Origin of the sequence: Stenotrophomonas sp. A3_2, from assembly GCF_036624925.1 — a bacterium.
In the GTDB taxonomy this organism is placed as follows: Bacteria; Pseudomonadota; Gammaproteobacteria; order Xanthomonadales; family Xanthomonadaceae; genus Stenotrophomonas; species Stenotrophomonas hibiscicola.
The window spans coordinates 1-56,440 of the sequence record NZ_JAZKVY010000250.1 but is presented as its reverse complement, the minus strand read 5'-3'; the positions used below and the strand labels follow the sequence as shown (position 1 = coordinate 56,440).

At 66.9% G+C, this 56,440-nt stretch carries 49 protein-coding genes, 1 tRNA gene and 2 pseudogenes (1 of these 52 cut by a window edge); 30 read left to right on the top strand and 22 right to left on the bottom strand.

Annotated elements, in window-relative coordinates; genetic code table 11:
- Nucleotides 1-1,527, top strand: the 3' portion of a protein-coding gene (locus tag R5H29_RS10195; protein WP_332329134.1) for a peptidase M61. It extends 357 nt beyond the left edge of the window; only the last 1,527 of its 1,884 coding nucleotides appear in the window; its start codon lies off the left edge, out of view; the stop codon is at nt 1,525-1,527.
- Nucleotides 1,524-2,213, top strand: coding sequence for a lysoplasmalogenase (locus tag R5H29_RS10190; RefSeq protein WP_180876093.1), 690 nt, complete (start codon nt 1,524-1,526; stop codon nt 2,211-2,213). The genes R5H29_RS10195 and R5H29_RS10190 overlap by 4 nt, the downstream gene beginning before the upstream one ends.
- 58 nt (nt 2,214-2,271) lie before the next feature.
- Here R5H29_RS10190 and R5H29_RS10185 read toward each other — a convergent pair whose 3' ends face one another.
- The 5 genes and pseudogenes from R5H29_RS10185 to R5H29_RS10165 all read right to left on the bottom strand — a co-directional run bounded on the left by R5H29_RS10185 (nt 2,272) and on the right by R5H29_RS10165 (nt 8,260).
- A complete protein-coding gene (locus R5H29_RS10185) occupies nt 2,272-2,979 on the bottom strand; it encodes a hypothetical protein (protein ID WP_332329133.1) in 708 nt (235 codons plus the stop codon).
- Nucleotides 2,976-3,931 (bottom strand): annotated as a pseudogene (locus R5H29_RS10180) (hypothetical protein). Before R5H29_RS10180 ends, R5H29_RS10185 begins: the two are co-directional and overlap by 4 nt.
- Nucleotides 3,932-3,978: 47 nt before the next feature.
- Complete coding sequence (locus R5H29_RS10175) at nt 3,979-6,774, bottom strand: TonB-dependent receptor domain-containing protein (protein WP_332329132.1); 2,796 nt, start codon at nt 6,772-6,774, stop codon at nt 3,979-3,981.
- Between the two features lie 11 nt (nt 6,775-6,785).
- Nucleotides 6,786-7,754, bottom strand: a complete 969-nt coding sequence (locus R5H29_RS10170) for a DUF4880 domain-containing protein (protein ID WP_019659285.1) — start codon at nt 7,752-7,754, stop codon at nt 6,786-6,788.
- Nucleotides 7,751-8,260: an RNA polymerase sigma factor gene (locus tag R5H29_RS10165; protein WP_332329136.1), complete on the bottom strand. Its 510-nt coding sequence runs from the start codon at nt 8,258-8,260 to the stop codon at nt 7,751-7,753. The genes R5H29_RS10170 and R5H29_RS10165 overlap by 4 nt, the downstream gene beginning before the upstream one ends.
- A 254-nt stretch (nt 8,261-8,514) precedes the next feature.
- Between R5H29_RS10165 and R5H29_RS10160 the strand changes: the two genes are divergently transcribed.
- From R5H29_RS10160 to R5H29_RS10150, 3 genes are all read left to right on the top strand, one after another.
- Nucleotides 8,515-11,385: an autotransporter outer membrane beta-barrel domain-containing protein gene (locus R5H29_RS10160; RefSeq protein WP_332329131.1), complete on the top strand. Its 2,871-nt coding sequence runs from the start codon at nt 8,515-8,517 to the stop codon at nt 11,383-11,385.
- 97 nt (nt 11,386-11,482) lie between these two features.
- Entirely contained in the window at nt 11,483-12,478 is a 996-nt protein-coding gene (locus R5H29_RS10155) for a 2-hydroxyacid dehydrogenase (RefSeq protein ID WP_111101813.1), read from the top strand.
- 58 nt (nt 12,479-12,536) lie between these two features.
- Nucleotides 12,537-12,612: transfer RNA gene (locus R5H29_RS10150), tRNA-Thr, on the top strand.
- A gap of 66 nt (nt 12,613-12,678) precedes the next feature.
- Here the strand turns inward: R5H29_RS10150 and R5H29_RS10145 are convergent.
- Together R5H29_RS10145 and R5H29_RS10140 are read right to left on the bottom strand one after the other, a co-directional pair.
- Nucleotides 12,679-13,011, bottom strand: coding sequence for a hypothetical protein (locus R5H29_RS10145; RefSeq protein WP_019659277.1), 333 nt, complete (start codon nt 13,009-13,011; stop codon nt 12,679-12,681).
- A gap of 13 nt (nt 13,012-13,024) precedes the next feature.
- Nucleotides 13,025-13,660: a GyrI-like domain-containing protein gene (locus R5H29_RS10140; protein WP_134730337.1), complete on the bottom strand. Its 636-nt coding sequence runs from the start codon at nt 13,658-13,660 to the stop codon at nt 13,025-13,027.
- Between the two features lie 316 nt (nt 13,661-13,976).
- On the opposite strand from R5H29_RS10140, the gene cyoA reads away from it, so the two are divergent.
- Genes cyoA through cyoD form a run of 4 tightly spaced genes read left to right on the top strand, consistent with a single transcriptional unit; the run spans nt 13,977 to nt 17,993 of the window.
- A complete protein-coding gene (gene cyoA, locus R5H29_RS10135) occupies nt 13,977-15,017 on the top strand; it encodes a ubiquinol oxidase subunit II (protein WP_014646391.1) in 1,041 nt (346 codons plus the stop codon).
- Nucleotides 15,018-15,019: 2 nt separating this feature from the next.
- Nucleotides 15,020-17,017, top strand: coding sequence for a cytochrome o ubiquinol oxidase subunit I (gene cyoB / locus R5H29_RS10130; RefSeq protein WP_019659275.1), 1,998 nt, complete (start codon nt 15,020-15,022; stop codon nt 17,015-17,017).
- The gene (gene cyoC, locus R5H29_RS10125) at nt 17,014-17,652 is read left to right on the top strand and encodes a cytochrome o ubiquinol oxidase subunit III (protein WP_164144653.1); all 639 of its coding nucleotides are present in this window, start codon (nt 17,014-17,016) and stop codon (nt 17,650-17,652) included. Before cyoB ends, cyoC begins: the two co-directional genes overlap by 4 nt.
- Entirely contained in the window at nt 17,652-17,993 is a 342-nt protein-coding gene (gene cyoD / locus R5H29_RS10120) for a cytochrome o ubiquinol oxidase subunit IV (RefSeq protein ID WP_005415725.1), read from the top strand. The genes cyoC and cyoD overlap by 1 nt, the downstream gene beginning before the upstream one ends.
- A gap of 117 nt (nt 17,994-18,110) precedes the next feature.
- Here cyoD and R5H29_RS10115 read toward each other — a convergent pair.
- Nucleotides 18,111-20,171, bottom strand: a pseudogene (locus tag R5H29_RS10115) (putative bifunctional diguanylate cyclase/phosphodiesterase).
- 149 nt (nt 20,172-20,320) lie between these two features.
- Between R5H29_RS10115 and radA the strand changes: the two are divergent.
- The 4 genes from radA (at nt 20,321) to R5H29_RS10095 (ending at nt 26,671) form a co-directional block, all read left to right on the top strand.
- Entirely contained in the window at nt 20,321-21,697 is a 1,377-nt protein-coding gene (radA, locus tag R5H29_RS10110) for a DNA repair protein RadA (RefSeq protein ID WP_019659272.1), read from the top strand.
- Nucleotides 21,698-21,899: 202 nt separating this feature from the next.
- On the top strand, nt 21,900-23,756 hold the full coding sequence (locus tag R5H29_RS10105; protein ID WP_019659271.1) for an ATP-binding protein: 1,857 nt from the start codon (nt 21,900-21,902) through the stop codon (nt 23,754-23,756).
- A 49-nt stretch (nt 23,757-23,805) separates the two neighbouring features.
- Nucleotides 23,806-26,112 (top strand): tetratricopeptide repeat protein, encoded by a 2,307-nt coding sequence (locus R5H29_RS10100; RefSeq protein WP_019659270.1) that lies wholly within the window; start codon nt 23,806-23,808, stop codon nt 26,110-26,112.
- A 94-nt stretch (nt 26,113-26,206) separates the two neighbouring features.
- Nucleotides 26,207-26,671 (top strand): hypothetical protein, encoded by a 465-nt coding sequence (locus tag R5H29_RS10095; protein ID WP_019659269.1) that lies wholly within the window; start codon nt 26,207-26,209, stop codon nt 26,669-26,671.
- Between the two features lie 156 nt (nt 26,672-26,827).
- Here the strand turns inward: R5H29_RS10095 and R5H29_RS10090 are convergent, their stop codons facing one another.
- Nucleotides 26,828-27,622: an inner membrane protein YpjD gene (locus R5H29_RS10090; protein WP_049446996.1), complete on the bottom strand. Its 795-nt coding sequence runs from the start codon at nt 27,620-27,622 to the stop codon at nt 26,828-26,830.
- Nucleotides 27,623-27,744: 122 nt separating this feature from the next.
- Here R5H29_RS10090 and ffh point away from each other — a divergent pair, with 122 nt between their 5' ends.
- The 11 genes from ffh (at nt 27,745) to R5H29_RS10035 (ending at nt 35,604) form a co-directional block, all read left to right on the top strand.
- Complete coding sequence (gene ffh / locus R5H29_RS10085) at nt 27,745-29,121, top strand: signal recognition particle protein (RefSeq protein ID WP_010483267.1); 1,377 nt, start codon at nt 27,745-27,747, stop codon at nt 29,119-29,121.
- Between the two features lie 145 nt (nt 29,122-29,266).
- A complete protein-coding gene (locus R5H29_RS10080) occupies nt 29,267-30,343 on the top strand; it encodes a nitronate monooxygenase (protein WP_332329130.1) in 1,077 nt (358 codons plus the stop codon).
- Nucleotides 30,340-31,122, top strand: coding sequence for an aminotransferase class IV family protein (locus R5H29_RS10075; protein WP_332329129.1), 783 nt, complete (start codon nt 30,340-30,342; stop codon nt 31,120-31,122). The genes R5H29_RS10080 and R5H29_RS10075 overlap by 4 nt, the downstream gene beginning before the upstream one ends.
- A 128-nt stretch (nt 31,123-31,250) precedes the next feature.
- Nucleotides 31,251-31,853, top strand: coding sequence for a suppressor of fused domain protein (locus tag R5H29_RS10070; protein ID WP_332329128.1), 603 nt, complete (start codon nt 31,251-31,253; stop codon nt 31,851-31,853).
- Nucleotides 31,854-32,041: 188 nt separating this feature from the next.
- Nucleotides 32,042-32,302 carry a 30S ribosomal protein S16 gene (gene rpsP, locus R5H29_RS10065; protein WP_005415733.1) on the top strand — a complete coding sequence of 87 codons (261 nt, stop codon included), beginning with the start codon at nt 32,042-32,044 and terminating at the stop codon, nt 32,300-32,302.
- Nucleotides 32,303-32,346: 44 nt separating this feature from the next.
- On the top strand, nt 32,347-32,859 hold the full coding sequence (gene rimM, locus R5H29_RS10060) for a ribosome maturation factor RimM (protein WP_019659264.1): 513 nt from the start codon (nt 32,347-32,349) through the stop codon (nt 32,857-32,859).
- 8 nt (nt 32,860-32,867) lie between these two features.
- A complete protein-coding gene (gene trmD, locus R5H29_RS10055) occupies nt 32,868-33,626 on the top strand; it encodes a tRNA (guanosine(37)-N1)-methyltransferase TrmD (RefSeq protein WP_134730321.1) in 759 nt (252 codons plus the stop codon).
- 154 nt (nt 33,627-33,780) lie between these two features.
- Complete coding sequence (gene rplS / locus R5H29_RS10050) at nt 33,781-34,182, top strand: 50S ribosomal protein L19 (protein WP_005408597.1); 402 nt, start codon at nt 33,781-33,783, stop codon at nt 34,180-34,182.
- An 82-nt stretch (nt 34,183-34,264) separates the two neighbouring features.
- Entirely contained in the window at nt 34,265-34,642 is a 378-nt protein-coding gene (locus tag R5H29_RS10045; RefSeq protein ID WP_332329127.1) for a DUF6404 family protein, read from the top strand.
- Nucleotides 34,643-34,720: 78 nt separating this feature from the next.
- Nucleotides 34,721-35,155, top strand: coding sequence for a DUF1801 domain-containing protein (locus R5H29_RS10040; protein ID WP_155029158.1), 435 nt, complete (start codon nt 34,721-34,723; stop codon nt 35,153-35,155).
- 38 nt (nt 35,156-35,193) lie between these two features.
- Nucleotides 35,194-35,604 (top strand): DUF1801 domain-containing protein, encoded by a 411-nt coding sequence (locus tag R5H29_RS10035; RefSeq protein ID WP_019659260.1) that lies wholly within the window; start codon nt 35,194-35,196, stop codon nt 35,602-35,604.
- Nucleotides 35,605-35,672: 68 nt separating this feature from the next.
- On the opposite strand, the gene R5H29_RS10030 is transcribed toward R5H29_RS10035, so the two are convergent.
- Entirely contained in the window at nt 35,673-37,145 is a 1,473-nt protein-coding gene (locus tag R5H29_RS10030; RefSeq protein ID WP_021202475.1) for an MATE family efflux transporter, read from the bottom strand.
- 62 nt (nt 37,146-37,207) lie between these two features.
- Here R5H29_RS10030 and R5H29_RS10025 point away from each other — a divergent pair, with 62 nt between their 5' ends.
- Both R5H29_RS10025 and R5H29_RS10020 read left to right on the top strand, forming a co-directional pair.
- Entirely contained in the window at nt 37,208-37,447 is a 240-nt protein-coding gene (locus R5H29_RS10025; RefSeq protein WP_021202476.1) for a hypothetical protein, read from the top strand.
- 9 nt (nt 37,448-37,456) lie between these two features.
- Nucleotides 37,457-37,864, top strand: coding sequence for an RNA-binding S4 domain-containing protein (locus R5H29_RS10020; protein WP_021202477.1), 408 nt, complete (start codon nt 37,457-37,459; stop codon nt 37,862-37,864).
- 35 nt (nt 37,865-37,899) lie between these two features.
- On the opposite strand, the gene R5H29_RS10015 is transcribed toward R5H29_RS10020, so the two are convergent.
- The 4 genes from R5H29_RS10015 to R5H29_RS10000 all read right to left on the bottom strand — a co-directional run bounded on the left by R5H29_RS10015 (nt 37,900) and on the right by R5H29_RS10000 (nt 43,564).
- Complete coding sequence (locus R5H29_RS10015; RefSeq protein ID WP_332329126.1) at nt 37,900-38,502, bottom strand: DUF937 domain-containing protein; 603 nt, start codon at nt 38,500-38,502, stop codon at nt 37,900-37,902.
- Between the two features lie 108 nt (nt 38,503-38,610).
- On the bottom strand, nt 38,611-40,170 hold the full coding sequence (locus tag R5H29_RS10010; RefSeq protein ID WP_407073529.1) for a catalase: 1,560 nt from the start codon (nt 40,168-40,170) through the stop codon (nt 38,611-38,613).
- 275 nt (nt 40,171-40,445) lie between these two features.
- Nucleotides 40,446-43,037 carry a DNA mismatch repair protein MutS gene (gene mutS / locus R5H29_RS10005; protein WP_134730317.1) on the bottom strand — a complete coding sequence of 864 codons (2,592 nt, stop codon included), beginning with the start codon at nt 43,035-43,037 and terminating at the stop codon, nt 40,446-40,448.
- A gap of 134 nt (nt 43,038-43,171) precedes the next feature.
- Nucleotides 43,172-43,564, bottom strand: coding sequence for a barstar family protein (locus tag R5H29_RS10000; protein WP_180876055.1), 393 nt, complete (start codon nt 43,562-43,564; stop codon nt 43,172-43,174).
- 627 nt (nt 43,565-44,191) lie between these two features.
- Between R5H29_RS10000 and R5H29_RS09995 the strand changes: the two genes are divergently transcribed.
- The 3 genes from R5H29_RS09995 to R5H29_RS22970 all read left to right on the top strand — a co-directional run bounded on the left by R5H29_RS09995 (nt 44,192) and on the right by R5H29_RS22970 (nt 48,467).
- Nucleotides 44,192-46,414, top strand: coding sequence for a methyl-accepting chemotaxis protein (locus R5H29_RS09995; RefSeq protein ID WP_332329125.1), 2,223 nt, complete (start codon nt 44,192-44,194; stop codon nt 46,412-46,414).
- A 166-nt stretch (nt 46,415-46,580) separates the two neighbouring features.
- Nucleotides 46,581-46,949 carry a glycine zipper 2TM domain-containing protein gene (locus tag R5H29_RS09990; RefSeq protein ID WP_014646414.1) on the top strand — a complete coding sequence of 123 codons (369 nt, stop codon included), beginning with the start codon at nt 46,581-46,583 and terminating at the stop codon, nt 46,947-46,949.
- A gap of 225 nt (nt 46,950-47,174) precedes the next feature.
- Nucleotides 47,175-48,467: a hypothetical protein gene (locus tag R5H29_RS22970; RefSeq protein ID WP_026346934.1), complete on the top strand. Its 1,293-nt coding sequence runs from the start codon at nt 47,175-47,177 to the stop codon at nt 48,465-48,467.
- Nucleotides 48,468-48,518: 51 nt separating this feature from the next.
- On the opposite strand, the gene R5H29_RS09975 is transcribed toward R5H29_RS22970, so the two are convergent.
- The 5 genes from R5H29_RS09975 to R5H29_RS09955 all read right to left on the bottom strand — a co-directional run bounded on the left by R5H29_RS09975 (nt 48,519) and on the right by R5H29_RS09955 (nt 54,193).
- Nucleotides 48,519-49,640, bottom strand: a complete 1,122-nt coding sequence (locus R5H29_RS09975; protein ID WP_407073528.1) for an ABC transporter permease — start codon at nt 49,638-49,640, stop codon at nt 48,519-48,521.
- Complete coding sequence (locus tag R5H29_RS09970; protein WP_332329123.1) at nt 49,637-50,824, bottom strand: ABC transporter permease; 1,188 nt, start codon at nt 50,822-50,824, stop codon at nt 49,637-49,639. The genes R5H29_RS09975 and R5H29_RS09970 overlap by 4 nt, the downstream gene beginning before the upstream one ends.
- Nucleotides 50,809-51,822, bottom strand: a complete 1,014-nt coding sequence (locus R5H29_RS09965) for an HlyD family secretion protein (RefSeq protein WP_019659205.1) — start codon at nt 51,820-51,822, stop codon at nt 50,809-50,811. Before R5H29_RS09965 ends, R5H29_RS09970 begins: the two co-directional genes overlap by 16 nt.
- Nucleotides 51,815-53,221 carry a TolC family protein gene (locus R5H29_RS09960; protein WP_155029164.1) on the bottom strand — a complete coding sequence of 469 codons (1,407 nt, stop codon included), beginning with the start codon at nt 53,219-53,221 and terminating at the stop codon, nt 51,815-51,817. Before R5H29_RS09960 ends, R5H29_RS09965 begins: the two co-directional genes overlap by 8 nt.
- A gap of 78 nt (nt 53,222-53,299) precedes the next feature.
- Nucleotides 53,300-54,193 carry a LysR family transcriptional regulator ArgP gene (locus R5H29_RS09955; protein ID WP_155029165.1) on the bottom strand — a complete coding sequence of 298 codons (894 nt, stop codon included), beginning with the start codon at nt 54,191-54,193 and terminating at the stop codon, nt 53,300-53,302.
- Nucleotides 54,194-54,299: 106 nt separating this feature from the next.
- On the opposite strand from R5H29_RS09955, the gene R5H29_RS09950 reads away from it, so the two are divergent.
- Nucleotides 54,300-54,914 (top strand): LysE/ArgO family amino acid transporter, encoded by a 615-nt coding sequence (locus R5H29_RS09950; RefSeq protein ID WP_155029166.1) that lies wholly within the window; start codon nt 54,300-54,302, stop codon nt 54,912-54,914.
- Here the strand turns inward: R5H29_RS09950 and map are convergent.
- The 3 genes from map to R5H29_RS09935 all read right to left on the bottom strand — a co-directional run bounded on the left by map (nt 54,911) and on the right by R5H29_RS09935 (nt 56,343).
- Complete coding sequence (gene map / locus R5H29_RS09945) at nt 54,911-55,693, bottom strand: type I methionyl aminopeptidase (RefSeq protein ID WP_171952437.1); 783 nt, start codon at nt 55,691-55,693, stop codon at nt 54,911-54,913. The genes R5H29_RS09950 and map overlap by 4 nt on opposite strands.
- A 10-nt stretch (nt 55,694-55,703) precedes the next feature.
- On the bottom strand, nt 55,704-55,916 hold the full coding sequence (locus R5H29_RS09940; RefSeq protein ID WP_005415768.1) for a ParD-like family protein: 213 nt from the start codon (nt 55,914-55,916) through the stop codon (nt 55,704-55,706).
- Between the two features lie 67 nt (nt 55,917-55,983).
- Nucleotides 55,984-56,343: a VOC family protein gene (locus R5H29_RS09935; protein ID WP_227844161.1), complete on the bottom strand. Its 360-nt coding sequence runs from the start codon at nt 56,341-56,343 to the stop codon at nt 55,984-55,986.
- Nucleotides 56,344-56,440: the final 97 nt, after the last annotated feature.

The window sequence follows — 56,440 nt, the reverse complement described above, 5'->3', positions numbered from 1 at the left end:
GCCCACTTCGATTTCCTGTCCTCGCAGGGCGGCAGCCAGGGGCGGGTGGTGATGACCCCGGAAATGCTCAACCTGCAGTGGAACGCCAATTCGCTGTATCCGGCCGGCGTAGACGCGCGCAACCTGCAGGCGCAGGCCAGCGTGACCCTGCCCAAGGGCTGGTCGTTTGCCACGGCGCTGGAAACCGCGCACCGCGTCGGCGATACCGTGGTGTTCAAGCCGATCTCCTATGACCATCTGGTCGATTCGCCGTTGTTTGCCGGCGAGCACTACCAGCGCATCGATCTCGATCCGGGCGCGAAGGTGCCGGTGCACCTCAATGTGTTTGCCGACGAAGCCAAGTCGCTGAAGCCGACCGACGCGCAGATCACGATGCACCGCGCGCTGGTGCAGCAGGCCGACAAGCTCTATGGCGCGCGTCACTACAACCATTATGAATTCCTGCTGGCCTTGACCGATCGTCTTGGCGGCATCGGCCTGGAGCATCACCGCTCCAGCGAGAACAGCGCCGACCCGGGTTACTTCACCGAGTGGGACCGCAACGCGTGGATGCGCGATCTGCTGCCGCACGAGTACACCCATTCCTGGAACGGCAAGTACCGTCGCGGTGCCGACCTGGCCACCGCCAATTTCAACGTGCCGATGGGCGACAGCCTGCTGTGGGTGTACGAGGGCCAGACCCAGTTCTGGGGCCAGGTGCTGGCCGCACGCTCCGGGCTGTGGTCGGTCGCGCAGGCGCGCGACATGCTGGCCAATGTGGCCGCGACCTATGACCGTGGTCGCCCAGGCCTGGCGTGGCGGCCGTTGCAGGACACCACCAACGACCCGACCATCGCCCAGCGCCGCACGTTGCCGTACCGCAACTACCAGATGAGCGAAGACTATTACTCCGGCGGCCAGATGCTGTGGCTGGAAGTGGAAGGCAAGCTGCGCGAACTGAGTGGCAACCGCCGCAGCCTGGATGACTTCGCGCGCGCCTTCTTCGGCGTCGGCAATGGCGACTGGGACGTCAACCCGTACACCTTCGACGACGTGGTCGCGACCTTGAACGGCATCGCGCCGTACGACTGGGCGACGTTCCTGCGCGGGCGCCTGGACGGCCACGGCGCGTTGACCGGTGGCCTGGAGCTGGCGGGCTGGAAGCTGGTCTACCGCGATACGCCGAACGATGCCTACAAGGCGCAGGAGAAGCGCGCCAAGGCCGCATTGCTGGCGTACTCGCTGGGTGCGACGGTGCTCGACAACGGTACGGTCGGCGACGTGATCTGGGACAGCCCGGCCTTCAACGCCGGCTTGGCGCCTGGCATGAAGGTGATTGCCGTTGGCGGCCGCGAGTACAGCAGCCAGCGCCTGAAGGATGCGGTAGCTGCGGCGGCGAAGGACAAGGCGCCGATCGTGCTGCTGGTGAAGCAGTTCGACCGCATTGAAACCATGAGCATCGCTTACCACGGTGGCCTGCAGTACCCGGTGCTGGAGCGCATCACCGGCAAGCCTGACCGCCTTGCGGAGCTGTGGAAGCCACGATGAAGCCGCGCGCCGGCGATGGCGTGATCCTGCTGATGGCGATCCTCGCCATCATCGGTGCGTTCCTGGACGGTGACGGGCGCTGGCTGCATTGGCTGGCGAAGCCGGCGACCACGCTGCTGATCGCTGCCATCGCCTGGCGGGTGCGTGATCCTGCGCAGCCGACCTACCGGCGCGCGGTGCTGGCCGGCATGCTGCTGTCGTGCGTGGGTGACATCGCGCTGATGCTGCCGATGGACGCGTTCGTACCGGGGCTGGTGGCGTTCCTGCTGGCGCACCTCTGCTACATCGTCGCCTTCCGCGATGGCCTGCGTGCCGGGCGTGGGCTGCTGGCCGCCAGCGTCCTGCTGGCGGCCTTTGCCGTACTCAATGTGCTTGGCCTGTGGCCGCACCTGCCGGTGCCGATGCGTGTGCCGGTGCTGGCATACGTGGTGGTGCTGGCATCGATGGCAGCGCTGGCCCTGGCACGGCAGTGGCGCAGCCCGCAGCCCGGTGCCGTGGAAGCCCGAAGCGCCCGCTGGGCCGCGGCAGGTGCATTGCTGTTCGTCGCCAGCGATTCCCTGCTGGCCTGGGACCGCTTCGCCGGTGGCCTGCCGTTGGCCAGCCTGCTGGTGTTGTCCACGTACTATGGCGCGCAGTACGCCATCGCCCGCTCGGTGAAACAGCAAAAAGGGGACGGAGGGGATTAAGTCGCAATCCGCACCAAGGCACATACGACTTAACCCCTCCGTCCCCTTTTTGTGCGGCCTATCGGTGGTTCACGCCGCGCAGGGTGCCCTGCGCATCGAACTGCAGGCGCACGGATTCGCGGTCACCGGCCACTTCGTCCGGCAGCCACACCAGCTTGCCGCCCTTGCGCACGATCACATACACGTGGCCGACTTCGGATGCGGGGTTCTGCAGGGCATTGCGTTGTTCCTGCAATGCCTGCGCCACGCGCGGCACGGCCTCGAAATCGATGCTGGCCAGGGATGTGCTGCTGCGCTGCAGGCTGATGGTCGGCGCGAACTGCTGCGGGTTCACCGGATTGCCCTTGCGCCATTGGCCACGCTCGAAGTGGTAGCTGTCGACGTGGGTCGGCTGCTGCGGGTCGACCAGGTCCAGGTTGATGCGGCCATCGTCGTAGAAGTGGATGCTGTGGAACACCGTCAACCGGTGCCCGGCCAGTGCAGGCATCTGTTCCAGTGCCTGGCGGGCGGCCAGCAGGTAGTCCGCATCGAACAACCGGTTGCTGCGTTCGGGAACCGGCATTGATCGCGGTTCGGGAATCGGGGCGAGCGAAGCGGGCCTCTCGCGCGATGGCGGCATGGTGATCGGCGCGGTCGCGCGGTCAGCCTGCACCGAATGCCCCAGTGTTTCGCATATCGTCTGCAGCGCACCACCGGCAACGGCGGCGCCGGCCAGCACCAGCAGCACGGCGGAAAATACCACGGGTGTGGAAGGCGACCGCTTCATACAGCCTCCAGGCGCACATTGCTGCGGTCATCCGGGTCGTACAGCAGCGTGACCTGCTCGCGTGGAACGTTGGCCAGCTCGATCAACGGGATGAAGCGGCGCACGCTCACCTGCTGTATGCCACCTTCGCGGTCGGTGTATTCCAGCTGGAACTCCACCTGCGGCTGTTCGTTGAGGTAGGTGCCGGTCTGGCGCACCTTCAATACCCGGGCCTCCACACCGATGCCGCGGTACTTCAGCGCGTCTCCGCGGGCATCGGCGTGCAGCAGGCGGCCGAGCAGGCGCAGTCCCAGCGCATAGCCACACAGCACCAGCGGGCATACCAGCAGCGGGTGACCGAACGACAGGAAGGTCCAGCCCAGCCCCTCGTTCTGCAGCCGGTAGGCCAACACATAGGCAGCGGCAACGGCTGCGATGCCGAGTGCTGCACCGATGCCACGCCGCCACAGGCTGGCGACATTCAGTTCGGGCTGGGCACCGTCCAGTACCACGTCGGGAACGCGCCCGGCACCCGGCTCAGGCGTGCATCGACGTGCCTGCCGACGCCGAAGCGCTGCAGTTGCGGCTTGCTGTCGACTACCAGCAGCTGTTCGCGGATCGGCGTGCCGGACAGGTTCTTGAAGGACAGCTGCAGTTTCCATTGCGCGAAGCCACGCACCTGCACGCCGGTCTGTTCAGCGTGTTCGATCAGCGCATCGCGTGGTTCGCCATCGGCGAGGATCGAGCGAACGCGATGCAGGGCGCGTGGTGGGCCGAGCAGCAGGAAATGCAGGAACGCGAACAGCAGAGCGAGCCATGCAGCGAGCGACAGTGCCAGCAGCAACAGTGCCAGCCACGGTGCACTGCGATCAGCCAGCGCCACCGGCCACGAGGTGCCGAAATAGAGAATGCAGGGGAAGGGCAACGCGAAGAACAGCAGGAACGCGCCCCAGAACCAGAGATAGGCCTTCATGGGGGGAGGTCGCAGACCGGTGGAACAGGCCGCGTAGGTTACTACGCTCAGCGGAACTGCAGGGTAAGCAGGTAGTAGCGGCCGAGCGGATCATCCAGCCCCGGCATCTGCCCGCCATTGCCGACCAGGTAGTTCACCGGTTGCGTGTCGAGCACGTTGTGCACGTCCAGCGCCGCGACGACGCGCGGGCCGAGGCGGCGTGCCAGGTGCAGGTTCCAGCGCAGCTGGCGCGGATTCATGCAGTGGTTCTGTTCGGCCTGATCCTGCGGGCATTCGGCCCCCGGCAGCCAGGCACGGGTGCGACCGACCTGGTTGCCGCGCAGGGCGACGTCCCAGTTGCTGTTCTGCCATTGCGCGTTCAACACCGCAGCCAGTTCGGGTGTCACATGGCCGCGCAGGTCCACGGCGGCCCCGTGGTCACGGCGCCGACGCAGTTCCTGCTGCTTCAGCGCATCGAGTGAGAACAACCATTGGCCGTTCCTGCCGCTGTCGATGCGGTACTCGCCACGCAGGACCCAGTTGCGGGAGGTGGTGCGGCCGATGTTGTCGAACGACAGGCGCAGGCTGCTCAGGTAGCCGTCGTCATCCAGCTCCCAGGTGCTGCGATTCCACACCGCGTCGCTTGGCTGCAGGGCGAGGATCTCGTTGCGCAGTTCCACGATGTTGTGGGTCAGCGACAACGAAAACGTGTCGTTGGGTGTCCATGTGGCGGCCAGCGAATGGCTGCGCGATCGCTCGGCCTTCAGTGCATCGTTCTCAACCACGTTGGCCGTGACGCTGCAGCCGCCACTGGCCGTGGCCATTGCACATTCAGGAAGGGCACTGGACACCGGAAGCGTGATCGACCCGAAGTAGCCCGGGGGGCGCCGTTGCTCGAACAGGCTCGGCGCACGGTAGCCGCGTCCGCTGGCCAGCAGGAACGACCAGTGAGGCGTCGGGGTCCAGCGCAGTCCGGCACGTGGCGAGAACGCCATGAAGCCGTCGTCGCGGTCCCAGCGTGCGGCCAGGTCCGCGCGCAGCGTGGGTGCCAGTGGCAGGCCCAGCTCGGTATAGACACCGCTGCTTTGCCGCGACAGGCGGCGTTGCTGCTGCGGCAAACCCAATGCAAGGTCGCCCTGGCTCAGCAGCGCATCCGGATGCGAGGTCCAGCGCTCATGGCGCAGGTCGATGCCGGTCGCCAGTTGCGCATTGCCCCCAGCCATCGCCATCAGCTCACGCTGCACGCCCCACCAGCCCTGCCACTGTGCAGTGCTGCCGCGGTTGCGGATGGATGGGAACAGCGCGTCCATATCGGCTGCCGGCGGCGCGTCGAAGCCGGGAATGAACCTGCGTGCCTGCGTTGCTTCAAGCAGCAGCGCCGTGCGCACCGTGCCTGCCGTGGACAAGGTGACTTCGCTGCGCTGCGCACTGATGCCGGCTTCCCAGCTGCGCCGGCCCTGGTCACGTCCGATGCCGAAGGTGACGTCCGTATCGGTGGCGCGGACCTTGGGACGCACGTTGCCGGCCTCACGCAGCACACTGTTGAAGGTGATGCCCCGCGACACCACCGCAACGGCGGTCGGGCCCAGGTCGAAGCGCTGGCGGTTGTGACTGGCCCGCACCTCGGCATAGGCATAGCGTCCCTCACCCCGTTCGTGCCGGTAGCGGAGGTAGGCCGACGCGGTATCCGAGGCCGGTTGCAGCGAACGCGGCCGGGCGCTGTCGAACCAGCAGCCGTCCTCGCGCCGCTCCAGGGGCGGCTCGCAGCGCCGCGCGGGCACGTACCAGTTGCCCAGGATCGCGCCGATCGGATACAGCGAGGTTTCCGCATGCCAGTCACGCTGGTCACCGGCGACATGTTCGACACGGTGCAGATCGAGACCGGCAAACCAGCGGTCTCCGTTGCCACGTGCGCCGCCCGTGGCGGCCTGCAGGCGGTACTGGCCCGCGTCGCCAAGGCTGCTGAGCCCGGTCTGCAGCATGGCTTCGGGCCCATCGGCCTGGTCGCGCAGGATGATGTTGACCACGCCGGACATGGCATCGGCGCCATAGATGGCCGAGGCACCGCCGCGTACCAGTTCGATGCGGTCGACGAAGCTCAGCGGAATGCCGCCGAGGTCGGTCAGCCCACCCTGTTCCAGCGACACCATCGGATAGCGCGGCAGGCGCCGGCCATTGACCAGGAACAGCGTCGCCCGCGGTCCCATGCCATCGAGGCTGGTGGTGGCCGCTGCACCCACCGGCAGGTACTGCGAATCGCCGCCGCGCGAGGTGCTCATGGCAGGATGGCCGTTCATGCCGGGCAGGTGCCGCAGCAGGTCGAACAGGTTGCCGTAGCCACTGCGCAGGATGTCGTCACGATCAATGGTGGTGACTGGCAGCGTGGTCTGCACCGAAGAGCGTGGCAGCCGGCTGCCGGTGACGTGGATGGGAGCCAGTTCCACCTCGTGCGGCGTGTCGGCGGACCTGGGAGGCGGGCGCGGCAGACGCGGGGCGGTGAACGCTGCCGGCGGCTTGGCAGGCTCGGCATGGACCCGCCGCACGACAAAAGCACCCGAGGACGTGCGCAGGATGTTCACCGGCAGGCCGGCAACCAGTTGCTTCAGCGAAGCCCCGGTATCGCGCTGGCCACGGGTGCCATCGGTGCGCAGACCCTCCAGTTCACGTGCGTCGAACAGCAGGGCGGTGCCACTCTGCCGGGCCCATTGCTGCAGTGCCGGTACCAGTGGGCCGGCGCCCACGTCGATCGCCAGCGTGCCCGCGGGCGTGCCGGCATCGGCCATCGGTACTGCGGCAACGCCCAGGGCAAGGCATAGCAGGGCCCGGAGCAGCCCCCACTGCAGCGCACCCGGACCTGCCTTCACTGCCGGTCTCCTCAGTACGTGCGGCGCAGTTCCAGCGCGCCATCCGGACGCGTCTGGCCAGCCACGGACCACCCCAGTTCCAGCGCCGACAGCAGTTCCTGCGCATCGCCGGCACGGAAGGTACCGCTCACGGCCAGGCTGGCGATCTCAGGATCGGCGATCACCAGCGGCGTGCGGCCGTAACGGTTCATGCGTTCGACCACGATCGACAGGGGGGTGGCATCGAACACCAGTTGCCCCTGCAGCCAGCCTTCAGCGGCGGCAGTGGAGGAGAGGGCAGGGCCTGGCTGGATACGGCCGGAAGGCAGAACCTGCAGCTGCTGGCCGGGCGCCAGCGTGTGCTGCGCTGCGCCGCTGCTGACTTCGACGGCACCTTCCAGCAGCGCGACCTCGACCAGGCCGTCGCGCAGGCGTTCCACCTGGAAGGTCGTGCCGATGTCGCGGATCGTACTGTCGCCGGCGCGCAGTTGCAGCGCCTTGTTCGACGGTGCGACCTGCAGTTGCAGCCGGCCCTGCTCCAGCACCAGCTCACGATGGCGCCAGCCGAAGCGGGCGCGGAGAGTGGTGCCAGCATCCAGCATGGCGACGCTGCCATCGGCCAGTGTCTGCTGCTGTGGCTGGTGCGAATCATTGGCGTAGACCTGTGGCGTCGGGTTGCCGTCGACGGCAGCCATCCAGCCGATGCCGATCGCCATGCAGACACCGGCAGCAGCGGCCACGCCCGGCAACCAGCGCCGGCGCGGCGGACGCGCCGCGCGTGCCGCAGCGGTCCGCAGCCAAGGGTCAGCCGCAAGCCCAGCGCCCTTCTGGAACAGGGTTTCGGCCTGCACCCAGGCTTTGACGTGGGCCGGATCTTCGGCCAGCCAGTCCTCGAACGCTTCGCGTTCGGCCGATGTGCAGTCCGGGGCTTCCAGGCGGGCTACCCAGGCGCTGGCGCGTTCAAACAGCTGTGCATCATCCCTGTGCGGGGTGCCACTCATTGGCCGTCCCTGTCGTTGTGCAGTGGATCCGATCCCAACTCCCGACGCAGGCCCTGCAGGGCGCGGGCGATATGTTTTTCCACGGTCTTGGCAGTAATTCCACAATGCCGCGCGATCTGCGTGTAGCTCATGCCGGTGATGCGGTTGAGCAGATAGACCTCGCGTGCGCGTTCGGGCAGCTTGAACAGGGCCTGCCGCAGCAGGGACAGCATCTGCCCCGACTCGGCCTGGCGCAATGGATCGGGCGAGGAACTGGACGGTTCGTCGCTGCCATCGTGTTCGGCCAGCGGCAGATGCGGCCGCGACAGCGGTGAGCGGCCGCGGTCTGCCAGGCGGTTGCGGGCGATACGATACAGCAGCAGGCGCAGTTCGTCCGGACCCTGTGCGCGGTAGCGGATCAGCCGCTCCATGCAGTCCTGCGCGATATCCTCCGCATCCTCAGGCCCAACCCCCCGCGTGCGCAGGAACGCGCACAGCGGTGCGCGCTCTTCGCGCACGAACGCGATGAAGGCATCCGCAGGTGCGGGTAGCTCCGGCGCGCGATGGAGCAGGGGAGACGGGGTGGACAGGGCTGGCCTCGACGGTGGGTGGCGAATGCGTCGTCGAGTTTTACGCGACGATGACCGGATGGGGAAGAGTGTGCATCGATCGAATTCCCATTGTGAATGTATTCATTTTTTAGGATCCGTTCCACTGGGGGAGATCACCCCGCTGTGGCGTTGATCGCTCCATCCGCGTGTTGCGGGTGGAGAGAGAGCACATGAAGTATTCGACGTTGAGCCTGGCCCTGGCCGGGCTGATGGGCGTTGCCGCCATATCCGTGGTGGATGACGTCATGGCAATGAATTATCACGTGCAGGGCGATCGCATCTTCCTGAGTGGCGATGTGACCTACGCCGACGTGGTGTCCCTGCCGGCACTGCTGGCCAAGGCGCAGGCCGAAGGCCGGCCGGTCCGCGAGGTGGTGCTGCGCACGTCCAACGGTGGTGCGTTGATCGCCGGCGAGTGGCTGCAGGGCATCATCCGCACTTCCGGACTGAACACCATCGTGTCCGGCAATTGCATCTCGTCCTGCTCGATCATGCAGTCTGGTGGCGTCGAACGCTATCTGGCCGGCGATCTGCCGCTCATCGACTCGGTGCAGATCCACGCGGCCAGCAGCGGCGGCAAGGTGATCTACACGCCGTCGCCGCGCATGACCCAGATCTACACCGGCAACTACGGTGGTGGCATGGATGCCGGGCTGCTGCACAAGGCCATGTACGAAGTGGTGAAGCCGAACGGCCTGCTGGTGTTTCGCGATCCGGCACGCAGCACCGGTTCCTCGGTCACTTTCGACCCCGATGGCAGTGGCAGCAAGCTGGAGTCGTTCCCCGGCCAGGATATCTACAGCAACAGGATCATCACCGCGAACGGGTACCGCGATCCGGGCGACACCTTGAATGTCACCGCCAACGTGACCGGCGACATCAACCCCGGCTACCTGCGTACCGGACGCCAGTTGCAGGCGTTCGTCGATGATGATTTCGCGCGCTGGAATACCGACTGGCGATCCACCTACATCAATCTCGCGCAGAGCATCTACAACGCATCCAGCAAGGGTCCGCAGGGCATCGGTGCGCTGTCGGTGCAGGGTTACCTCAGTGACCCGGACATCCAGGACCTGTTGCTGTCCAAGCTGCGGCTGGCTGATCTGGATGTCTCCACGCTGGACAACGCCATGGGCGTGATCCGGGTGAGCAACGGCGCCACCTGGCGCACGTCCGCGACGACGGGTGCGGATTTCATGCTGGTCGACAACGGCACCATCGCGCTGGAAGGCGGTGCCCTGCGCGCATCGGAAGTGCGCGTGCTCGGCGCAGGCATGCTGGTCGGCCATGGCGACGTGGCGGGTACTGCGATGGACCGCGCTGCATTGCTGGACGGCACCGGCCCGTCGTACCGCGAAGACGGTTTCAACCGCCTGCGCGTGTTCGGCACGCTGATGCCGCGCGGTGGCGACCTGGTCACCCATGGCTACGTCAACATCATGCCGGGCGGCAAGGTGCTGTTCGACGTTACAGAGAATGGCGGCACCGCTGCAGGCCGCCTGCGCGTGGGTACCTTCTTCGATGACGAGCAGACCGAGGGGGCACTGGTGATCTCCAAGGGTGCCTTCCTCGAACTGAACGTGGCGCAGGGCTACTACGGCCAGGATTTCCGTCGTGATCTGGTTGAGGGCCCGATCTACCAGGGTGGCTTCGAAGAGGCCGTGCGCCTGGGTGACACCGGCTACGGTGCCAGCATCAGCGGTGATGTGTTCCGTCCCCGCCACAATTCGCTGTTGAGCTTCAACGTGAAGCAGACGGCCGACGGCCTGTGGCTGACCGCCAACCCCGGCTTTGACCAGCTGGGCCTGTTCGCCAACGGTACGTCCGGCGACGGCCTGGGCCGTGCGCTGGCGACGGCCTCCGATCGCCAGGACAAGGGGCTGAGATCGCTGCTGGGCGCACTGCAGTTCGCCGACCGCGATGTGATCGCACAACAGGCCGGTGCCCTGCGCGGTGATGCGCACGCCAGCCTGCGCCTGGCAGACACCGCACTGGTGGGCAGCATCGGCAACGTCGTGCAGCAGCACCAGTCGGCCATGCGCAGCGGCGGCGATGCCGATGGCCTGGCCTCGCAGGTGGCGCAGTCGGTCTCCTCCCAGCCGGGCATGCGCCATGGCAGCCTGTTCAACCAGCTGGCGATGCACCTGGTCGAACCGGCGCCGGGCAGCGTTGCGGGTAGCGGTGACGCCGGACGCAGCCATGGCATCTGGGCACGTGGTTTCGCCAGCCATGGCCGCATCGATGCCGACGGTGGCGTGGCCGGCCTGAGCCACAACATCGGCGGCATCGTGGTCGGTGCCGACACCCGCGTGGCCGATGACCGCGTGACCCTGGGCGTCAGCGTGGCCGCGGCGGACATGTCGACCAAGGCCAGCGATGGCTCTGGTTTCACCGGTGATGTGCGCGCGCTGGACGTGGGCGGTTACCTCGATGCGACGTACGCGCGCGGCTATCTGTCGGCGGCCGTGCGCTACACCGATCTGCGGCATGACACCCGTCGCAGCATCGGCGGTATCGATGGCCTGCAGCAGCCCCTGCGCGCGAAGTACAGCAACGATGCGATCTCCGCACGTGTTGAACATGCGTTCTCGTTCACCACCGGCAAGGGCCTGGTGATCCAGCCGTTGCTGCCGGTGGTGGACTACGCGCGCACTTCGGCCACCCGCTTCAACGAAGGGCAGGGCGCCGGTGCGCTGGTTGGCCGCAGTGGCAGCCTGGAGAGCATCCGCGTGGGTGCGGGCCTGCAGCTGTTCAAGACCTTCGAAGGCAACAACGGTGAGCGCATCACCCCGCGCGCCCGGGTGGTCTGGCAGAAGGAGCTGGGCGATTCGCAGGCCCGCTACAGCACCGGCTTCGCCGCAGCTCCGGATCTGGTGTTCGGCGCCAGCAGCCAGGCGGTGGGCGAGCAGGTGCTGGCCTGGAACCTGGGTGTGACCAGCCGTGCCAGCGAGCGGCTGTCGATCATGGCCGATTACGTGGGCGAGCGCCGCGACGGGCAGATCCAGAACGGCGTGATGCTGGGCCTGGGCTACAGGTTCTAAGTGGCACCCGGCACCGGCGATGACGGCATCGCCGGTGCCATCCCAACGCGGGCGCTGCTGCGGTATGGTCGGTATGGCATTCCACCCAGGCCCATCCATGCAGATCGCCGTCTTCAGTGCCCGTCCCTACGACCGCCGCTTCCTTGATGAGGCGAACCAGCGCGATGCAGCTGGGGACGGCTTTGCGTTCGTGTACTTCGATGTGGCGCTGGACGTGCACACGGCGGCGCTGGCGCAGGATTGCGCAGCCGTATGCGTGTTCGTCAACGACCGCCTGGATGCGCCGGTACTGCACGCCCTGCATGCGGTCGGGGTGCGGGCCGTGCTGCTGCGATGCGCAGGTTTCAACAACGTGGATCTGGCGGTTGCAAAAGCGCTGGATCTGTTCGTCGCACGCGTACCGGCCTATTCGCCTGAAGCCGTGGCCGAGCATGCGCTGGCGCTGGTGATGACCCTCAATCGGCAGACCCATCGCGCCTACAACCGGGTGCGCGAAGGCAACTTCATGCTCGATGGCCTGCTCGGGCGCACCCTGCATGGCCGCACCGTGGGCATCGTCGGTACCGGCAAGATCGGCCTGGCCACTGCGCGCATCTTCAAGGGCATGGGCTGCATCGTGCTGGGACACGACCCGTATCCGTCGGCTGCGTTCGGCGGAATCGGCGATAGGGTCGGGCTGGATGAACTGCTGGCACGTGCCGACATCGTGTCGCTGCATTGCCCGCTGACGCCTGAGACCCACCACCTGATCAATGACGCGTCGCTGGCGCGGATGAAGCCGGGCGCGATGCTGGTCAATACCTCGCGCGGCGCACTGGTCGATACCCATGCGGTGATCCGCGCGCTGAAGGCGCGCCGGCTGGGTCATCTGGCCATCGACGTGTACGAGCAGGAAAGCGCGCTGTTTTTCCAGGACCTGTCCGGCGAGATCATCGACGACGAGGCCTTCCAGCGCCTGATGACCTTCCCCAACGTGCTGGTGACCGGCCACCAGGGCTTCTTCACCGTGGAGGCGCTGCAGGAGATCTCGGCGATCACGCTGGGGAACCTGCGGGACTTTGCCGAGGGGCGGGTGTGTGCGAACCGGGTGTAGCGGGCTGAGCCGGGTGGATTGACCGCCGGGGCGCCCAGCCCGTAAAATCGCGGGCTCCGCCGGAATAGCTCAGTTGGTAGAGCGGCGCATTCGTAATGCGTAGGTCGCAGGTTCGACTCCTGTTTCCGGCACCAGTTGCAATGAAAAGCCCCGGCCTTTGGCCGGGGCTTTTTGTTTGGCCGATTGGCGGCGCGACGCCATCAACGCCGCGCCATCCCCGCATCCTTCGCCAGCCACCACGCCAGCTGCTGGAGATAACCACCCGCTGCTCCCGCCAATGCGCCGATCAGCAGGCGTGCGAGCACTCTGGTCCCGCGGCTGGCCCGCTCGCGTACCCATGGCAGCACCGCGACCACCTGCGCACCCAGCAACAGCATCAGTACGTCCAGTCCCGACGCATCCACCAGCGGCAACAACGGCAGCAGATCCGGATTGCAGGCCAGCACGATCACCAGCGTAGCCCCAAGCACGGCCATCAGCCGGCGCCCGGCGGGCAGGGTGGTCCAGCGCAGCAGTCGTTCGATCATGCGCATGACGTTCCTCGGGTCATGCGCGAGAACCCTCGTCAGGCCCAACCGCCCGCACCGGTTGCCGCAGCACGGTCTTCAATCTCGCCGCGTCGGTCTTTCGCGGATCACTCAGGTAGATCTCATGGTGGGGGCCGGCAAAGGTGTAGCCCAGCGAAGGCATCAGTTCGTCGTGCAGATGAGCCAGGATCGGGCCTTCGTCATCGTAGGCGCCCACATGCAGGGTCTGCAGGCAGAGGCCTTCCTCAAGCACCCTATGACGAAGGCCAGCCGGTGTCTCGCCCAGCTTCTTCGTCGCCTTGGCGATGGCGGTCTCCAGTTGCCCTGGGCTGATCCCATCCGGCGTACGGATCATCACCGTCCACGACCACTCGTCCTTGCGGCGTGCCACAAAGCTCGCCGGGTCGTCGGCGGTCCAAAGCGCTTCCAGCGGCGGCACTACGTAGTCCCGGCCCTCGGCCTTCAGCGCGAACTTCAGTGCATAGCTCACTGCATACAGCCACTGCACCGACTGCAGGTAAGCCGGGGCGGTATTCGGGTCGCCGCGGCCGTCGATCATCAGGTAGGGCAACGGCGGCACCTCCACTTGGACGAACCGGCCTGCCGGGGGCTGGTACAGCGCCCGGTCGCGCTTCTTGAAGTCGATCTTGTCCATGGCGTCCCTCCTGCCTGGAGCATCCCATGTTCCTGTCTGTCCGCGCACCTGAATCTGTTCAGGCGACTTTGCCGAGCGCGGCGGATCACCGGCCGATGCCATCGTGCGTGCGCGGTGCGACAACGTGTCGCAGCCAGAATCGGGCCTTTCCTGCGCTCGATCAATGTCAATGCCTTTCTTAAATGATGGGTGACGGCCTAAAATTGAAAGGCTGACTCGACCCCACCTGCCTGCCTGTCTTCCGGACCGGTGGGACCGGCTTTGGCCGGAACAGGCAGGGACGGGGAACGGCATTCCCTCGCAATTGGATCGACCGATGATTCCGTTGAAAACCCTTGGGCGCTGGTTGCGCCCGGGCCTGCTGCTGTCGTTGCTGGTGATGCTCACCGGCTGCGATGCCGTGGCCATCCTCAGTCCGAAGGGCCAGATCGGCCAGGATGAGAAGACCCTGCTGATCACGGCCACCGTGCTCATGCTGCTGGTCGTCATCCCGGTCATCATCATGACCCTGACGTTCGCGTGGAAGTATCGCGCCTCCAACACCAAGGCCCGCTACGAGCCGAAGTGGTCCCACTCGACGGCGATCGAGGTGGTGGTGTGGTCGATCCCGTGCATGATCGTGCTGGTCCTGGCGGTCCTGACCTGGCGCTCGTCGCACGCACTGGATCCGTACCGTCCGCTGGATTCGGACGTCAAGCCGGTCACCATCGAGGCGATCTCGCTGGACTGGAAGTGGCTGTTCATCTATCCGGAAGAGAAGGTGGCGGTCGTCAACGAAATCAAGTTCCCGGTCAACACGCCACTGAACTTCAAGATCACGTCCGATTCGGTGATGAATGCGTTCTTCATCCCGCACCTGGGCAGCATGATCTACTCGATGGCTGCGATGGAGACCAAGCTCCACCTGATCGCCAACGAGACCGGTGAATTCCCGGGCATGTCTTCGCACTACAGCGGCGCGGGCTTCGCCAAGATGCACTTCACCGCCTACTCGGTCACCGATGCCGAATACCGCCAGTGGCTGGACCAGGTCCGCGCCGGCGAGCAGACCCTGGACAAGGCCTCGTTCAAGGCCCTGGGCGAAGCACGCAACGCCGAGTGGTATCCGGTCACCTACTTCGGCAAGACCGAAGAAGGCCTGTTCGACTGGGTCATCGCCAAGCACATGGGCGACAACAAGCATTACGGCATGAAGCACTCGCATGCCGGTGCCGCCGCTGCCGACGCCGCCACCCATGAAGCGCACGAGGGCCACGCCCCCAGTGATGCGCATGATTCCAAGGAATCGGGTGAAAACCTGGATGCCAACGAACACGAACACGCAGGCCATGCCGGCCACGCGGGTTCGGGAGAATGAACATGTTGGGAAAACTCTCTCTTGAGTCGATCCCCCACGATCCGATCGTGCTGACCACCCTGGTCGGCGCGGTGCTGGGTGGCCTGGGCGTCGTCGCCCTGATCACCAAGTTCAAGCTGTGGGGCTATCTGTGGAAGGAGTGGTTCACCTCGGTGGACCACAAGAAGATCGGCGTGATGTACCTCATCGTCGCCTTCGTCATGCTGCTGCGCGGCTTCTCCGACGCCATCATGATGCGCACCCAGCAGGCGCTCGCCGTCGGCGGGTCCGAGGGCTACCTGCCGCCGCACCACTACGACCAGATCTTCACCGCCCACGGCGTGATCATGATCTTCTTCGTGGCGATGCCGCTGATCACCGGCCTGATGAACCTGGCCGTGCCGCTGCAGATCGGTGCGCGTGACGTTGCGTTCCCGTTCGTCAACTCGCTCAGCTTCTGGCTGTTCGTGGCGGGCGCGGTGCTGATCATGCTGTCGCTGTGGATCGGTGAGTTCGCCGCCACCGGCTGGCTGGCGTTCCCGCCGTTGTCGGGTATCGAATACAGTCCAAGCGTCGGCATGGACTACTACATCTGGGGCCTGCAGGTGGCGGGTTTGGGTACCACGCTGAGTGGTATCAACTTCTTCATCACCATCCTGAAGATGCGTACCCCCAGCATGAAGCTGATGCAGATGCCGGTGTTCACCTGGACTGCCCTGGTGACCAACGTGCTGATCGTCGCTGCCTTCCCGGTGCTGACCATCACCCTGGTGCTGCTGACCCTGGATCGTTACCTGGGTACGCACTTCTTCACCAATGATGGTGGCGGCAACGCCATGCTGTACATCAACCTGATCTGGATCTGGGGTCACCCGGAGGTGTACATCCTGGTCCTGCCGGCGTTCGGTGTGTTCTCCGAAGTCATCGCCACGTTCTCGCGCAAGGCGCTGTTCGGCTACAAGGGCATGGTGTACGCCACCGCCTGCATCGGCGTGCTGTCGTTCATCGTGTGGCTGCACCACTTCTTCACCATGGGCTCGGGTGCCAACGTCAATGCCTTCTTCGGCATCACGACGATGATCATCTCGATCCCGACCGGCGTGAAGATCTTCAACTGGCTGTTCACCATGTTCCGCGGTCGCGTGCACTTCACCACCCCGGTGCTGTGGACGATCGGCTTCATGGTCACCTTCGTCATCGGCGGCATGACCGGCGTGATGCTGGCGATCCCGGCCATCGACTTCGTGCTGCACAACAGCCTGTTCCTGATCGCCCACTTCCACAACGTCATCATCGGCGGCGTGGTGTTCGGCATGTTCGCCGGCATCACTTACTGGTGGCCGAAGATGTTCGGCTTCCGCCTCAATGAGTTCTGGGGCAAGTGCGCGTTCTGGTGCTGGTTCATCGGCTTCTACGTGACCTTCATGCCGATGTACGTGCTGGGCTTCATGGGCATGACCCGTCGCCTGCAGAGCACCGTCAACCCGGCCTACGAGCCGCTGCTGCTGGTTGCTGCCTGCGGTGCGTTCATCGTCGGCGCCGGCATCCTGTGCCAGATCATCCAGGTGGCCGTGTCGATCCGCGACCGCAAGAAGACCGTGGACCTGACCGGTGACCCGTGGGATGCCCGTACGCTGGAGTGGGAAACCTCCTCGCCGCCGGCCTTCTACAACTTCGCGACCCTGCCGGACGTCACCGAGCTGGACGATTTCTGGGAACGCAAGCAGCGTGGTGAAGCCTGGCCGAAGCCGGCCAAGTACACCGACATCCACATGCCGCGCAACACCGGCACGGGCGTTGTCATCGGTGCCTTCAGTCTGGTGTTCGGCTTCGCGATGATCTGGCACATCTGGTGGCTGGCCATCGTCGGCTTCGTCGGCATGATCGCCACGTTCATCTACCGCACCTTCGACCAGGACGTGGACTACTGGGTCCCGGCCGCCGAGGTGGAACGCATCGAGAACGCACACCGCAAGCACCTGGAAGCCCAGGGCCTGGTGAAGTCGGAGCTGAAGGCATGAGCACCAATACCTCGACCCTGAGCCCTGGGCACGCCGCACACGCGGCGGCCCATGGCCATGACGACCACGAGCACCACGACACCGGCGGCAACACCGTCTTCGGTTTCTGGGTGTACCTGATGAGCGACTGCCTCATCTTCGCCTCGCTGTTCGCCACCTACGTGGTGCTGGCAGGCGGTACCGATGGTGGCCCCACCGCGAAGGACCTGTTCGAGCTGCCGTTCGTGGCGTGGGAAACCGCGCTGCTGCTGACCTCGTCGCTGACCTTCGGCCTGGGCATGATTGCCATGCACCGCAAGCAGATGGGCCAGATGTACCTGTGGCTGGGCATCACCTGGCTGCTGGGCTTCGGCTTCATGTGCATGGAAGTGTGGGAGTTCCAGCATCTGATCCATCAGGGCTACGGTCCGGACCGCAGTGCCTTCCTGTCGGCGTTCTTCGCCCTGGTCGGTACCCACGGCCTGCACGTCAGCGCGGGCCTGCTGTGGCTGCTGGTGATGTTCGTGCAGCTGAAAAAGTACGGCCTGACCGCGACCAACAAGACCCGCATGGCGTGCCTGAGCCTGTTCTGGCACTTCCTGGACCTGATCTGGATCGGCGTGTTCTCCGTCGTCTACCTCAATGGAGCGCTGTAATGGCACATGACAACCATGCACACGACCACGGCACCGGCGGCGAAAGCCACGGCAGCGTGAAGTCGTACCTGATCGGCTTCGTGCTGGCGGTGGTGCTGACCGTCATCCCGTTCTGGATGGTGATGTCGGGCGATTTCTCGCGCACCGTCAACGGTGTGGTGATCGCGGTCACCGCGGTGCTGCAGATGCTGGTCCACCTGGTGTTCTTCCTGCACCTGGACCGCTCTTCGGAAAGCCGCTGGAACGTCAACGCGGCGGCCTTCACCGTCGTGGTGATCGGCATCATCGTGATCGGCACCCTGTGGGTCATGCACAACATGAACGTGCACATGATGCACTGACGTCCTCGCGACGTTGCCACGCAGAAAGGCCGCCCTCGGGCGGCCTTTCTGGTTTTCCGTTGTCCGGTAGTGCCGGCCGCTGGCCGGCAATTGCGGGACGCCGGCCAGCGGCCGGCTTTACCCCGCCACCCGGCGCAGGAACTCCTCTGCCTCCATCGGCCGGCCCAGGTGGTAGCCCTGCAGCTGGTCGCAGCCCAGCTCGCTCAGGTACTCGCGTTGCGCCTGCGTTTCCACGCCTTCGGCCACCACCTGCAACTGCAGGGTGCGGCCCAGCGCAATGATCGACGACACGATGGCGGCATCTTCGTCGTTGCATTCCAGATCACGAACGAACGCGCGGTCGATCTTCAGTTCGGTGGCCGGCATGCGCTTGAGCTACAGCAGGCTGGAATAGCCGGTGCCGAAGTCGTCGATGGCGATGTGCACGCCCATCGTGGTCAGGTCGTTGAGGATGGCCAGGCTGGCATCGACGTCCTTCATCGCCGTGGTCTCGGTGATCTCCAGGGTCAGCCGTGCCGGTTCGATCCGGTGCCGCTCCAGCACCTCGCGCACGCTGTCCAGCAGTGCCGGCGAGGCGAACTGCAGCGGCGACAGGTTCACCGCCATGGTCCATTCCGCATGCCCGGCATCGTGCCATGCCCGCAGTTGCGCGCAGGCCTGGTCCAGTACCCAGTCACCGATCGGCAGGATCAGGCCGCTGCGTTCGGCGATCGGAATGAACACATCCGGCGCCAGCAGCCCCAGCTCCGGGTGCTGCCAGCGCAGCAGCGCCTCGGCGCCGGTAGCCGGTGCGCCCGCGGCCGGGAATTTGGGCTGGTAATGCAGGATCAGTTCGTTGCGGGCGATGGCCTTGCGCAGGTCCTGCAGCAGGCGCAGCTGGCGATTGGCACTGAGCTGCATCGAGGGAGTGAAGAAGGTATAGCCGTTCCGCCCGGTTTCCTTGGTGTGGTACATCGCCGCATCGGCGTGCGCCATCAGTTCGCGCTCATTGCTGGCGTCGTCCGGGTACAGGGCGATGCCCAGGCTGGCGCTGACCTGCAGTTCGGCCGCATCCAGCGTGAACGGCTCACCGGCGGCGGCAATGATGCGCTCGGCCACCACCACCGCATCGTCGGGAATATCGATGGCCAGCACGATCACGAACTCGTCGCCGCCGAGGCGGGCGAACGTGTCCTGCGGGCGCAGCAGGCCGCCGATGCGCTGCGCCACCGCCACCAGCAGGCGGTCGCCAAGCTGGTGGCCAAAGGCATCATTGACCGCCTTGAAGCCATCCAGGTCGCAGAACATCACCGCCACCGCATGATTGCGTCGCCGCGCCTTCTCGATGGCCTGCTCGATGCGGTCCTGCAGCAGCATGCGGTTGGGCAGCTGGGTCAACGGGTCGTGCAGTGCCGCCTGGATCAGCTTGTCGTTGGCGTGCGCCAGCGAATCGGCCAGCAGCCCGGTGCGCACGCGCATCTGCCGGTCGAACAGCGAGGCCACCAGGGCGATGCCCAGCGTGGCCACGGTGGTGACGATCACCAGCACCGCCAGCCAGCGCGTGTCGACGCCGCCGCTGCCGACGGCGCCACAGATGCTGCCTTCGGGGAAGCGCGCCGCCGCCATGCCGGTGTAATGCATGCCGACGATGGCCAGGCCCATCACCAGCGATGCGAGCGCGCGCAGCAGCAGGGTGTTGCGCTGCTCGGCGCGCAGCCGGAAGGCGATCCACAACGCTGCACCTGCGGCACCGATGGCCACCGCAATGGAGGCGGCGAACCAGCCGGGGTGATAGTCGATGCCCGGCTGCATGCGCATCGCGGCCATGCCCAGGTAGTGCATGGTGGCAATGCCCAGGCCCATCAGTACCGCACCGGCCAGCAGCCGCCGCCACGGCAGGCTGGAGCGCGACACCAGCCACAGCGCATAGGCCGAAGCGCCGATCGAGACGGCCAGCGAGTACAGGGTGATGCCCAGGTCGTAGCCGACCGGAATCGGCAGGTCGAAGGCCAGCATGCCGATGAAATGCATCGACCAGATCCCCAGGCCCATGGCCGCCGCGCCACCCGCCAGCCACCAGCGTGCCACGCGCCCCTCGGCCGTGGCCAGGCGGCCGGCCATGTCCAGCGCCGTGTACGAAGCAAAAATGGCCACCAGCAGCGAGATGGCGACCAGGCTCTGACTGTAACTGCCAGTCATGTTGAATCCAGAGGGAGAGGGAGGGGCGCCCGCAAGGCGCACGCCCGCGACAGCTATCGGCGCGGGTGGACGGGACTTGAGCGGTCGCAGCACCTGCGACCCGGCTCGGCTATCCTGCCACGCCTGTTCCCATTGCTGGAAATCATCCGATGGCAAAAGCCCGCACCGCCTACGTCTGCAATGAATGCGGCGCCGAATTCAGCAAGTGGCAGGGGCAGTGCACCGAGTGCAACGCCTGGAACTCGTTGTCGGAGATCGTGCTGGAGAGCGCGGCGGCGGCCAAGGCGCCGGCCTCGCGGCGGGCCGGCTGGGCCGGGAAGATCGACCCGCCGAAGATCACCGCGCTGAAAGACGTGGAGCAGACCGAGCATCGCCGGGTCTCCACCGGCATCGGCGAGTTCGACCGCGTGCTGGGCGGCGGCCTGGTCGAAGGCGCGGTGGTGCTGGTGGGCGGCGACCCGGGCATCGGCAAGTCGACGCTACTGCTGCAGGCGGTGGCGAAGATGGCCGCTGAACTGCCAGTGCTGTACGTCACCGGCGAGGAGTCGCTGGCCCAGGTGGCTGGCCGTGCGCATCGCCTGGAGCTGCCGCTGGACGGCGTCAATGCGCTGGCCGAGACCGGCGTCGAGTCGATCCTGCAGCACGCGGCCAAGGCCGGCCCGCGGCTGATCGTGGCCGACTCGGTGCAGACCCTGTGGACCGAAACGCTGACCGCGGCGCCCGGCTCCGTAAGCCAGGTGCGCGAGAGCGCGGCACGGCTGGTGCGCTTTGCCAAGGAAACCGGCACTGCGGTGTTCCTGGTCGGCCACGTCACCAAGGAGGGCGGCATCGCCGGCCCGCGCGTGCTGGAGCACATGGTTGATGCGGTGCTGTACTTCGAAGGCGAGAGCGGCAGCCGCTTCCGCCTGTTGCGCGCCTTCAAGAACCGGTTTGGTGCGGTGAACGAACTGGGCGTGTTCGCGATGGGGGACAAGGGCCTGAAGGAAGTCTCCAATCCATCGGCCATCTTCCTGTCCGGCGGCAGCACCCATCAGCCGGGCAGCTGCGTGATGGTCACCCGCGAGGGCACGAGGCCCCTGCTGGTGGAGGTGCAGGCGCTGGTCGATGCATCGCCGCTGTCGAACCCGCGCCGTGTCGCGGTCGGCCTGGAGCAGAACCGCCTGGCGATGCTGCTGGCGGTGCTGCATCGGCACGGCGGCGTGCTGGTCGGCGACCAGGACGTGTTCGTCAACGTGGTCGGCGGCATCCGCGTGCAGGAGACCGCCGCCGACCTGCCGGTGCTGCTGGCGGTGCTGTCGTCGCTGCAGGATCGGCCGCTGGCGGAAAAGACGATTGCCTTTGGCGAGGTTGGCCTGTCCGGCGAGATCCGCCCGGTGCCCAATGGCGAGGACCGCCTGCGCGAGGCGGCCACCCATGGTTTCAAGCGCGCCATCGTGCCCAAGGCCAACGCGCCCAAGGGCGGCTCGGTGAAAGGCATGGAAGTGATCGCGGTGGAGCGGCTGTCCGAGGCTATCGACGCGGCATGATGCCAGCCCTGTAGAGCCGAGCCCACGCTCGGCTGCTTACTGTGGAGTCGAGCCATGCTCGACTGGTGGTCGAACAGCAGCCGAGCATGGGCTCGGCTCTACAAGTGTCCAATGCAGTAACGGTCAGCTTCACTGTGCTAGTTTTTCCCGCTCGACGAAGACGCCCTCTGGCGTCTTTCCGTGCCCAGGAGTAAACGATTACATGCAGGACACCGCGCTCACCACCCCCAACGCCGAGATCCGTCGCGCCGGGGTCGATCTCAATGGACTGATGACGGTGCTGGGCAAGCACCTGTATTCCACCCCGGTGGTGGCGCTGCGCGAACTGGTGCAGAACGCGCACGACTCGATCATCCGCCGCCGCATCGAACAGCCCGGCGTCGCAGTGCCGTCGCGCATCTCGGTGCAGGTCGATGCCGGTGCCGGCGTGCTGCGCATCTCCGATACCGGTGCCGGCCTGACCCGCCAGGAGATCCACGATTACCTGGCCACCGTCGGCGTCGGCTATACCCGTGGCCTGCGCCAGGGCGGCGAGGACGATGAGGGCCTGATCGGCATGTTCGGCCTCGGGTTCCTGTCGGCCTTCGTGCTGGCGCGCCGGGTCAGCGTGCGCACCACCTCGTACCAGACCCCGGACCTGGGCCATCTGTACGTGTCCAGCAATGCCGAGCAGTACACGGTAAGCGAAGTGCCGGCACGTGCGGTCGGCACCGAGGTGGAGCTGGAGCTGCATCCTGATTTCCTGCCGCTGGCCAACGAGGCGCGCCTGCACGAGGTGCTGGGCCGCTACTGCGCGCTGCTGTCCGAGCCGATCTTCATTGGCGCTGCGACCGAGGCGATCAATCCCGAGCCGCCACCGTGGCGCGATCAGGGGGATGTTGCCGTGCATCCGGTGCAGGCCCGCCGCCAGGCGCTGCAGTTCGCCGCGCGGTTCGAGCATGATTTCGAGCCGATCGTCACCGTGCCGTTGCGTGCCGATGGCAACAGCGATGCCACCGGCCTGCTGTGGGTGCAGGACGGCGCCACCTATGGCACCAGCGACAACCGCAACCTGTCGGTGTTCGTGCGCGGCATGCTGCTGGATGACGACGCGCGCGACCTGCTGCCGCCGTGGGCCGGTTTCATCGGCGGGGTGATCGAATCCTCGCGGTTGACGCCCACCGCCAGCCGCGAAGACCTGCAGCGCGATGACCAGTACCGCGCGGTGCAGCATGCACTGCTGGAGGCGCTGATCGACGGCCTGGCCGACGTCGCGAAACAGCAGCCGGAAGCCTGGCGGCGCGTGCTGACCCGCCACAACGAGGCCCTGCTGGGTGCGGCACTGTGCGATGAGCGCCTGTTCGAACTGCTGATGGAGCATGTGCGGGTGCCGACCTCGCAGGGCGACCTGCCGGCCAGCGCGTTGCCGGCGCGCGGTGCCGTGCATGTCATCCTCGACAACGGCGGTGGCTTTGAAGAGATGCTGTTCCGCGCGATGGGCGTACCGGTCGCGCATGGCCATCGCTACGCGGTGGTGCCGTTCCTGCGACGCTGGGCACAGGCCAAGGGCCTGCGCCTGGTCGAGCTGGGTACCGAGCAGGGCAACCGTGCGCTGTTCCGCAGTGATGACAGCCTCGACGAGGCGCAGCTGGCCTGGCTGCGCGAACAACTGGGTGACGGCGAACAGTTGCTGCCGGCACGCTTCAGCCCGGAGGCGCTGCCGGTGGTGGTGGTGCCCGACCGCGAGGCCGAGCTGAAGCAGCGCCTGGAAGACGACGAGAACGACAAGCGCGTATCGATGGCGGCGCTGCGCCTGGCGCGCCAGTTCACCGCGCGCATCGAATCACGCGCACCATCGCGGCTGTACCTCAACCTCGACAACCCGGCGGTGCAGGCGCTGTTGCGCGCCCAGCGCGAGGGCCATCCGCAGGCCGAGGCCGCAGCCCGCCTGCTGCGCTCGCTGAAAGTCATCGTCGCCGCGCAGGGCCGCCCGCTGGCACGCGCGAACGCTACGCCCGGCCCGGATCTCAACGGCGCGTTTACCGATATCGCCGGTGCCCTGCAGCAGATGCTGCGCTGAGCACCGCACCTTCTCATCCAGCCTTCGCTAGACAGGAGCAATTACCCCCATGGACATCTGGAACTGGGTCGAAAAGCTGCAGGGTGACCTGCGCCAGGCCGGCCAGGCGCAGAACGCGCACCTGCTGAACCGTCTCGCCGACGAGGTCAGTGAACTGCAGATCGACCGCGTCGATGCGCTGCTGCCCGAAGCGCGCGCATTGGGCAAGGCGTTGGACAACCCGTGGGTTGACGTCTATGTCGGCCACTGGGCGCTGCGCAACCGCGTCGGCAACCGCGTGGAAGGCGAAAGCGCACTCGGCGAAGCCGTAGCGCTGTTTGAACGCGCGCACCGCGAGGACACGCTGGAATGCCCGCAGTCGATCTGCGTGACCCAGGACCTGGCCGCCTGCTACGGCAACATCGATGGCCCGGGCTGGGTGCCCGAGCGCATCGAGGTCTGCGATGAAACACTGGGTCGCATCGACCCGAGCTGGGCCTGTTTCCAGTGCCTGAGCTGCGAGAAGGCCGATGCGCTGCTTGATGATGGCCGTGGCCAGGCGGCACTGGATTACCTGCAGGTGCAGGCCGATGCCGTGGAGGCCTGTGGCAAGGAAGTGTTCGACAGCTTCCCGGAGATGCAGATCAAGATCCTGCTGGGCATGGGCCGTGCCGATGAGGCACTGGCGCTGATCGAAAAGCGGGAGGCCGAAGTTGCTGCGTCCGGAGAGTACGAGCCGGCCAACTGCACGGTGCCGCGCCGCCTGTCCAAGGCCTGGGCGCTGGCCCAGCTGGGCCGCGACGAAGAGGCGCTGCAGCAGCTGGTGCCGTGGAGCGAACTGACCCCGAACTACTGGCGGCTGTGGGCAAACACCGCGGCAGCGCTCTGTCAGCGGGATCCGGCGCGCAACAGCTGGGACCTGGGCACGCGCTTCAACACGATCATCGAGCACTTCGCCCGGGTTGGTTCGCATCGCCTGCTGATCGAAGTGGCGGCGCTGAGCCTGGAGCTGGCGCTGCAGCGTGGCGCGCGCTGGGTCGCACTGCGGCAGCTGGAACTGGCCCGCACCCATCTGGCGCAGCTGCGCCAGGACCGTGGTGCCGCGGCCCTGGTGGCCGGCCTGGCCGCGCGCATCGAGGCATTGCCGGACGCCGCGCCGCTGCCGGTGCCGGCCGGCGAGCTGCTGGCATGGCTGGACGCGCAGGGCGAACAGAACCAGTCGCGCGATCCCGAGCGCGAAGCGCAGTGGTTGCTGCAGGCGCATGCCGAGCTGCCCGATGACGAGGCGCTGGCCGACATGGCCGCCTCGGCACTGAATGCCTGCGGCGCGCAGGCCGAGGCGCGGTCGCTGCTGTGGCGGTTCGTGCGCGGCCATGCGCAGCACGATGGCCCCGCGGCCTACACGCTGATGCGCTGGCTGGCCGAACAGGGCGATGACGACGGACTGCGCCAGCTGGCCGATCTCTATCGCGGCAGCGTGCCGGTGTTCGCGCACTGGTGCGAGGTGCAGCGTGCACGCCGCGTGTCCGACTGGCCGGCGCTGGAGCAGGCGGCCCGATCGCTTCTGGAGCTGTCTCCGGGCTCGCACGGCGCGCGCGGCACGCTGGCGCGTATGTACATGGAAACCGGCCGTTTCAGCGACGCCCAGGCCTGTTATGCACAGCTGGTGGAGCTGCTGGAGGAGCCCAATGCCGCGCATTGGGACCACATGAGCGCAGCCAGCGCGGCGCGCGACTGGGACGCCGTGCGCCGCTCGGCGGCGGCGCTTGGCATGGAATTGTCCAGCCAGCAGGGCGTAGTCGAAGAGCCGTGGGGCTGGGTGATCATCCGCAGCGAAGAAAACGGCGAGCCGATGGAGTACTACGCCCGTCGCAGCGGTCCGGTGACCGCGCGCATCGTCGAGAACGCGCCGTCCAACCGCGCCCAGCAGGTGGGCGACTGGGTGGTGTTCGATGCCGCGCTGGTGCATCCGGCACCCGAGGAGGAGGAAGCTCGCGAGCATTTCATCCCGACCTACTCGCAGGTGCATGTGCTGGAGCGCGGCGGCTTCGCCCGCAGCTGGATGATCGATGGCGCGCACCCGGGCGAAGAGGCCTGGAACGCCTTCGTCGAGGCGGCCGAAGCACAGGGCTGGAAGGTGTGGTCACACAGTCGACCGGACTACACCGTCACCGACCCCGATGTGGAGGAGGGGACGCTGCCGGGCCTGCTGTTCACGGTGGCCCAGCCGCAGGACCATGCACCGCTGGCACTGCACCGCTTCCTCCAGCAGCAGACCGCGACGTGGCCGCATCCGCATTGCTGGCTGCGGCTTGCCGAGGCCTGTGACCAGGACCGCCAGCCGCACCTGGACGTGATCGAGCGTTACGGGCTGTAAGTAGAGCCGAGCCTGCGCTCGGCTTATGCTGGAACGCAGCCGAGCATGGGCTCGGCTCTACAAGAGATCGCCATCACGACCAAAGGGATTGGACATGCGAAAGACAGGGATGTTGATGATTGCCGGCCTGCTGCTGGCGCCAGCAGCACAGGCCGCACCCGCCTGCCAGGAGCCTGCGGCTGTCGCCCGCGCTTTCTACGAGGCGACGACCGGCAACGGTGATCTGCTGGAGCCGCCGGCCGCGCTGGTCAGCGTGGCCTTCGGCAAGGCGCTGCGTGATGAGCGCGCCTGCCAACAGCGCGAGGAGGGCATCTGCACGATCGATTCCGATCCGTGGCTGGATGCGCAGGACGGCGACATCGAAACGCCGGTGCGCTACAGCTGGGAAGAGGCGTCGGCCACCGCCGGCCAGGTTGAGATGCGCTACTCGGTGTGGAAGAAGGCTTACCTGACCCGCCTGCCGATGGTGCGCCAGGGGCAGGGGTGCTGGCAGGTTGATGACATCCTCACCAACAGCGGTCGTTCGGTCCGGAAAATCCTGGCGCAGCCGATTCCCTGACCGGCGGCAGCGTCCGCGCATTGCGTGGCTGCCGGCCAGCGGCCGGCACTACCAGGGGGGGTGGGGGCGGCCGGTGGCCTGCAGTACCGGGGTGGGTGGGAACGGCCGGTGGCCTGCAGTACCTGGGTTGGTGCCGACCGTTGGTCGGCACACGGCCTATCGCGTATGCCCGAACACCAGCTCGATCACGAACTGGCTGCCGAAGAACGCCAGCAGCAGCAACAGCATCGCCGCCAGCGTCCAGTGCACCGCCTTCATGCCGCGCCAGCCGTAGCGGCGGCGGCCGATCAGCAGCACGCCGAACACGATCCACGACAGCACGCTCAGCACGGTCTTGTGCACCAGCTTCTGCGCCAGCAGGTCATCGACGAACAGTACGCCGGTGACCAGGGTCAGGGTCAGCAGCGCGAAGCCGACGGTGATCACCCGGAACAGCAGCGACTCCAGGTCGGCCAGCGGTGGCAGCGCGCGTAGCCATGGCCGGAACTCGCGGCGGCGCAGCGCGCGCTCCTGCAGCCACAGCATGATCGCCAGCAGCGCGGCGATGCTCAGCGTGGCGTAGGCCAGCAGCGCCAGCCATGCGTGGCTGGCCAGGCGCCAGCCCAGCACCTTGCTCGGCTCGTGGCCGTAGCCGTGATAGGCCAGAAGCAGTACCGCGGCCAGTGGGAACACCACCACGCCCAGCGCCGACATGCGGCCGCGCGCGCCCACCAGCGAGGTCAGCCAGGCCATGCCCAGGCCGACCAGCGACAGCGCGGCGAAGAAGTGCATGTCCGGCCCGCCGTTGGTGCGCATCGCCACCATCACGTGGTAACCGCCATGCAGCAGCATCGCTGGCAGGGCCGGCCACAGCCAGGTGGGGGAGCCGGTGCTTTCATCGCGGCCGAGCGCACGCACCAGCAGGGCACTGGCAGCCAGGTAGAGCAGGACGGCGATGAGAACGATTGTCATCGTTCCAGTTTCGCATACCCCTGTGATGCTGGCGACGGCCCGGTGGTCGCAGTCCGGGCGGACAGCCGGACCCGTTATACTGTCTGCCTTATTGTCCCCCGCTTTCAGACAGGTTGCGCCGCATGTTCGAGTCCCTGACCCAGCGCCTTTCCGGCACCATCGAGCGCCTGCGTGGCCGCGGCCGCCTGACCGAGGAGAACATCCGCGAGGCGACCCGCGAAGTACGCATCGCGCTGCTCGAAGCCGACGTCGCGCTGCCGGTGGTGCAGGCCCTGATCGAGCGCATCAAGGTGCGTGCGGTCGGCCAGGAAGTGCTGAAGTCGCTGACCCCGGGCCAGGCCCTGATCAAGGTCGTGCGCGACGAGCTGACCGCGGTGATGGGTGCCGAGGCCAGCGACCTGAACCTCAATGTGCCCGCTCCGGCGATCATCCTGATGGCGGGCCTGCAGGGCGCCGGCAAGACCACCACGGTGGGCAAGCTGGCCAAGCACCTGAAGGAAAAGCGCAAGAAGAAGGTGATGGTGGTGTCGGCCGACGTCTACCGCCCGGCCGCGATCGAGCAGCTCAAGACCCTGGCCGAGCAGGTCGGCGTGCTGTTCTTCCCGTCCAGCGCCGACCAGAAGCCGGAGGCCATCGTCCGCGCCGCCATCGACGACGCGCGCAAGTCGTTCGTCGACGTGCTGCTGGTCGATACCGCCGGCCGCCTGGCCATCGACGAAGCGATGATGGCCGAGATCAAGGCCCTGCACGCGGCGGTGAATCCGGCTGAAACGCTGTTCGTGGTCGACGCCATGACCGGCCAGGACGCGGCCAACACCGCCAAGGCCTTCGGCGATGCGCTGCCGCTGACCGGCGTGGTGCTGACCAAGACCGACGGCGACGCCCGCGGCGGCGCCGCGCTGAGCGTGCGCTACATCACCGGCAAGCCGATCAAGTTCGTCGGTGTGAGCGAGAAGCCGGAAGGCCTGGACGTGTTCCATCCCGACCGTATCGCCAGCCGCATCCTCGACATGGGCGACGTGCTGTCGCTGGTCGAGCAGGTCGAGCAGCAGGTCGACAAGGACAAGGCGGCCAAGCTGGCCGAGAAGGTCGCCAAGGGCAAGAAGTTCGACCTGAACGACATGCGCGACCAGCTGGAGCAGATGCAGAACATGGGTGGCATCGGTGGCCTGATGGACAAGCTGCCGGGCCTGGGCAACATCCCCGATCATCTGAAGCAGCAGGTCAGCCAGGGCAAGGAAGTGCCGCGCATGATCGCCATCATCAACTCGATGACCAAGAAGGAACGGCGCAACCCGAACCTGCTCAACGGCTCGCGTCGCGCGCGCATTGCCAAGGGCTCGGGCGTGACACCGGCCGACGTCAACAAGCTGATGAAGCAGTACATGCAGATGGAAAAGATGATGAGCAAGATGGCCGGCGGCGGCATGAAGGGCATGTTGCGCAGCATGAAGGGCATGATGGGCGCCATGGGTGGCCGCGGCATGCCGTTCCGTTGATGACGGCCCCGGTCGCAGTCCGATGTAGCGCCCGAGCCTGTGCTCGGGCGGCGGCGCGCAGGCGACGCAACAAGCCGCCGGGCAGGCTCGACTCTACCCCCGCCCTGCGCGCACCATGGGGGCCTGTCCGAAACGATGGGCCGTCATGCAGAGTTCCGCTGTATCTTCCCGCGTCGAGGCGTTCTGCCGGCGCTTTGACGTTTCCGTTCCGATCCTGCTGGCACCGATGGCCGGCGCCTGCCCGGTGCCGTTGTCGGCCGCGCTGGCCAACGCCGGCAGCATGGGCGCGATGGGCGCGGTGTTGTCCTCTTCGGCCGATATCGGTCGCTGGATGGACGAATTCCGCACCGCTTCGACCGGCCCGGCCCAGGTGAACCTGTGGGTGCCCGATCCCGCACCGACCCGTGATGTTGCCGCCGAAGCCGCCAGCCGCGCCTTCCTCGCGCAGTGGGGCCCGGACGTGCCCGCCAGTGCCGCCGACGCCACGCCCGCCGACTTCGAAGAACAGTTCGCCGCACTGCTGGCCGCGCGCCCGGCGGTCGCCTCGACCATCATGGGCGTGCTGTTGCCGCATCACGTGCAGCAGCTGAAGGACGCCGGCATCGCCTGGATCGCCTGTGCCACCACCTTGTCCGAAGCGCGCGCGGCACAGGACGCCGGTGCCGATGCGGTGGTGGCGCAGGGCGCGGAGGCCGGCGGCCATCGTGGCGCGTTCGATCCGGCGATGGCCGAGCGCCAGTTGGTCGGGTTGTTCGCACTGCTGCCGCGCCTGGCCGATCACCTGCAGATTCCGGTGATTGCCGCAGGCGGCATCGCCGACGGCCGTGGCATCGCTGCCGCACTCACGCTGGGGGCCAGCGCCGTGCAGATCGGCACCGCCTTCCTGCGCACGCCCGAAGCGGCGATCGCTTCGGCGTGGGCTGATGGGCTGGCCGACAGCGAACCGGAAGACACTTGGCCGACCCGTGCCTTCAGCGGTCGCCTGGGTCGTGGCCTGGCGACACCCTATGTGCGCGCCGCTGCCGCAGAAGGAGCCCCCGCGCCGCGTCCATACCCAGTGCAGCGTGGGCTGACCGCGCCGATGCGCAAGCAGGCCGCGCAGGAAAACCGCCTGGCGGCGATGCAGGCCTGGGCCGGGCAGTCGGCGTGGATGGCGCCGGCGCAGCCGGCCGCCGACGTGCTGCGCGGCATGTGGGAGCAGGCGCAGGCACTTTTGCCATGATGGTGAGCTGCAACGGCCGGGCGGCGCAGGTGGAGGATCTGCTGCCGGCGCTGGTGAACTACGGCCACTTCACTTCGCTGCAAGTGCGCGACAGCGCAGCGCAGGGCTTGGACCTGCATCTGGCGCGGCTGTCGCAGGCCACGCGCGAACTGTTCGGCAGCAAACTGGATACGGCGCAGGTGCAGGGCTGGATGGCGCAGGCGTTGCGGCAGGCCGGCCTGGCCGATGCCTCGCTGCGGGTGACGGTGTACTCGCGCCGCTTCGATTTCCGCAATCCGCTGGCGGCGGTGGCGGTGGACGTGCTGGTGGCGGTTTCAGCGCCGGTGACGCTGACCGCCTCCAAGCGTGTGCGCAGCGTGACCTGGCAGCGCGAGCTGCCGCAGCTCAAGCATGTGGGCACCTTCGGCCTGTTCGCCGAGCGCCGCGCGGCGATGGCCGAAGGATTCGACGACGTGCTGTTCGTGACCGGCGATGGCGAAGTGAGTGAAGGCAGTACCTGGAACCTGGCCGTGCACGATGGTGAACGGCTGCTCTGGCCGCAGGCGCCGGCCCTGCGCGGTACGGCTGAGGCGCTGCTGAAGCGGCACTGGCCCGATGCGCAGTTGACGCGGCCGTTGGCGCTGGCTGAACTAGGCAGTGTGAAGGCCGCTTTTGCCTGCAACGCCAGCGGCCTGTGGGCACTGGAGGCCATCGACGGACATGTCCTGCCCGGCTCGCAGGCGCTGGCTGAACAGGGCAGGGCGGTGCTGGCGGCGGTGGCCTGGCAGCCGCTCTCCTGAACGAGGCGCGCGGGCTGCCGGTCGCCAAGCATGGCCGCACGCTACCTTGAAGCGTTGCAGCTGGTAGCGCCGGGCCATGCCCGGCGGATGCCGCCGCAGCGAACAACGCACCGGGGTTCCAATCCGATATGAGTACGGTCACCGAGCAGCATCGCGCGGTAGCGATGCACGCAATCAAGATCATGGGCGGTGAGGGGCGGCCCAGGGTCCAGGCCTTTCACGATGATCATCGCCTGCGTTCGGTCGATATCCTCACGACGTTCAGCTCTCCGGAAGCAGGGCTGAAGTCGATCTCGTCCATCGGTCTGTCGGATTTTGTTTTATGTCATGCGGAGGGACACGAACTGAAAACGCGCGTCGAGCTCTGCGCGTGTGCAGAACAGGACGCACTGCATTGGGACAACATCGTCGCCTCGACGGCTTTCGCAATCATGCGTGATCGTGCGGCGGTGCAGCCTGGTAGCGTGATTCCCGACATCCTGCGGGACTACTTCCCATCGACACGGATGCCACACGTCTATCTGGTGCCGCCCTTTTTCTGGAATGACGCCAGGTTCCCGGGACTGCAGTTCCCGCCGGTGGCGATCAACTGGCTGCAGTGCATCACCATCCACGAATCCGAGCGGCAACTTGTCGAGCGGATTGGCGGCGATGCATTTGACGACCTGCTGCAGCGGCACGAGGTAGATGTGCTGGACATGCATCGGGCGCCTGTCGCTGGAGCACGTTGACGTTATCGCCATGGGGACGTCGGCGGGGTAAGTCAGAAGTTGATCACATTGCTGAACAAAAGCCGCCGGGCATGGCCCGGCGCTACCGCGAGGGCGCGGCGTCATATGGGGTTGGCTAGGCCGGGCTCTGCCGCTATAATCGCCCGCTTACCTCGCCATCCTGGCGACTGGGCAATAGGAAAAACACCATGGTCAAGATCCGACTGACCCGCGGCGGCGCCAAGAAGCGTCCGTTCTACCACATCATCGTCACCGACGTGCGCAGCGCGCGCGACGGCCGCAACATCGAGCGTGTTGGCTTCTACAACCCGGTCGCCCAGGGCGCCGAGAAGCGCATCGAGCTGGACCTGGCCCGCGTTGACCATTGGGTCAAGAACGGCGCCCAGCCGACCGACAAGGTCCGCAACCTGATCAAGGAAGCGACCAAGTCCCAGGCCGCTGCGGCCTGATCCTGACGGGCCACGCTTCGGCGTGGCCCTCTTGGTTGAAGCAGATGAAAGATATCGAGCGCCGCATCCTGCTGGGCAGGGTTGTCGGCGCTTTTGGTGTGCGCGGCGAGATCAAGCTCGAGTCCTGGACCGAGCCACGTTCCGCCATTTTCCGTTACCAGCCGTGGATCGTGCGCAGCCCGTCCGGCGTGGAAACCACGATTGAAGGTGTACGCGGCCGCGACAGCGGCAAGCACCTGGTCGCCCGTTTCCCGGGCGTCGAGGACCGCGACGTGGTCGAAGCGATGCGCGGCACCGAAATCTACGTGGCCCGCAGTGCATTGCCGCCACCAAAGCCCGACGAGTACTACTGGGTGGACCTGGAAGGCCTGGACGTGACGACCACCGAGGGCGTCGCCCTGGGCCAGGTCTCGCATCTGTTCAGCACCGGCGCCAATGATGTGGTGGTGGTCCGTGGTGACCGCGAGCGGATGATCCCGTTCGTGCTGCCGGACTTCGTCAAATCGGTCGATTTCGAGGCCAATCTGGTCGTGGTCGACTGGGATCCCGAGTTCTGAGCAGACGCATGCGTTTCGACGTCATCACCCTGTTCCCCGAGTTCCTCGCCCAGTCCGCTGGATTGGGCGTGGTCGGGCGCGCGCGGGAGAAGGGGCTGTTCAGCCTGCATGGCTGGAACCCCCGTGATTACGCCGAAGGCAACTATCGCCGGGTGGACGACCGTCCGTTCGGCGGTGGCCCGGGCATGGTGATGCTGATCGAGCCGCTGCAGGCCTGCCTGCAGGCGATCCGTGAGGCTGATCCGACCCCGGCTCCGGTGATCTACCTCAGCCCGCAGGGCGCGCGGTTGACCCAGGCCAAGGTGCGGGAGCTGGCGGCGCTGCCGCGCATGGTCCTGCTCTGTGGCCGCTACGAGGGCATCGACGAGCGTTTCCTGGAGGCCAATGTCGACGAGGAAATCTCCCTCGGCGACTACGTGCTGTCCGGGGGCGAGCTGGGCGCGGCGGTGATCATCGACGCCGTGGCCCGCCTGCAGGAGGGGGCCCTCAACGATGCGGAGTCGGCGGCGCAGGACAGCTTCGAGGGCGACCTCGGCCTGCTCGACTGCCCGCATTACAGCCAGCCGGCCCAGCACCCGCTGGGAGACGTGCCGGAGGTGCTGCGCTCGGGCAACCACGCAGCCATCGCCGCCTGGCGCCGCCAGCAGTCGCTGCTCCGGACTGCCCAGCGACGCCCGGACCTGCTGGATGAACAGGCGCTGGGCAAGGCCGACCGCAAACTGCTGGACCAGGCCCGCCAGGCCCGGAAACCCAAGGCCAGCCCCTAGCGCAGGGCTGGCTTTATCGGCTATCATGGCCAATTCCCGCCAGCCCCGGTTGGCGCGCGCAGTACCCAAAACAAACGTGCAGCACAGTCCGGTGACTGCATGAGCCCACGTTGTCGATACGACACGCCCACCCGAACAAGAATCGGTGTAACCCATGAGCAAGCTGAACAAGTCCATCGTCGCGGAATTCGAATCCGCCCAGATCACCCGTGAACTGCCGAAGTTCAGCCAGGGCGACACCGTTGTCGTCAACGTGAAGGTGAAGGAAGGCAGCCGCGAGCGCGTGCAGGCCTACGAAGGCGTCGTCATCGCCACCAAGAACGCCGGCCTGAACTCCTCGTTCACCGTGCGCAAGATCTCGCACGGCTACGGCGTCGAGCGCGTTTTCCAGACCCACAGCGCCATCATCGACTCGGTCGAAGTGAAGCGTCGTGGTAAGGTCCGCGCCGGCAAGCTGTACTACCTGCGTGGCCTGGAAGGCAAGGCTGCCCGCATCAAGGAAGACCTGGCTGCCGCTGCTGCCGCCAAGGCTGCCCGTCTGGCCGAAAAGGCCTGATAAACAACTTCGGTTGTTGCCGCGACGGCCACCTTCGGGTGGCCGTTTGCGTTTCCGGCATTGCATCGGCCACGATCGGGTGATGAATGACGTCAATCCGCACTATCCCGTCGTGATCCAATCGGCGCTGCGCTTTGATGACAAGGGGCTGGCACGCGCGCAGTCGGCGCCGCTGTTGCATCGGCTGCTGTGGCGCGCAGGCATCGCACTGCCGCCGCCGATCCTGGCTGGTTTCGGTACCAATGCGCTGGTGCAGGGCCTGCTGTTCGGGCTGTTCTGGACCGCGCTGATGTGGCTGATGCTCTGGCAGGGCAGCGAGCGCCCGCTGGTGCTGTTGCTGGAGGCAGGCCTGTCGGCCGGAGCGCTGTTCGGCCTTGTGATGGCGGCGCTGATGCGCTCGCTGCGCCGCCACCGCCAGCTGCCGGAGTGGCGCCGGTTCCGCGCGCGGCAGGCGGACTGAGCCGATGGCGCACTGCGCCGTGACGCCCGGCACAGGCCGCGCTAGGCTGCAGCGTCATTCCGATGGTCGTACCGTGCGATGCCTGCCAAGCGAACCGCACCCACCGCTGTGCCCACGCTGCTCACCGGTGGCAACCCGCAGATCGCCAAGGGCGAGGGCGATGCTCCGGTGCAGGCGTACATCGCCGCAATGCCGGATTGGAAACGTCCGATCGGCGCACGGCTGGATGCCCTGATCGAACGGGCCGTACCCGGGGTGCACAAGGCGGTGAAGTGGAACTCGCCGATGTATGCGGTGGCTGCGGGCGCAGGCTGGTTTCTCAGCTTCCATTGCTTCACGCGCTACATCAAGGTGGCCTTTTTCCGCGGCGCTGCCTTGACGCCGGTGCCACCGGAGCCCTCCAGGAGCGCCGACACGCGCTACCTGAACATCCACGAATCCGGCCTGTTGGATGAAGCGCAGTTCCTGGACTGGGTGCGCCAGGCCGCTGCGCTGCCCGGCGAGCGCATGTAAGCCCGGCATTCCGTTTCCCTTCCCGACGAGAGTTCCTGATGGCCACGCATGCTCCCAACCCTGACGATGCCGGAACCCCGGCGGCCGAACTGATCGATGCACGCATCGCCGCGCTGGGGGACTGGCGCGGCGAAACGCTGGCACGCGTGCGTGCATTGATCCATGAAGCGCTGCCGGACGTGCAGGAAGCCTGGAAGTGGCGCGGTACACCGGTGTGGGAGCACAACGGCATCCTGTGCACCGGCGAAACCTACAAGCAGGCGGTGAAGCTGACTTTCGCCAACGGGGCGGCGCTGGCCGATCCGAAAGGCCTGTTCAACGCCAGCCTGGAGGGCAACACGCGGCGCGCGATCGACATCCATGAAGGTGCGATGCCAGATTCCGCGGCGTTGAAGGCACTGCTGCGCGCGGCGGCGGCGTTCAATGCGGCGAAGAAGAAGAAGCGCTGACCGTCTTCTATAGAGCCGAGCCCATGCTCGGCTGACAGGCCTGTGCGGACCAACGGTCCGCACCCACCTCACCGTGGCGGGGCTGACTCCAGCGCGGCATCCGGGTCGGCCACCGGCGACGGCGGACAGGCCGGAATCTCCGACGGCGTGGCCAGTTCCTCAGCGTGCGAAGGCTTGCCGATCATCTTCGCCTTGCGCCAGCCGCCCCAGCGGTAATACGCCAGCGACAGCAGCATAGACACGAACGAGCTGACCGGGAAGCTCCACCAGATCGCGTCGGCGCCCCAGTACGGTTGCAGCAGTTCGGCAAACGGCACGCGCACGCCCCACAGCGAGCCGGCCAGGATCAGCAGCGGCGGAATCACCGCGCCGGTGGAGCGCACTACGCCGGAGATCACGAAGCTGACGCCGAAGAACAGGAACGAGCCGATCACTACGTGGTTGAGGTGGCGCGCGATGTCCAGTGCCTGGCTGGCCGGTGGCAGGAACAGCGCCAGCAGCTGGCGATCGAACACCACCAGCGGCAGGATCAGCGCGCCGGTCAGCAGGAAATTGAACAGCACGCCCTGGCGTGCGGTGCCGCGTACGCGGTCCCAGCGCTGCGCACCGACGTTCTGCGCCGCCATCGAAGAGCACGCCGCGCCGATCGCCATCGCCGGCATCTGCAGGTAGTTCCACAGCTGCAGGGACGCGCCGTAGCCCGCGGCGGTGTCGGTGCCGTACTGGTTGACCATGGTCATCAGCAGGATCACCGACAGCGAGATCAGCACCATCTGCAGGCCCATCGGTACGCCCTTGATCACCAGCGCCTTGAGGATGGTCAGGTCGAGCCTGAACAGGCGCATGTCGGCGCGGCCCAGCCACAGGGTGTGGCGCTTGTGCCGCATGTACAACAGCAGGCCGGCCAGCGACAGCGTCTGCGCGATCAGCGTGGCCCACGCCGAGCCGGCGATGCCGAGCGCGGGGAGCGGCCCCATGCCGAAGATCAGCACCGGGTTCAGCACGATGTCCAAGGCCACCGACACCAACAGGAAACGGAACGGCGTACGCGAATCACCGGCGCCGCGCAGCGCCGCGGTAAGGAAGGCGAACGCGTACAGCGTCGGCATCGCCAGGAAGATGATCTGCAGGTAGGCCTCGGCCAACGGCAGCGAGGCGGCCGGCGTGCCCATCGCCGCCAGCAGCGGGTGGGCCATGAACCAGCCGGCGATGGCGATGATCACCGACAGGCCGATGAAGAAGGTGGCACTGGTGCCGACCACGCGCCGCGCCTGCGCGATGTCGCGCGCGCCGATCGCCTGTCCGATCAGGATGGTCGAGGCCATGCCGAAGCCGAACACCGAGCCGATCAGGAAAAACATGATGTTGTTGGCGTTCGCGGTGGCGGTCAACGCCGCCTCGCCGAGGAATCGCCCGACCCAGACCGCGTTCACCGACCCGTTCAGCGACTGCGCGATGTTGCCGGCCAGGATCGGCAGCGAAAACAACAGGAGATTGCGCCCGATCGGGCCGGAGGTCAGGTCAAGCGGCGCTTTGGCCATGGAGTGGTGATCGAATCCCGGGAGGCGCACACTAGCACCAAGCCGGTTTGCGGGATGTGGCAATGCATCAACGACTGCAGGTGAAGCGGAGCGTGGCGCTGGCCTTGATCGGCGCCGCCCTGGCCGCATGTTCGACGGGTGACCGGCTGGGCGATACCCAGGTGCGGCCGACCGACCGCCCCGAGTGCCTGGTCGGCAGCCAGCGCCAGGATCTGTCTGCTGGCGTACCCACGTTGATCGGCGGCAGCGGCTGCCGCACCGACCCCGACAACCCGCGTCCCCTGAACAAGCGAACGGAGTAGTCCCTGCCGATGACCGAGCTTTCCCCGCTGTCGCCCAGTGTCCGCCTGGACATCTGGCTGTGGGCGGCCCGTTTCTTCAAGACCCGCAGCCTGGCCAAGCAGGCGATCGAAACCGGCAAGGTCAGCGTGGCCGGGCAGCGCCCGAAATCCTCACGCGCGGTGCGCGTCGGCGAGCACTTGCAGGTCAACCGTGGTGAGGAGCATTTCGAGATCCAGGTGCTGGGCCTGAGCGACCAGCGCGGGCCGGCGCCGGCGGCGCAGCAGCTGTATGCCGAGAGCGAGGCCTCCAAGGCGCGCCGTGCCGAACAGCGTGCGCTGCGCATCGCCGCACGCGATGGTTTCCAGCCGCCGGAGCACAAGCCGGACAAGCGCGCACGCCGGTTGATCCGCGCGCTGGGTGATATCGACGCGTTGTAGGCGTGCGCCGGGTCATTGCCCGGCGCACACAAGCCTCAGCGTTTGCCGCCCAGCAGGCTGCCGCCGATCTTCAGCAGGTCGCCGACACCGAGCTGGCCGTCACCGTCCTGGTCCAGCACGCTGCCGAGCAGGCCGCCGGCGATGCCACCCTGCTGCTGCACCTGCTGTTTTTCCTGGCCGAGCGCCTGGCTGAGCGCGCCTGCATCGGCTTGTCCGCCGCCGAGGCGCTGGGCGAGGAAGGCCATCACGATCGGTGCCAGGATCTGCAGCAGCTGGCTGGTGCGGCCGCTGTCGAGCTGGGTGGCCTGGGCCAGGCCGGTTTCCACCTTCTGCTGGCTGCCGCCGAAGATGTGGCCGAGGATGCGGGCGCCGTCGCTGGCGGCACCACCGCCACCGCCGCCCAGCACTGAACCGAGCACACTGCCCAGGTCCAGCCCACTGTGGTTGTTCTGCAGTGCGCCGAGCAGCGCCTGCGCGCCCTGCGGCTGCGAGGCGTTGTTGCCCAGCGCGCCCATCAGCACCGGCAGTGCGGCACTGATCGCACCGGAGGCCTGGGTGTCGCTGATGCCGAGCTGCTGCGACACCTGCTGCAGCGGGGCGCCCTGCAGTTTGGCGAGAAGTTCATCGGTCAGGCTCATCTGCGGAATCCTTGATTGGGGTTGGGCGTGCAGAAGGTACGACGCGGACCGTTAAAACGGCGACGCCGCCCCACACGGAGGCGGCGTGCCGTACACGGGGCAGGGCGATCAGAGCTCGATGTCTTCGGCGCCCGGGGTGGCAGTGGGGAAGTCCGCTTCCGGCTGCGCCGGCTTGAACGGATCCGACGGCTGGCTGGCCAGCGCCTTCAGCGCCGCAGCGACGCCGGCACCGTAGGCCGGGTCGGCCTTGCTGCAGTTGTCGATGTGGCGCTGCTTGATGAAGTCCGGCGCATCGCCCAGGGCGCGGGCGGTGTTGGCGAACAGGCGGTCCTTCTGTGCCTGGTTGTAGCTGCGGAACAGCGCACCGGGCTGGCTGAAGTAGTCGGCGTCGTCCTCACGGAAGTTCCAGAAGTCGGCGTCGCCCCGGATCTTCATCGGCGGTTCGCGATACTGCGGCTGCTCCTGCCACTGGCCGTAGCTGTTGGGCTCGTAGTGCGGCAGGCCGCCGTAGTTGCCGTCCACGCGCATCGCACCGTCGCGGTGGTTGCTGTGCACCGGACAGCGCGCGGCGTTCACCGGAATCTGGTGGTGGTTCACGCCCAGCCGGTAGCGCTGCGCATCGGAATAGGCGAACAGGCGTGCCTGCAGCATCTTGTCCGGCGACGGGCCGATGCCCGGCACCAGGTTGCTCGGCGCGAACGCCGACTGCTCCACGTCCTGGTACCAGTTGACCGGGTTGCGGTTCAGTTCGAACTGGCCCACTTCGATCAGCGGGTAATCGCTCTTCGGCCACACCTTGGTCAGGTCGAACGGATGGATGCGGTAGGTTTCCGCTTCCAGCTCCGGCATGACCTGGATGAACAGCTTCCACTTCGGGAAGTCGCCCTTCTCGATCGCGGCGAACAGGTCGCGGCCGTGGCTTTCGCGGTCATGGCCGACCAGGATCTGCGCCTGTGCGTCGGTCAGCGATTCGATGCCCTGCTGGCTGACGAAGTGGAACTTGACCCAGAAGCGTTCGCTGTCGGCGTTGGTGAAGCTGTAGGTATGCGAGCCGAAACCGTGCATGTGGCGGAAGCTGCGCGGGATGCCGCGGTCGCTCATCACCACGGTCACCTGCAGCAAGGCCTCGGGCAGCAGCGTCCAGAAATCCCAGTTGTTGCGCGCGCTGCGCAGGTTGGTATGCGGGTCGCGCTTGACGGCCTTGTTGAGGTCGGCGAACTTGCGCGGGTCGCGCAGGAAGAACACCGGCGTGTTGTTGCCGACCAGGTCCCAGTTGCCTTCTTCGGTGTAGAACTTCAGTGCGAAGCCGCGGATGTCACGCTCGGCGTCGGCGGCACCACGCTCGCCGGCCACCGTGGTGAAGCGCGCGAACATCTCGGTCTGCTTGCCCACCTTCTCGAACAGCTTGGCGCGCGTGTACCGGGTGATGTCGTGGGTGACGGTGAAGGTACCGAACGCGCCCGAGCCCTTGGCGTGCATGCGGCGCTCGGGAATGATCTCGCGGTTGAGGTTGGCCAGCTTTTCCAGCAGCCACACGTCTTCCATCAGCAGCGGGCCGCGCGGGCCAGCGGTCCTGCTGTTCTGGTTGTCCACCACCGGTGCGCCGAAGGACGTGGTCATCGGCGTGACCGGATCGTCGCCGTGCTTCTGCTTCGGCGTGGTGCTCAGTTCACGCTGCTGCTGGGCGCCTTCTGCCGGCGACGGAGCGGTGTGATACGGGCACTTGGGACTGGTGTTATCGGACTGGCTCATGGCTGGCTCCTGCGGGTGAAGACGGGGGTGGAACATCTTCACTCGACTTTAGCTAGGGCCAGATGAAATGAATAATCGAATGATCCGTTCAGGCCGATAGGTTCTGTCAATTGAAACGTGAAGTAGGATTTGCAGAGCCTTTCGGACGGCCGCCCGCGCCGTGGCGGGAGCCGGGGCCGGGCGCGGCAGTCCTAGAGCAGCGCCTTCAGGCGGTACAACGCTTCCAGTGCCTGCTTCGGGGTCAGCTCATCGGGGTCGATGGCCGCCAGCGCTTCCTGTGCCTTGTTCGATGGCGCGGCGAACAGCCCGAACTGCTGCGGGGCATCCAGCGCCTGCGGCGCCAGTTCGGCGGCATGGCTCTCCCCGCCGCGCTGCTCCAGTTCGGCCAGGCGACGCCGTGCCTGGGCCACGGTGGCGCGCGGCAGGCCGGCCAGTGCCGCCACCTGCAGGCCGAAACTGCGGTTGGCCGGGCCATCCTTGACCGCGTGCATGAACACCAGCGCCTCGCCGTGCTCGACCGCATCCAGGTGCACGTTGGCGATGCCGCTGCGGCCGCCTTCGTACTGTTCGTCGGCCAGCGCGGTCAGCTCGAAATAGTGGGTGGCGAACAGCGTGTAGCAGCGGTTCTGGTAGGCCAGGTGACGGGCCACCGCATCGGCCAGCGCCAGGCCGTCGTAGGTGGACGTGCCGCGGCCGATCTCGTCCATCAGCACCAGCGAATGGGCGGTGGCGTGATGCAGGATGTAGCTGGTCTCGGCCATCTCGACCATGAAGGTCGACTGTCCGCGGGCGAGGTCGTCACCGGCGCCGATGCGGGTCAGGATGCGGTCGATCGGGCCGATCACCGCACGGCTGGCCGGCACGAAGCTGCCGATGTGGGCCAGCAGCACGATCAGCGCGTTCTGCCGCATGTAGGTCGATTTACCGCCCATGTTCGGGCCGGTGATGACCAGCATGCGACGGTCCGGATGCAGGTCCAGGTCGTTCGGTTCGAACGGCTGCTCGCGCACCGCTTCGACCACCGGGTGGCGGCCACGCTCGATCTTCAGGCACGGTGCCGTTTCCAGTTCCGGCCGCGACCAGTCCAGTGCCTGCGCGCGCTCGGCGAAGGCGGCCAGCACGTCCAGTTCGCTCAGCGCAGCGGCACACTGCTTCAACGGTTCCAGCTGTTCGCCGAGGGTATCCAGCAGCTGCTCGTACAGGTACTTCTCGCGAGACAGCGAACGGTCGCGCGCGGACAGCACCTTGTCTTCGAACGCCTTCAGCTCTTCGGTGATGTAGCGCTCGGCATTGGTCAGTGTCTGGCGGCGGGTGTAGTGCACCGGCGCGCGGTCGGACTGGCCCTTGCTGATCTCGATGTAGTAGCCGTGCACGCGGTTGTAGCCCACCTTCAGGGTGGGAATGCCGCTGCTTTCGCGTTCGCGCTGTTCCAGGTCCACCAGGAACTGGTCGGCGTGGGTGGACAGGCGGCGCAGCTCGTCCAGCTCCTCATCGAAGCCGTCAGCCAGCACGCCGCCGTCGCTCAGTTTCAGCGGCGGCATTTCGGCGATGGCACTGGCCAGCAGCTGCGCGCACGCATCGTGTTCACCAAGTGCGGCATGCAGGGCCTGCAGGCGCGGTGAGTCCAGCGGTGCCAGCACCTCGCGCACGGCCGGCAGCAGCCCCAGGCCGTCGCGCAGCGTGGAGAAGTCGCGCGGGCGCGCCGAGCGCAGCGCAACGCGGGTGAGGATGCGTTCCAGGTCGCCCAGGCGGCGGAACTGCTCGCGGATGTCGGCGTCCGCGCCGCGATCGATCAGGGTTTCCACCGCATGGTGGCGCTGCACCAGCACCTCGCGCAGGCGCAGCGGACGATGCAGCCAGCGGCGCAGCAGGCGCCCGCCCATCGGCGTGACCGTACTGTCGAGCACGCCCAGCAGGGTGTTGCGGGTATCCCCGTCCACGCGCGTATCCAGCTCCAGGTGGCGGCGGGTGGCGGCGTTCATCGCGATCGCCTCGCCGGCGGTTTCCATCGCGATCGAGGTCAGGTGCGGCAGGCGCTGCTTCTGGGTCTCCTCGACATAGCCGAGCAGGGCGCCCGCGGCTGCGGTCGCGCGCGGCTTGTCATCGATGCCGAAGCCGCTCAGGTCATGCAGCTTGAAAAACGCCAGCAGCTGGCGGCGGCCGCTGTCGGCGTCGAACAGCCACGGTGCGCGGCGGCGCACCCCGGTGCGCTGGCGCAGGAACTCCGGCCAGTTCTCCTCGTCCGGCACCAGCAGCTCGGCCGGTTCCAGACGGGCCAGTTCGGCTTCCAGAGCGTCGTCGGTTTCCACTTCGTTGACCAGGAAGCGGCCGCCGGCCAGGTCGGCCCAGGCCAGGCCATAGCCCTGCTTGCTGCGCGACAGGGCCATCAGCAGGGTGTCGCGGCGCTCATCCAGCAGCGCCTCGTCGGTGACCGTGCCGGGGGTGACGATACGCACCACCTTGCGCTCGACCAGGCCCTTGGCCAGCGCGGGATCGCCGATCTGCTCGCAGATCGCCACCGACTCGCCCAGCGCCACCAGCCGTGCCAGGTAGCCTTCGTACGCGTGCACCGGCACGCCGGCCATCGGGATCGGTGCGCCACCGGAACTGCCACGCTGGGTCAGGGTGATGTCGAGCAGGCGCGCGGCCTTGCGCGCGTCGTCGTAGAACAGCTCGTAGAAATCGCCCATGCGGAAGAACAGCAGCAGGTCCGGATACTCGGACTTGGCTGCGAAGAACTGCTTCATCAACGGGGTATGTTCGGCGGACTTGTCTTTGGACATGGGACTCGTGAATCGGGGCGTCCGGCCGCACCGGAGGGCGGCGGCAGCGGAGCCGGTACAGGGCCGTCCATGGTAACTGCTGGGGCGCAGGGCTGCCGCCACTGGTGGCAGGCCGGTGCGGCACGAAAAAGGGTTCAGGCCGGGACCAGGGTGATCTGCCGATGGCTGTCGAAGATCTGCATGACGATCTCGAAGTAGGTCGGGCCCTCGCCCTGTCGCACCGCCTGCAGCCGGCGGGCGATCGCCCGCGCGTTGAAGCTGCCTGGTGCGTCCAGCTTGGCCTGCAGCCACTGGCAGGTCGCCTCCACGCCCAGGGCCGCACGGCTGTGGGCGATATCGCGCCAGATCAGCGTGGCCTGCGCCTGCCCGGCCAACGCGCCATAGCCGCCATGCAGCAGGTCGTCCAGTGCGTCCAGGCTCGGCCCGAGCTGCCATGCCTCGCCGGCCATGAACACGCGGTTGATCTCCGTGTAAAGGCTGGCGATGTCATCAATGGCGGCGCCTTCAATCTGCAGGACGAGGGTCATGCGCCGACTGTAGCGTGGTCCGCGCTGTTGTTGATGGCCCAGCACGAGAGAGCTTTGCGCGGTCGCTCCGGGCTGAATGCCATCTGGCATCGCGGTGCGCCTTTGCCACAGGTCACGACGGACGTCGAAGGATGCGTAGAGGGCCAGCGACGATGCGAATCATTGCACTGGCTACGTGGTGGCTTGCTCTGCAGTGGGCGGACGCCACGCCGCCATGCATCTTCTGCATCGGTCATGGATGCCAGGGACTACTCCGGAGAAACACCGATACTGAGCGCGAGTTCATGAGGCTCTCTCGAGAAAGTATCGAACGTTCTTTCCCAGGCCAGAGGCGGAAGGAAGCGTGGCACATGCCTCTGGTGGCTTCTTCGCAGCCCAAGTTAATGCTGGCTACTCGTTCTCCATGCGCCGTCACCGGCTCGCAAAATGAATAACCCGCATTCAGGTCGAATATTGGGTGGTCCGATGCACGTTTGCAATGCGCGGCTGCAGGAATTTGCCGGTGCGCGGTTTTCACAACAGCCCGCACATTTCAGGATATCTGGATCGATACAATAATATCGGCCCATAAAGTTTCCCCTGCCTGCGCCGCCATCGACCGTACGGCCATTGATCAAGGGAATTGAGATGCTCGCCTTACGCAACCTCCGAGTGGGATCCCGGCTGGGCGCCGGGTTTGGTTTGCTGCTGCTGTTCATCGTCGCCATCGTCGGCCTGGCGTTGTACGGAAATCACCTGAAGTCCACCCAGTTCGAGAAAGTGGTGGACGTCAACATGGTGAAAATGCGGTTGTTGAACGAGATGCTGGATACCAATAATGCGGTGCTGATGCAGCGCCGGCTGATGGTGATCAAGCGCGGTGAGGATTTCGACAGGGATTATCGGAAGGCGCAGGAGCTGTCGCAGGCTTACGACGCCATATGGGCCAAGTACATCAAGATTCCGCGTGATGCCACCGGCGATACGCTGGTCGCGCGGATCGACGCGGCACGCAAGGCCACCGACGCGTCCACCCGGCAACTGCATGAGCGCATGAAGGCCGGCGATTTCGACGGTGCAGCCAAGGAGCTGCTTGCCGAGCAGGGCCTGGCGACGGCCTGGAACGAGGCGATCTCCACCCTGCTGCGGCACCAGGAGGTGCTGACGGCGCGCAGCCGCGAGGACTACCGCGCGACCGAGGCGTGGACCGGCACCTTGTCGATCGTGTTCGGCGTGCTGAGCCTGATACTCGGCTCGCTGGCCGCATGGGCCATCACCCGCAGCCTGACCCGGCCGCTGGAGGGAGCCGTGAAGCTCGCCGATGGCATCGCCAACGGGCGGCTGGACAGCAGCATCGACGCCTCCGGCAACGATGAGGTGACGCAGCTGCTCAGGTCGATGCAGCGCATGCAGGCGCAATTGCAGTCTGTGATGGCGGCGCAGGGGGAACTGGCTCGCCAGCACGATGCGGGCAGCCTCAGCTATCGCATGGATGAGAGCGCCTTCCCCGGTGACTACGGGCGCATGGTGCACGAGACCAATGCGCTCGTCGGCTCGCATGTGCAGGTGCAGAACCGGTTGATCGAAGTAATGAAGCACTACGCCAGGGGCGATCTGTCGGTAGACATGGATCCTCTGCCGGGCGAGAAGGCCGCGATCACCCAGGCGATGGACGAGACCAAGGCCAGCCTGTCAGCGATCAACGGTGAGATCCGCAGGCTGGCGACGGCAGCAGCGGCGGGGGACTTCAGCCTGCGCGGTGACGAGCAGCGCTTCGCTCACGATTTCCACGACATGGTGGCCGGGCTCAACCGGCTGATGCAGACCACCGACGAGAACCTGGTGCAGGTATCGAGCCTGTTGCAGTCCATCTCGCGCGGTGACCTGACCGTGCGCATGCAGGGGGACTTCCACGGGGTGTTCGCCCGGATGCGCGATGACTGCAACGCCACCGTCGACCAGCTCACGCAGATCGTCGGCCGCATCCAGGCCAGCGCGTCCAGCATCAACCTGGCGGCAGGCGAGATCGCCGCGGGCAACACCGACCTGTCGCGGCGCACCGAGCAGCAGGCGGCGAACCTGGAAGAGACTGCGGCGTCGATGGAGGAACTGACCTCCACCGTGAAGCAGAATGCCGAGCACGCACGCCAGGCCAATCAACTCGCGATCGGCGCGCACGGTGTCGCTTCGCAGGGCGGCGAGGTGGTCGGCCAGGTAGTCACCACGATGTCGGCGATCGAGGCCTCGTCGAAGAAGATCGCCGAGATCATCTCGGTCATCGATGGCATTGCTTTCCAGACCAACATCCTGGCGTTGAACGCGGCGGTGGAAGCCGCGCGAGCCGGTGAACAGGGCAGGGGCTTTGCGGTGGTGGCCAGTGAGGTGCGCACACTGGCACAGCGCTCGGCGGGTGCGGCCAAGGAAATCAAGGGCCTGATCGAGGATTCGGTTGGCAAGGTCGCCGCCGGCTCGGCGCTGGTCCGCCAGGCTGGCACCACCATGGGCGAGGTGGTGGCCTCGGTGCAGCGGGTGACCGACATCATGGCCGAGATATCTGCCGCATCGCAGGAGCAGAGCTCGGGCATTGAACAGGTCAACCAGGCGGTGGTGCAGATGGACGAGACCACGCAGCAGAACGCGGCGCTGGTGGAAGAGGCCAGCGCCGCGGCTCGTTCCATGGAGGAGCAGGCCAATCTGCTGGCCGAAGCGGTTTCGGTGTTCCGCATCAGTGCGGCAACCACGGCCGCAGCCGTGCGCCCGGTCCTGGCCGCGGTCGCGGCGAAAGTGACTCCGGTACGCCGGCCGGGGGTACTGGTACCACGCATCGAGCCGACGCTGGCTGCGAACGCGGGCGGCTGGGAAGAGTTCTAGCAACAGCGCATGCCGGCAGGGAGACGGCGCCCATCACGATCGTTGACCGTGATGGGCGCGGATTTTTTCCCTGAACGCGCGATGGCCGGCGAGATTGGGGACACGCCCATTTCACTTCCGGTTGCCAACCGCTGGGGGACACTGGCCCCGTACCGGAACTCAGGAGATGGCCATGAAGACCTCGACCCGATTGCTTGTGCTGGGTACCCTGCTGGCGGCCTCGTCGGTGGCCGGCGCGCAGACTTACGGCCCGCGTGATGAGGGGCGCAGGTTCAACGACGGTAGCCGCGTGGTCTGCAAGAACGTGGAAGTGCAGCGCAACTCGCGCGATCCGAACCGCATTGCCGGTACGGCAACCGGCGCGGTAATCGGCGGCCTGCTGGGCAACCAGGTGGGCGGCGGCAACGGCAAGAAGCTCGCTACCGTGGCGGGCGCCGTGGCCGGTGGTGCGGCTGGTCGCCAGATCCAGGGCAACAGCCAGCAGAAGAACGGCGACCGCGTCGTCGAGCGCCGCTGCGAACGCGTCTATCGTTGATCGGTCGCTGCCACACCTGTTCGGCCCTTCCACATCGCAGTATTCGAACGCCGGCCCCGCGCCGGCGTTCGTCGTTCCGGACCCGTATCGCTGAATCTGGCGTCATGCCTATACTGCGCCGACTCAACGGATGAACGTCCAGTGAACGAATCGGCTCCAGCTCCCCAACCGGCACCGCTCGCCGGGCATGACCCGATAGCGGAAGCGACCGCCCATCCCCAACGGGTGCGTGATCGCACCGATGAACTCGAGCTGTTCATTTCGGGCCTGCTGGCGTTCGCGCTGCTGGCCGTGCCGGGCTATCTGTTCGACGCCTGGGCGCGCAGCAGCCTGCACACCGAAGGCATGTACTTCCAGATGCTCTGGTTCGGTTTCAGCATCAGTGTCGGCATGTGCTATGTGCTGGCAGTCGCCTTGATCATCCACCTCACGGTGCGCGGCTACTGGATCGGGCTGATCGGCCTCCGGTCGCATTTCCCCGATGGCATTGACTGGGCGCGCCTGCCAAGAATGGGGGCGGTCACGCGCGCTTTCCTGCAGGCCCGGGACGGAGGCCTCGATGGCAGCATCGAACGGGCCGACCGGCTGGCGACGATGCTGTTCTCGACCACCCTGCTTGCCGTACAGACATTGGCGGGCACGCTGGTGTTGGCCGTGCTGACGCTCGGTGTGTCGATGGTGATCGGCGCGCTGTCAGGTGGCGCCGATCATGTCGCCATGCTCGCCCTGTGCAGCGTGCTGGCCGCACTGTTGACGCTGGCTGTTACCCCCGGGATCCTGGAAAAGATCGTGGCGCGGCGGCAGGCGCGCGGGCAGCCCCATGAGCGACCGCAGCGACTCCTGCAGGGCATGCTGGCGGCCCTGCAACGGGTTCCGCTGTTGCGCCTGATGCAGACCATGCAGCTGACCATGCAGAGCAACCTGCGCTCGCGCTCGTTCATGGCGGCCTACCTGTTCGCGGTGCTGGTAGCGATGCTGCTGGCCGCCGTGCAGGTGATGGCGTCGTTGAAGTTCTCGCTGTTCAACCGGTACCAGATCGTCACGGAAGCGGCGGTTGAGCACGGCATGCTGAGTGCGCATTACGAATCGATGCGTTCGGCGCATGACCAGCTGCTGCCGTACCCGATGATCCCGTCGGACACGATCAGCGGTGGGCAGCTTCGCGTGTTCATTCCGCATCGCCCGCAACGCGACAATCCGCTGGCGCGCCAGCATTGCACCGCACTTCCGGACGCGCACAATGAAGCCTCCGGGCAACAGGCCGCCAACGCCGCAGTGGAGTGCCTTTCCCGGCTCTGGCAGGTCAAGCTGGACGGCACCCCGGTCGACCTGCATGGCTTCGTGCCCATGGAGCGGCGCGACCTGGATATGCGCGGCCTGGTGGGGTACCTGCCTACCCGCGGCCTCGCGCCCGGACGCCATGACCTGGAACTGGTGTGGAATGCCACAGGCGGCGAGCGCGGGGGCGGACGGCGTCGCGCGTTCCGCATCCCGTTCTGGTACGCCCCGGATCCCTGAGCGTCGGCTCGAAGCGGCCATGCCGCGGCCCTTGAACAGGTTGCCTGCGACTTAATCCCCTCCGTCCGCGTTTCGGGCCAGGAGGCGCCAGGCGGCGAGGCTGCCGTAAAGCAGCAGCAGAAGGGTGAGGGTGATCAGTTCGTGGCTGACGTCGGTCAGGCGGGCGTCCATCTGGTTCAGGCGCACCATCAGGTTGATGCCCGAGGTGGTGGGCAGCAGCTGTGCCAGCCAGACCAGCGGTTGCGGCGTCATCACCGCCGGCCACGACAGGTTGGCCAGGAAAAACAGCGGGATCGAGGTGGCGACGATGTACTGGAAGGCGCGCTCGCGGGTGCGGAAGAAGCTGCCGACCAACAGGCCGAAGGCCACGGTGACGGCGATGAACAAGGTGCCGCCCAGCAGCTGGCCTATCGGGTTGCCGCCGCGCGGGTAGTCCTGCGCCCAGGCAGTGAAACCGGCGTACCAGAACAGGCCGAACAGTCCGATCAGGCCGAAGCCCAACGCCATGCCGGCCAGCGTCGGCAGGTCGAAGCGCAGGCGCCGGCCCAGTGCGAGGCGGCGGCCGCCGAGCAGCACGCCGATGCCCATCAACAGCGTCTGGTGCACGATCAGCTCGGCCACCCCGGGCACGATCGCGCTGCCATAGCCTTCCTGGGTGTTGTACAGCGGACGCTGCACAAGCGTGACCGGCGGGGCCTGCGGTGCACCCATGAAGGCGGCCTGGCCGACCACGGCATCACGCCCGAACGCACCCAGCGCGTCAGCTACGCTGCCCAGCACCCAGCTGGCGCGGCCCAGGTAGGCGCCGTTGCCAAGCAGTACCAGCTTGGCTGGATGGCCGCGCAGGATGTCGCGCTCCAGGTTGGCCGGGATCACGACGATGCCTTCGGCGTGGCCGGCTTCGAGCTGCCGGCGTGCGCTGTCGACGTCCGCCGGTTGCCCGACCACGCGCGCAACGCGCAGTGCGTCGAGCTTGCGCAGCAGCTCGCGGCTGGTCGCGCTGTGGTCTTCGTCCACCACCAGCACCGGCAGGTTGCTGGCCACCTGGTGCCGGTAGGCGGCCGGATAGAAGAACGAGTACAGGATCACTGCGCCGACCATCACCACGATCGCGTAGCGGTCGCACAGGACCGCCATCAGGGTCTGCCGGAGGCTGCGCCAGAGTACGCTCATGCGTCGCCCCCCGCCGGCTGTGCGGCTTCTGGGGTACGCGCAAAGGCGATCAGGCGCAGCCCGCCGATGCCCCCGGCCACCACCGTCATCAATAGCAGCGTAGCCAGCGGCCATGCCGAAACCTGCAGCGGCGAGCCGATGAACTGCTGTTGGGTCTGCAGCTTGATGTAGGCGCTCAATGGCAGCAGCTGATGCCAGATGCGGGTGAACAACGGCCCGTCCAGCACCGGGAACGTGGCGCTGGAGAACGCCAGTGCGGTGCCGATGCTGAGGCCCACCGCGGACAGTGCGGTGCCCATGTCGCGGGTGACGCCGACGAAGAACAGCGCGTAGGCGGCGGTGGCCAGGTAGAACAACGGCTGCGCGAGCAGCAGCAGAAGTACGCTGCCGGCCACGCCGTCGCCACGCAGCCATGCCAGGTAACCGATGCCGAGCGCGCCATACAGCGAGAACAGCAGGAGGTACGGCGCGACCTTGCCGGCAATCGCCGACCACGGCGTGCGGCCCAGCCAGGCGGGCAGGGTGCCATCGCGGACCTCGCGGCCGAGGCTGCTGGCCACCGCAAGTGCCAGTACCAGTGACAGCACCGCCGGGAAGATCAGCGGCAGCAGGAACAATTCGTAGCTGCGCGCCGGGTTGTAGAGGATGTCCGACTGCACAGCGATCGGCGCCGCACGCAGCTTGCCCGGGTCGACCTGCAGGCCAATGCGCTCGCGCAGCAGGCGTGCATTCCATGCGGAAACCGCCTCGCCGATGTCGCGCGCCGCCGACTGGCCGGTGGTCATGTAGGTGGCGTTGTAATAGGCGAACACCGTGCCCTGGCGGCCGCGCAGCGCTTGGCGGGTGACGTCGCGCGGCACCAGCACGATGGCGAACACGTCCAGGCTGCGCAGCTGCGAACGTGCCTCCTCCAGGTCCGCTGGCTGGCTGGCGACGCGTACGCCGGGACTTGCGTCGAGCATGCGCAGCAGCAGGCGGCTGTCACTGCTGTGGTCAAGGTCAACCACAGCAATCGGGATATCGCGCATCACCGACGGCGTGAACATCCATGCCATCACTACCAGCATCAGTAGTGGCAGCAAGGTGACCAGCAGCAGGTCGGCACGGTTGCCGCGCAGCGACTGCAGCTCGCGTCGCCACGAAGCGGCGAAGCCGTTGCGGTCCGGGCTCAGTGCTGGGGCCATGCGAACAGCACGCTCATGCCGGGGCGGAAGCCCTCGATGCGGCGTACCGGGCGCACCCGCACCTCGAAGCTGCGGACGTCATAGCCGGACGACTGGCGGGTGGTACGCCAGGTTGCATAGTCACCGGCCGGATTGATGAAGTAGACCTCGAATTCGCCGTCCAGGCCGAGCGCCGGCACGCTGCCCTGCAGCTTGCTGCCGACCTTCAGGCCCTGCATCTGCGATTCGCGCAGGTTCATGGCGACCCACATGCGGTCGATGTCGACCAGGGTGAACACCGGATAGCCGGCCGGCACCAGCTCGCCCGGGTCGGCCATGCGCTTGTTGATCTCGCCCGCCACCGGCGCGCGTCCCTCCACTTCGGCACGCGCCGCGTTGACTTCGGCCACCGCGCCCTGCGCCTGCTGCACCTGGCCCTGCGCGGCGCGCTTGTCCTGCTCTCGGGCGCCGGCCAGTGCCATGTCGTACTGCGCGCGGGCGGCGCGGGCCAGTTCGCGCGAACTGGTGGCCTGGGCATGCGCTTCATCGCGCTTCTGCCGGGTCATCACCCCTTCGTTGAACAGGTTCTGCACGCGCCGGTAGGTGGCTTCGGCCAGTGCCGCGCCGGCTTCGGCGCGCTTCCAGTTCGCTTCGGCGGCGCGGATGTCTTCGCTGCGCGCGCCTTCGTCGGCCTTGTCGGCCACCGCCTGCGCAGCCGCCAATGCGCCGTGCGCCTGCTGTTCCTTGGCGGCCACTTCGGGGCTGTCGAGCAGGAACAGCACCTGCCCGGGCTGCACGCGATCGCCCTCGCGCACCTTCAGCTCGGCCACGCGCGCGGTGATCTTGGCGGCCACGTTGATCGTATCCGCATCGGCCATGCCCTGGATCTGGTCGGCCGGGCTGCGCCAGGCCAGCCACAGGCCCAGCACCACCGCGACCAGCAGGACCACCAGCAGGATCGGTCCCAGCCGTCGCTTGCCGGGGGGCGTCGTCGCATCGTCGTGCAGCACGTCACTCATGGTCGATCACCTCGTCCGCACGCCGCCGGAATTCTTCGAAACGGTCCATCTGTCCACTGATCTCCAGCAACTGTGCCAGCGCAATGTCGTATTGGTAGGCGGCCTGTGCGCGCTCGACACGGGCGCCGCCCAGGCCGAGCCGCGCATCGATCACATCCAGCGAGGTGGCCTGGCCTTCGCGGAATGCCAGCTCCTGCAGGCGCAGGTTTTCCTGTGCCTGGGCGATGCTGCTGTCGAGCAGCACGAACTGCTGGCGCGCGGTTTCCAGTTCGTTCCAGGCCTTGCGCACACCCAGTGCGACCTGGTTCTCGGCCTCGCGCAGGCCGGCTTCGGCCTGGTCCTGTTGTGCACGCGCGGCGCTGATCTGCGCCGGCCGCGAGTTCGGTGACAGGAAGGTGTACTTCAGGCCGATGCCGAACGCCCAGTCCGGGTCGGTCAGCATCTCGTCGCGGCGACGGAAGTCGTACTGGCCGAAGGCGAAGATCTGCGGCTTCAGCTTGGCCTGCTGCACGCGCACGCCCTGTTCGGCCTGCGCCACCATCGCGCGCAAGCGCGCGATCTGCGGCTGGCGCGCCTGCGCCGTGCGCTCGAAGCTGGCCACCGGTTCCATCGGCACGCGCTGCACGAACAGCGGCGACACCGGCTGCACCTCGCCACCACTGCGCAGCAGCGTGGCCAGCGCGGCCTTCAGCGTAGCCAGATCGTTCACCGTCTTCTGGTATTCGCGCTCGGCCTTGTCGCGGGCCACGGTGGCCTGCAGGCGCTGGGCGCGGGTGGCGAAGCCCTCGCGCTCCAGCTTTTCTGCATCGGACAGGTGGCGGTTGAGGCCGTCGCGTACGTCGCGGCGCACTTCCACCGCCTGCTCGGCCAGGCGCTGGCCGAAGTAGGCCTGGGCCAGCTGCACGGTCAATGATTGGCGCTGTGCCTCGCGCTCGGCGCTGGCCTGCTCATGGGCGGCGCTGGCCGCACGTTGCGCGGCCGGGATCACGCCGCCGGTGTACAGCGGCAGCACCGCGGTCACTACCGGGCGTGTACGCCAGTCGCGCTCGGTGAACGACAGTGGCGAATCGATGCCGAAGGCTTCAGCCACCGGCGCCAGCGAACCCAGTGGCAGGGTCAGGGTCTTCTGGAACTGCAGGCGGCGCACTTCGCCGGTGATCTCCGGCAGGCGCAGCAGGCGCGTGGCGTCCTGCAGGTCCTGCTTGTTGCGTACCGCTGCATCAGCGGCCGCCAGCGCATCGGAGACCTGCTCCAGGCGTTGGCGTGCCTGTTCCCAGTCCAATGCGGGGGCGTCGTTGCTGTTCTGCGCGGACGCAGCGGTTGGCAGGCAGGTCGCCAGCACCAGCGCCAGCGCGGCCTTCGCGCGGTGCATCCTTGTACGTCGGCCGATCACGCCCATGCCGTCCCAGTGGTAAAGAAGTGCGCAAACGGTAGTGCGCGCGGCGTGAAGCCCGGGTCTGCGGTCATCGGATTGTCCTCAACGAAGGGTGCCGCTGGCTGCCGTGCGCAGCGCCTGGGTGATGTGCTGCAGCGTGCTTGAGCGCACGGCGGCATGCTGCCAGTACAGCGGCACGTCGAGCCAGCGGCGGGGTTCCAGTACCACCACGCGGCCGGCGCGCACGGCGGGCGCGACCAGGGTTTCCGGGGCCATGCCCCAACCGAGTCCGCACGCGGCGGCTTCGACGAAACCGGTGGAAGAGGGCAGGTAGTGTAGCGGCGGCTGCAGTCGCGCGCGGGTCAGGCGCCGCACGAAGCGCCATTGCAGTTCATCCTTGCGGTTGAACACCAGCATCGGTGCGCGCGCCAGGGCCGCGGCCTGCATGCCATCGTTGAAGTACTGGCGGGCGAAGCCGGGCGAAGCGATCGCGTGGTAGCGCATGGCGCCTAGCGGGTGCACGTTGCAGCCCTTCACCGGCTGGCTTTCGGCGGTCACTGCGCCGAGCACGCTGCCATCGCGCAGCAGCTGCAGGGTGTGGTCCTGGTCGTCCATGCGCAGGTCGAACAGGTAGCCATGGCGCTGGTGCAGGTCGGCGACGGCCGGCACGAACCAGGTATCAAGCGAGTCGTCGTTGACCGCCAGGGGGATCGGCGTGCGCGCGGTGTCACTGCCACGCTCGGGCAGCAGCTCGGCCAGCGCCTCGGCCTCGAGCGCCTGCATCGGCCGTACCCGGCGCAGCAGCGCTTCACCGGCGGCGGTGGGGCGGCACGGTGCCTGGCGAACCAGCAACACCTGCCCGAGCCTGTCCTCCAGGGCCTTGATCCGTTGCGACAGTGCCGACGGGCTGATCGACAGGCGGCGTGCCGCAGCCTCGAAGCTGCCTTCTTCCAGCACCGCAGCGAATGCGGCGAGCTGCGGATGTACCAGGTCCATGCCGTCGCCTCTTCAGTTTTCCTGCACAGGATAAAGAAAAATCAGATTGTCTAAACAGGGCAATTGGCCGCACCCTGCGCGTCCCCTCGCTGCCTGGGCCTTCCTGATGTGGATCGCCGCCATTGCCGCCGGCCTGTTCGCAGGTGCCGGCCTGATCATCGCCATCGGTGCGCAGAACGCCTTCGTGCTGCGACAAGGGTTGCAGCGTCGGCATGTCGGAACGGTGGTGGCTGCCTGTGCCGGCGCGGACATCGCGTTGATCCTGGCGGGCGTGGGCGGCATGGGCGCGCTGGTGCTGCAGTGGCCGCTGCTGCTGCAGGTGCTGCGCTTCGGTGGCGCGGCCTTCCTGCTCTGGTATGGCCTGCAGGCGGGGCTGCGCGCATGGCGCGGTGGCAGTGTGCTGGCCGCCGCCGAGGCGCAGGGCGGCAGCGGACGGCAGGTGCTGCTGACCTGCCTGGCCTTCACCCTGCTCAACCCGCACGTCTATCTGGATACCGTGGTGCTGCTGGGCAGCCTGTCCACGCGCTACCCGGGCGATCTGCGCTGGGCCTTTGCCGCCGGTGCGTGTGTCGCCAGCGTGGCCTGGTTCTGTTCTCTTGGTTATGGCGCGCGCCTGTTGCAGCCGGTGTTCCGCAGACCGGGCGCCTGGCGGATGCTGGACGCCGGCGTGGCGGTTTTCATGTTCTGCCTGGCCACGCTGCTGCTGTTGCGTCCGCTCTAGGCCGCATCCACCGCGCACAATGGCGTTTCGCCGGGGCGCAGGGTCAATACGCGCACGCCGCTGCGGGTAACCGCCACGGTGTGCTCGAACTGGGCAGACAGCTTGCCGTCGCGGGTGTAGACCGGCCATTGGTCCGGCTGCTGGCGGATGGCCGGCCTGCCCTGGTTGAGCATCGGCTCGATGGTGAACACCATGCCTTCTTCCAGCACCAGGCCGGTGTTGGGATGGCCGTAGTGCAGGATCTGCGGTTCCTCGTGCATTTCCTGGCCGATGCCATGGCCGCAGTATTCCTTCACCACGCTGTAGCCGTGGCTGCGCGCGTAGCGGGCGATGGCGTGGCCGATGTCGCCCAGGCGTGCACCGGGGCGCACCGCAGCGATGCCTTTCCACATCGCCTGGTAGGCGGTCTGCACCAGCCTGCGCGCGGCGTAGTCGACCTCGCCCACCAGGTAGGTGGTGCTGGAGTCGGCGATGTAGCCGTTCTTCTCCAAGGTGATGTCGAGGTTGACGATCTGGCCGTTACGCAGCACGTCGGTGGTGCTGGGTACGCCGTGGCAGATCACGTTGTCGATCGAGGCGTTGAGCACGTACGGGAAGCCGTACTGGCCCTTGCTGGCCGGCCGCGCCTGCAGCTCGTCAACGATCATGCGTTCGACGAAATCGTTGATCTCCATCGTGCTGCGGCCCTGCAGTGGCAGCCGGTCGAGCGCGGCGAACACCTGCGCAAGCAGGCGCCCGGATTCGGCCATCAGCGCGATCTCGTCGGGGCGCTTGATGATCGCCATCTGCTCAGACCTGTCCCGGTGCCAGCAGCGGCGGCTGCACGCCGGCAGCCCGCAGTTCGCTGGCGACGATGTCCTGGAAGCTCAGCGTGGGATTCATTTCGCACAGCATGCCGACCCGGATCCAGAAGTTGGCCTGGGCGTTGATCGAACGGCTGGAGACAGTGCAGGCACGGCGCAACTGGTCGTGCAGGGTGTCATCGATGTTGACGATGCCCATCGGCGGTCCTGGAGTGGGAATATACGAAACATATATGTTTCGTATATCCGCCTCAAGCCCGCGTTGTTCAGTCCAGGTGGGTGGCAAAGCGCAGGCGGTTGCCGTCGGGGTCGCGCAGCAGCATCTCGCGGCTGCCCCAGTCGGTGTCATGCGGTGGCTGCTCGATCGGCACGTTGGCGGCGCTGAAGGCGCGGTGCAGCGCGTCTACGTCCTCGACGATGAAGTACACCGCGCCGCCGACCTCACAGTCGCCGCTGTGCTCGGTGAGGAAGATCGTCTGGCCGTCGCGGGTGAGCTGGGCGAACAGTGGGAAGCCTGGTTCGAAGCGGTGTTCCCAGTCGACTACGAAACCCAGTCCCTGCACGTAGAACGGCAGGGTGGTATCGGCGTGGTGCATGCGCAGTTGCGGGATGACGGTCTGGGGCATCGCGGCGGCTCCGGGGCGGAAGTCCAGTGTAGTGCCGGCCGCTGGCCGGCATCCGCATGCGCCCGGGAACAACGAGGTTGCCGGCCAGCGGCCGGCA

Excerpts from the sequence above, each read along its gene's own strand:
- R5H29_RS10190 (WP_180876093.1), top strand. The coding sequence starts at position 1,524 with ATGAAGCCGCGCGCCGGCGATGGCGTGATCCTGCTGATGGCGATCCTC.
- R5H29_RS10030 (WP_021202475.1), bottom strand. The coding sequence starts at position 37,145 with ATGGCCAAAGCGCCGCTTGACCTGACCTCCGGCCCGATCGGGCGCAAT.
- R5H29_RS10015 (WP_332329126.1), bottom strand. The coding sequence starts at position 38,502 with ATGAGCCTGACCGATGAACTTCTCGCCAAACTGCAGGGCGCCCCGCTG.
- R5H29_RS10100 (WP_019659270.1), top strand. The coding sequence starts at position 23,806 with ATGGACATCTGGAACTGGGTCGAAAAGCTGCAGGGTGACCTGCGCCAG.
- rplS (WP_005408597.1), top strand. The coding sequence starts at position 33,781 with ATGAGCAAGCTGAACAAGTCCATCGTCGCGGAATTCGAATCCGCCCAG.
- R5H29_RS10105 (WP_019659271.1), top strand. The coding sequence starts at position 21,900 with ATGCAGGACACCGCGCTCACCACCCCCAACGCCGAGATCCGTCGCGCC.
- rpsP (WP_005415733.1), top strand. The coding sequence starts at position 32,042 with ATGGTCAAGATCCGACTGACCCGCGGCGGCGCCAAGAAGCGTCCGTTC.
- rimM (WP_019659264.1), top strand. The coding sequence starts at position 32,347 with ATGAAAGATATCGAGCGCCGCATCCTGCTGGGCAGGGTTGTCGGCGCT.
- R5H29_RS10020 (WP_021202477.1), top strand. The coding sequence starts at position 37,457 with ATGACCGAGCTTTCCCCGCTGTCGCCCAGTGTCCGCCTGGACATCTGG.
- R5H29_RS09995 (WP_332329125.1), top strand. The coding sequence starts at position 44,192 with ATGCTCGCCTTACGCAACCTCCGAGTGGGATCCCGGCTGGGCGCCGGG.
- R5H29_RS10000 (WP_180876055.1), bottom strand. The coding sequence starts at position 43,564 with ATGACCCTCGTCCTGCAGATTGAAGGCGCCGCCATTGATGACATCGCC.
- mutS (WP_134730317.1), bottom strand. The coding sequence starts at position 43,037 with ATGTCCAAAGACAAGTCCGCCGAACATACCCCGTTGATGAAGCAGTTC.
- R5H29_RS10140 (WP_134730337.1), bottom strand. The coding sequence starts at position 13,660 with ATGGACAAGATCGACTTCAAGAAGCGCGACCGGGCGCTGTACCAGCCC.
- R5H29_RS10185 (WP_332329133.1), bottom strand. The coding sequence starts at position 2,979 with ATGAAGCGGTCGCCTTCCACACCCGTGGTATTTTCCGCCGTGCTGCTG.
- R5H29_RS10095 (WP_019659269.1), top strand. The coding sequence starts at position 26,207 with ATGCGAAAGACAGGGATGTTGATGATTGCCGGCCTGCTGCTGGCGCCA.
- R5H29_RS10045 (WP_332329127.1), top strand. The coding sequence starts at position 34,265 with ATGAATGACGTCAATCCGCACTATCCCGTCGTGATCCAATCGGCGCTG.
- cyoC (WP_164144653.1), top strand. The coding sequence starts at position 17,014 with ATGAGCACCAATACCTCGACCCTGAGCCCTGGGCACGCCGCACACGCG.
- R5H29_RS09975 (WP_407073528.1), bottom strand. The coding sequence starts at position 49,640 with ATGAGCGTACTCTGGCGCAGCCTCCGGCAGACCCTGATGGCGGTCCTG.
- R5H29_RS10025 (WP_021202476.1), top strand. The coding sequence starts at position 37,208 with ATGCATCAACGACTGCAGGTGAAGCGGAGCGTGGCGCTGGCCTTGATC.
- cyoA (WP_014646391.1), top strand. The coding sequence starts at position 13,977 with ATGATTCCGTTGAAAACCCTTGGGCGCTGGTTGCGCCCGGGCCTGCTG.
- ffh (WP_010483267.1), top strand. The coding sequence starts at position 27,745 with ATGTTCGAGTCCCTGACCCAGCGCCTTTCCGGCACCATCGAGCGCCTG.
- R5H29_RS10035 (WP_019659260.1), top strand. The coding sequence starts at position 35,194 with ATGGCCACGCATGCTCCCAACCCTGACGATGCCGGAACCCCGGCGGCC.
- R5H29_RS09955 (WP_155029165.1), bottom strand. The coding sequence starts at position 54,193 with ATGGACCTGGTACATCCGCAGCTCGCCGCATTCGCTGCGGTGCTGGAA.
- R5H29_RS09940 (WP_005415768.1), bottom strand. The coding sequence starts at position 55,916 with ATGGGCATCGTCAACATCGATGACACCCTGCACGACCAGTTGCGCCGT.
- cyoB (WP_019659275.1), top strand. The coding sequence starts at position 15,020 with ATGTTGGGAAAACTCTCTCTTGAGTCGATCCCCCACGATCCGATCGTG.
- trmD (WP_134730321.1), top strand. The coding sequence starts at position 32,868 with ATGCGTTTCGACGTCATCACCCTGTTCCCCGAGTTCCTCGCCCAGTCC.
- R5H29_RS10080 (WP_332329130.1), top strand. The coding sequence starts at position 29,267 with ATGCAGAGTTCCGCTGTATCTTCCCGCGTCGAGGCGTTCTGCCGGCGC.
- R5H29_RS10075 (WP_332329129.1), top strand. The coding sequence starts at position 30,340 with ATGATGGTGAGCTGCAACGGCCGGGCGGCGCAGGTGGAGGATCTGCTG.
- radA (WP_019659272.1), top strand. The coding sequence starts at position 20,321 with ATGGCAAAAGCCCGCACCGCCTACGTCTGCAATGAATGCGGCGCCGAA.
- R5H29_RS09950 (WP_155029166.1), top strand. The coding sequence starts at position 54,300 with ATGTGGATCGCCGCCATTGCCGCCGGCCTGTTCGCAGGTGCCGGCCTG.
- R5H29_RS10040 (WP_155029158.1), top strand. The coding sequence starts at position 34,721 with ATGCCTGCCAAGCGAACCGCACCCACCGCTGTGCCCACGCTGCTCACC.
- R5H29_RS09960 (WP_155029164.1), bottom strand. The coding sequence starts at position 53,221 with ATGGGCGTGATCGGCCGACGTACAAGGATGCACCGCGCGAAGGCCGCG.
- R5H29_RS09990 (WP_014646414.1), top strand. The coding sequence starts at position 46,581 with ATGGCCATGAAGACCTCGACCCGATTGCTTGTGCTGGGTACCCTGCTG.
- R5H29_RS09970 (WP_332329123.1), bottom strand. The coding sequence starts at position 50,824 with ATGGCCCCAGCACTGAGCCCGGACCGCAACGGCTTCGCCGCTTCGTGG.
- R5H29_RS10090 (WP_049446996.1), bottom strand. The coding sequence starts at position 27,622 with ATGACAATCGTTCTCATCGCCGTCCTGCTCTACCTGGCTGCCAGTGCC.
- R5H29_RS10170 (WP_019659285.1), bottom strand. The coding sequence starts at position 7,754 with ATGAGTGGCACCCCGCACAGGGATGATGCACAGCTGTTTGAACGCGCC.
- R5H29_RS10070 (WP_332329128.1), top strand. The coding sequence starts at position 31,251 with ATGAGTACGGTCACCGAGCAGCATCGCGCGGTAGCGATGCACGCAATC.
- R5H29_RS09965 (WP_019659205.1), bottom strand. The coding sequence starts at position 51,822 with ATGAGTGACGTGCTGCACGACGATGCGACGACGCCCCCCGGCAAGCGA.
- R5H29_RS10160 (WP_332329131.1), top strand. The coding sequence starts at position 8,515 with ATGAAGTATTCGACGTTGAGCCTGGCCCTGGCCGGGCTGATGGGCGTT.
- R5H29_RS10145 (WP_019659277.1), bottom strand. The coding sequence starts at position 13,011 with ATGCGCATGATCGAACGACTGCTGCGCTGGACCACCCTGCCCGCCGGG.
- R5H29_RS09935 (WP_227844161.1), bottom strand. The coding sequence starts at position 56,343 with ATGCCCCAGACCGTCATCCCGCAACTGCGCATGCACCACGCCGATACC.
- R5H29_RS10155 (WP_111101813.1), top strand. The coding sequence starts at position 11,483 with ATGCAGATCGCCGTCTTCAGTGCCCGTCCCTACGACCGCCGCTTCCTT.
- cyoD (WP_005415725.1), top strand. The coding sequence starts at position 17,652 with ATGGCACATGACAACCATGCACACGACCACGGCACCGGCGGCGAAAGC.